Below are 55,153 nucleotides of genomic sequence, written 5' to 3' on the forward strand. Positions count from 1 at the left end.
CGGCACCAAATGGCAGGTCGGCGCGGCCGGCTGCGTGCTGTGGACGGGCATCCCGGTGCGCGCGCTGGTCGAGCAGCTGGGCGGCGTGGACGGCGACCTGAAATACATGACCGGCACCGGCGGCGAGAAGCTGCCCGAAGGCCTGGACCCCAAGACCCTCATGGTGGAACGCTCGGTGCCGCGCGAGGCCATGCAGGACGCGATGCTGGCCTGGGAGATGAACAACGAGCCGCTCAGCCTCGCGCATGGCGGGCCGCTGCGCCTGATCGTGCCGGGCTATACCGGCGTGAACAACGTCAAGTACATCAAGCGCCTGGCGTTCACCGCCGAACAGAGCCCGGTGAAGATCCAGCAGACCAGTTACCGGATCGCGCCGCTGGATGCCAAGCCCGGCCCCGAACATCCGTCGGCCTGGGCCATGACGCCCAAGTCGTGGATCACCGCGCCCGGCGCGGACGGCGAGGCCGTCAAGGCCGGCCGCGCGCTGGTGCGCGGCGTGGCGTTCGGCGGCCTGCACGCCGTCAAGCGCGTGGATGTGTCGGTCGACGGCGGCAAGACCTGGAAGCAGGCCGCGCTGGTCGGCCCCGACCTGGGCAAGTATGCCTGGCGCCAGTTCGCGCTGGCCGTCGAACTGCCCGCCGGCCAGCACACGCTGGCCAGCCGGGTCGAGGACAGTGAAGGCAACGTGCAGGTCGAGAACCGCGAGGAAAACGCACGCGGCTACCTCAACAGCAGCTGGCGCGACCACGCGCTGCAGATCACGGTCTCATAGGAACGGCGGCACCGATGCACAATTCCCAGCAGCACCCCACCCGCCGCCGCGCCGCCGGCTGGCGGCGCACCCTGCCGGCCCTGGCCGCCGGCCTCTGCGCGGCGGCCGCCGCCGGCGCAGTCCACGCGGCCGACGCCGAAGCCGGCCGCGCCCTGTTCACCAAGGGCGCCACGCCGGCCTGTGCCGTCTGCCATACGCTGGCCGACGCCGGCGCGGCCGGCACCATCGGCCCGGACCTGGACGAGCTCAAGCCCGATGCCAAGCGCGTCGCCCAGGCGGTGCGCAACGGCATCGGCGTCATGCCGGCGTTCGAAGCGCTCAGCGACGCCGACGTGCAGGTCCTGGCCGAGTACGTGGCCGCCGCCACCGGCGCGGCCCAGTAGCGGCGGCCGCGCGGCGTCAGTCGCGCGGCAGCAGTTGCGGGTTCCAGGCCACTTCCCACAAGTGCCCTTCCGGATCCTGGAAGTAGCCGGCATAGCCGCCCCAGAAGGTATCGGCGGCCGGCTTGACCTCCGCCGCGCCGGCCGCGTGCGCCTGTTGCATGACGCTGTCGACCTCGGCTCGGTCCGACACATTGTGGGCCAGCGCGCAATGCGTGGCGCTGGCCGGTCCCACCGGCAGGCCGCTGTCGTGCGCCAGGCTGGCGCGTGGCCACAGGGCCAGCTTCAAGCCGGGCTGCAGGTCGAAGAAGGCCACGGCGCCGTGCTCGAACTCGGTGCCGATGATGCCCTGCGTGGGCCAGCCCAGGCCGTCGCGGTAAAAGCGCACGGCCCGCTCCAGGTCGTCCACGCCCAGGGTGATCAGGGTAATGCGGGGTTTCATGTCGGTCTCCTGAATGACTTCAGCCCGCCAGCGCCGCCGCGGCGCGCGCGGCGACCTGCAGGGTGCCGGCGGGATCGGCGTCGTCCTGCAGCATCCAGACGGCGGACAGCCCGGCCCAGGCCAGCACCCACTGCAGCAGGCGGCGAGGCTCGATGCCGGACGCGGCGGCGACGATGTCCAGGCGCTGTTCGAAGCGCCCGCGCGCCAGCGCCGTCCGGCGGCTGGGGTTGCAGAACAGGTTGGCATAATCGAAGCCGCGTTCGCCGTGCAGGCCTTTCGGGTCGATCGCCAGCCAGCCGCGCGCGCCGAAATCCAGCACATTGCCATGGTGGATGTCGCCGTGCAATACGCCTGGCTGGTGCGGCTCGTCCAGCAGGGCGCGGGCGTGGCGGGCGCTGTCGCGCAACACCCCGCCATGCCGCTCGGCCGCCGGCCACAGGTCGCGGAACCAGGCGTCGAGCGGCACCAGGCCGGGCGGCGGCTGGCCGCGCCGCGCGTGCAGGCGCGCCACGGCGCCGCACAGGATGCGGGTCGCCGCCGCATCGTCGCCACGGCGCGCCATGGCGGCCAGCGAATTCGCGCCTTGCGCCCGTTCCATCAGCAGCGCGTCACCATCGTGGGCCAGCACGCGCGCGGCGCCCTCGCCCGCCCACCATGCCAGCACTCGCGCGCCGCGGCGTTCCTCCTCGACGCGGGCGATCTTCAGCATGGCCGCCGCGCCGGCCTGGCGCACCGGCAGCAGGCGACTGGTGGCGGTGCGAATAGGCGCGCCGTCCGGTTCCAGGCGCCACTGCCGCACATAGCGGTCGAATATTCTCAAGACAAGCCTCCACGGTATGGCCAAGCCATTAAATCATCCTCCAGCCGCAGGGTAGTAACATCGGACGGCTTTTCCCACCCTATCCGGAGTTCAGCCTTGAAATACCGAAAACTCGGCCGTACCGATCTCGATGTCAGCCTGATCGGCCTGGGCACCATGACCTGGGGCGAGCAGAACAGCGAAGCCGAGGCCCACGCACAGCTCGACTACGCCCTGTCGCGCGGCATCAACCTGGTCGACACCGCCGAGATGTACCCGGTGCCGCCCAAGCCCGAGACGCAAGGCCGCACCGAGACCCACATCGGCACCTGGCTGGCGAAGACGCGCCGCCGCCACGACATCGTGCTGGCCAGCAAGGCGGCCGGCCCGGTGCGCGACCCGAAACGGCCCGGCCACATCCGCGACGGCAAGACCTTCCTCGACCGCAAGAACCTCGCCGCCGCGCTGGACGCCAGCCTCAAGCGCCTGCAGACCGACTACCTGGACCTGTACCAGTTGCACTGGCCCGACCGCAGCACCGCCACCTTCGGGCGCGCCTACCCATGGATCGACGACGACTACACCGTGCCCATCGAGGAGACACTCGAAGTGCTGCAGGACTTCGTGCGCGCCGGCAAGGTGCGCCATATCGGCGTGTCCAACGAAACGCCCTGGGGCGTGGCGCAATTCCTCAAGCACGCGGAGGCCCAGGGCCTGCCCCGCATCGCCTCGATCCAGAATCCGTACAGCCTGCTCAACCGCACCTACGAACAGGGCCTGGCGGAATTCAGCCATCTGGAACAGGTAAGCCTGCTGGCCTATTCGCCGCTGGCCATGGGCGTGCTGTCCGGCAAGTACCTGGATGGCGCCCGCCCCGAAGGCGCGCGCCTGACGCTCTACACGCGCTTCACGCGCTACAGCAACCCGCAGTCGGAGGCCGCCACGCGCGAATATGTACAACTGGCGCGCGCCCACGGCCTGTCGCCGACGCACCTGGCACTGGCCTGGGTCAACCAGCGGCCGTTCGTGGCCAGCAACCTGATCGGCGCCACTACGCTGGAACAGCTGCGGGAGAACATCGACAGCGTGGACGTCGCCCTGCCGCAGGAGGTGCTCGACGAGATCGCCCGCATTCACGCGCGGTATCCCAACCCGGCCCCTTGAGGCGGCGGCCGCGCGTCATGCGGAGCGCGGCGCGCTCAAACCCACACATCGTTCTGCGCGGTGCGCTCGCTGGTTTCGCCGCCGGTATTGAGCACGCCGCGCGGCTCGATCAGCATCATCCGGACCTCCTGCTCGGCGTAAGGCTTGTGCGGCACGCCGCGTGGCACCACGTACATTTCGCCGGGGCCGACCTCGACCGGGCCATCGCGCAGGTCGATGCGCAGGCGGCCTTCCAGCACGATGAACGTCTCGTCCGTGTCGGCATGATCGTGCCAGATGAAATCGCCCTGGATCTTCACCAGCTTGAATTGATAGTCGTTCATTTCGGCGACGACCCGCGGCGACCAATGGTCATGGATGCGGGCGAGCTTTTCGGCGAAATTGATGGCGCGGCGCGCCGGCGGCGCGGCGGGCGGGGCGGGAAGGTCGGGCGGGGACATGATCGGCGGCTCCATGAAATGACAGGCATACCCGCGCGAGCGTAGCCGCCCTGCCCGCAGCCCGTCTTGAACGATTGTGCGTCGCCGTCCCGGCCTCAGCGCGGCTGGCCGCTCAGCATGGCCAGCCATGCCGCCGGCGGCATGCCGTAGGCGCTGCGGAAGCTGCGGGTCAGGTGGCTCTGGTCGGCGAAGTTCGCCTGCGCGGCGGCATCGACCAGGCTGCAGCCCGCCAGCATCAGGCGGCGCGCCCATTCCAGCCGCCGCGCCTGCACATAGCGCGATGGGCTCACGCCATACAGGGCGCGGAAATCACGCGCCAGGCTCCAGCGGTCCCGGCCGCTCGCGGCGGCCAGCCCATCCAGCGTGATGGCCTGGCCCAGCGTGTCGTCGATACACTGGCGGGCCCGTTCGGCGGCTCGCAAATCCGCCGCGTGGCGGCCGCGCGGCGCGCCGCTGGCGGCCTGCAGCGCGGCCGCCACCTCGTAGAGCGCGTCGTCCTGCGCCAGCGGGTCCAGGCGCCGGTCCAGGCGGCGCACCAGCGCCTCGGTCGCCGCGTACAGGCGCGGATCGGCCGATATTCCGCCCTCGATGAACGGCAGCGCCGCGCCGCCCAGCGCCTGCTGCAGCACGGCCGGCTCCAGGTACGCCATGCGGTAATGAAAGCCGGCATCGGTGCCGGCATGTCCGTCGTGCACTTCATCGGGATGCAGGACGATCGTTCGGCCCGGCAGGCTGTGGCGCAGCTCGCCGCGATAACGGAAGCTCTGCACGCCGGCCAGCGTGCGGCCGATGGCATAAGTGGCATGGCGATGCGGATCATAGCCGTGCCCATGGAAATACGCCTCGATGCGCTCCATGGCGCCGGACTGCGGATCGCGCCGGATCCAATCGGCCGGGATGCGAGGCTCGCGCGGCATGGGCGGCGCTCCGAACCAGTCAACGGCCGTGCGCCAGCAACTGATCCGCCAGCTCGCCGAAATCGCCCGCCACCGCGTCCCATTCCTGCTCGGGCCGCAGGTCGGTGGCCTGGCCAGGGCCGTGCTCGGCTGGCCGGCACACGAAAGCGGTCCGCAGGCCGCATTGGCGCGCCGCCGCCAGGTCGCCATTGTGCGCGGCCACCATGCCGACCTCGCCGGGCGCCAGGCCCAGCACCTCGGCGGTGCGCAGGTAGGCTTCCGGCATGGGCTTGTAGGCCTGCGCCACCTCGGCGCCCAGGATGGCGTCCCAGGGCAGGCCGGCGCGCTTGGCCATGTCCAGCATCAGGCGGATATTGCCATTGGACAGCGGCGCGATGATATAGCGCGCCTTCAGCCGCGCCAGCCCTTCCAGGGCGTCGGGCCACGGGTCGAGCCGATGCCAGGCCAGGTTCAGCGCGTCCAGTTCGGCGGGCGGCAGCGCGGCCGGGTCCATGCCCACGTCGCGCAGCGCGGCCTCCAGGTTCTCGCGATGCAGCACGTCCAGCCGCACGAACGGCCGCAGCCCGCTGCGCACCGCCTCCATGGACGGCGAGTAGTGGCTGCGCCACGCGTCGGCGAAGGCCGCCGGGTCGATGTCGCGCCGGCCATGCCGCGCCAGGAACGGCGCCGCCTCGCGCGCCACGCCGCCGCGCCAGTCGACCACCGTGCCGAACACGTCGAATACCAGCGCCTGCACCTTGTCCCACGCCATGTGTATGCTCCCTCGAAGCTAGGTCTTGAGGCGGTAGCCTGTCTTGAATATCCAGCGCACGCCCGCCAGGCAGGCCGCCAGGAAGGCCAGCGTCATGCCCAGGCTGATGCCCACGCTGACGTCCGACACGCCGTAGAAGCTCCAGCGGAAGCCGCTGACCAGGTATACCACCGGGTTGAACAGCGTGACGGTCTGCCAGAATGGCGGCAGCATGTTGATCGAATAGAACGTCCCGCCCAGGAAAGTCAGCGGCGTGATGATCATCAGCGGAATGATCTGCAGCTTCTCGAAGCCGTCGGCCCATACGCCGATGATGAAGCCGAACAGGCTGAAGGTCAGCGAGGTCAGCACCAGGAACGCCACCATCCAGAACGGATGCGCGATGCTGAAGTCGACGAACAGGCGTGCGGTGGCCAGCGTGATCAGGCCCAGGATAATCGACTTGCTGGCGGCCGCGCCGACGTAGCCAGTCACGATCTCCACGTACGAAATGGGCGCGGAATGGATCTCGTAGATGGTGCCGGTGAAGCGCGGCATGTAGATGCCGAACGAGGCGTTGGCCACGCTCTGCGTCAGCAGCGACAGCATGATCATGCCAGGCACGATGAAGGCGCCGTAGCTGACGCCTTCGATCTGCACCATGTGCGACCCGATGGCCGAGCCGAACACCACGAAATACAGCGCCGTGGACACTACCGGCGAGGCCACGCTCTGCATCAGCGTGCGCCAGGCGCGGGCCATTTCGAACAGATAGATGGCGCGGATGGCGTAGAAATTCATGATTGGGTGCTCACCAGGCTGACGAAAATTTCCTCGAGCGAACTCTCGGAGGAACTGAGGTCCGTGAACTCGATGCCCGCCTCGTCCAGTTGCCGCAGCAGGCGGGCGATCTCCGCGCCGCCCTGCTGGTTGTCGTAGGTATACACCAGTTGGTGGCCCTCATCCGACAGCTCCAGCCCGTAGGCGGCCAGCACGGCGGGCACCTCGGCCAGGGGCTCTTTCAGGGTCAGCGCCACCTGGCGCTTGCCCAGCTTTTTCATCAGCGCATGCTTTTCCTCGACCAGGATGATCTCGCCCTGGCGGATCACCCCGATGCGGTCGGCCATTTCCTGCGCTTCTTCGATATAGTGCGTGGTCAGGATGATAGTGACGCCGTTGTCGCGCAGGCGCCGCACCATGTCCCACATGCCGCGGCGCAGTTCCACGTCGACGCCCGCGGTGGGTTCGTCCAGGAACAGGATCTGCGGCTCGTGCGACAGCGCCTTGGCGATCATCACCCGGCGCTTCATGCCGCCGGACAGCGCCATGATGCGCGAGTCCTTCTTGTCCCACAGTGACAGGTCGCGCAGCACCTTCTCGATATACGCGGGGTTGGCCGGCTTGCCGAACAACCCCCGGCTGAAGGTCACGGTGCTCCACACGCTTTCGAAGGCGTCGGTGGAGATTTCCTGCGGCACCAGGCCGATGCGCGAGCGCGCCGCCCGGTAGTCGGCCACGATGTCATGGCCATCGGCCAGCACCTTGCCCTCGCCGGGGTTGACGATGCCGCAGATGATGCTGATCAGGGTGGTCTTGCCGGCGCCGTTCGGCCCCAGCAGGGCGAAGATTTCGCCGCGGTGGATGTCCAGGTTGACGTTCTTCAAGGCCTGGTGTCCGGACGCGTACGTCTTGGACAGGCCTTGCACGGAAATGACGGGCTGCACGCGGACCTCGATATGTCGATGAACGCAATGATTCTACTTGCTCGACATCGGCGCATCGTTCCGCCCGCGCCACAACTGTATTCCGCCACGTAACCGGTTGTTTTCGCTGGCTTTTCCCGCCCTGCCCCGGCGCGGCTGGGCGCCTAGAAGGAATCCGGGTCCGGCGCGCCGCGCCACGCCCCCGGCGCCAGCCAGGCCGTCAGGGCGCTCGACACCCCGGCGATCAGCCACAGCACGAAGAACGACACGGTGTAGAACGCCATGCGGCCAGGCTGCCATTGGCCGAGCACGGCCACGTCCAGGGGGTCGATCAGCGCGAAAACCAGCGCGCTGCCCGCCGCGGCCGCCAGGAAAGAGGGCCAGAGTATCCACATCAGCAGGCGCCAGCGCATGGTCGGCTCCGCTCAGGGACGGGTGGACGCCGGGCCGGCGGCGGGCTCGGCCGCCGGCGCGCCGCCCTCGACGCGCTCGACCACCAGGCCGCGCTTGACCGCCCCCGCGGTGATGGGCTGGTCGTCGAAGCGCGTCACGGCCAGGTAAATGGTGATGATGCATCCCAGCATGGCCAGCAGCGGACCGGTCATCAGGAACCAGGGCCACGGCTCGCGATACCAGGCATTGGATGGTTGGGACGTATTCATGTGCTGGCTCCGGAATCAATCGGGCATGTAGAAACTGGAAGGCTCGTTGCGTTCGACCAGGCGCCCGTCGGGTGTCTGCGCCCGCGCCCGCACCTGGATGGGGTGCGGGCCCGGCGCGACGGCGCCGACCGGCGCGCGGATGACCACCGGCACCAGCCGGTTGGCGTACGGTTCCAGCAGGATGTCGGGGCCGGCCTGCCGTTCGGCGTGCACGGCCAGCCCGGGCAGCCCGCCGGCCGACAGCTGCAGCCGCATGGGCGCTTCGGACGTATTGATGAGCTGCAGGCGGTAGACGTTCTCGATCATGCCGCCCGGCACTTCGCGCGCCAGCACGCCGCGGTCGCGGATCACGTCGACCCGCAGCGGGCTGCGCAGCGCCAGCGACGCCACGAAGGCAGCCGACAGCGCCAGGATGATCGTGGCGTAGATCAGGACCCGCGGCCGCAGCAGGCGGGCCCGCGCCCGGCGCGCCGACCAGCCTTCCTGCACGGCGCGCTGCGAGGTGTAGCGGATCAGGCCGGCCGGATACTGCATCTTGCCCATGACCTGGTCGCAGGCATCGACGCATGCCCCGCAGCCGATGCACAGGTATTGCAGCCCGTCGCGGATATCGATGCCGGTGGGACAGACCTGCACGCACAGGCTGCAATCAACGCAATCGCCCAGGCCGGCGGCCTTGTGGTCCGCCTTGCGCGAGCGGCCGCCGCGCGGCTCGCCGCGGCCCTTGTCGTAGGTGACCACGAAGGTGTCCGGGTCGACCATCACGCTCTGGAAGCGCGCGTAGGGACACATGTATTTGCAGACGGCCTCGCGCATGAAACCGGCGTTGCCCCAGGTGGCGAACCCGTAGAACAGCATCCAGAACCATTGCCAGGGCCCCAGCTGCAGCGCCAGCAAGGCCGCGCCCAGGTCGCGGATCGGCGCGAAATAACCGATGAAGGTGTAGCCCGTCCACCACGCCACGACGATCCACAGCGCGTGCTTGGCCAGCTTGAGGCGCAACTTGCGCAGGCTCCAGGGCGCGGCGTCCAGGCGGATGCGGGCCAGCCGGTCGCCCTCGACCTTGCGCTCGATCCACATGAAGATCTCGGTGTAGACCGTCTGCGGGCAGGCGTAGCCGCAGAACAGCCGGCCGGCCACCGCCGTGAACAGGAACAGCGACAACGCGGAAATGACCAGCAGCACCGCCAGATAGACGACGTCCTGCGGCCACAGCACCAGGCCGAACAGGTAGAACTTGCGTGCGCCCAGGTCGAACAGCACGGCCTGGCGGCCATTCCATTGCAGCCACGGCATGCCGTAGAACACCAGTTGCGTCAGGAAGACGAACACCACCCGCCAGCGCGCGAAGACGCCCGTGACCGAGCGCGGGTGAATCTTGCCGCGCACCTCGTCGATCGTGTGTTCAAGCGAATCGGACTGCACCCTGCCCCCGCTGCTACTGTGCTGCCGCCTGGCTCGTGGCCGGCGTGCCCGCGCTGCCGGACCCGTCGGACGTGTTCGACAACCCCCATACCCAGGCCGTCAGGATCTTGATCTGTTCGGGCGTCAGCACGGCGTCGTGCGCCGGCATGCGGTTGTCACGGCCCTCCAGGATGGTCTGCACGATGGTGGCTTCCGAACTGCCGTACAACCAGGTTTCGTCGGTCAGGTTGGGCGCGCCCAGGACCTGGTTGCCCTTGCCGTCCACGCCATGGCAGGCCACGCAGACAGTGCCGAACTCGCGCTGGCCGCGGAACACCTTGATCGGGTCGGCCGCCAACCCCGAAAGCGAGCGCACATAATGGGCGATGTCGCTGGCGGTGGCGGCGTCGATGCTGGCCTTCCAGGGAGGCATGATGCCGTGCCGGCCATGGGTGATAGTCTGCTGGATGGCCTCCGGCGCGCCGCCGTGCAGCCAATCGGCATCGGTCAGGTTGGGAAAGCTGCGCCCGCCGCGCGCGTCCGAGCCATGGCATTGCGCGCAGGTATTCAGGAACAGCCGCTCGCCGATCTGGCGCGCGGCGGGATCGGCGGCGATCTGCGGCACCGTCATGGTTTCGAAGCGCGCATACACCGGCTTGACCTGCTCGGCCAGCTGCGCCTGGTGGCGCCGCACCTCGTCGGCCGTGGTATAGCCCAGCACGCCCTTGAACGCCCCCAGCCCCGGCATCAGCAACAGGTAGCCGAGCGCGAACACGCATAGCAGCAGGTACATCCAGGCCCACCAGCGCGGCAGCGGATTGTTGAGCTCGGTGAGATCCTCGTCCCAGACATGCCCGGTATCGTCGACCGGCCCGCTGGCCGGACGGTTGCCGAGCCAGCGCCGCTGCGTATACAGCAGCCACAGACACCAGGCGATGCCGCCCAGCGCGATGATGGCAATGAAATAGCTCCAGAAGCCGTTGATGAAATCGCTCATGGCCGCGTTGCTCCTAGTTCGTGTCCGTCTTCATCGGGTAGCGCGAACGGCAGCAGCGCCGCTTCGCGGTTGGCGCCTTGCCGGCCACGCGAGTACGCCCACCAGACGATCCCGATGAAGGTCGCCATCGATACGGCGGTCATGATTCCCACGATGTACACCATGATGTCAGCCCCCCTGCCCCGCGGCCGGCTGGGCCGCCTGCTGCCGCGCTTGCTCGGCCTCGGCCTGGCGCGCCTTGCGCAAGCCCACGCCCAGGCCCTGCAGGTAGGCCACCAGGGCGTCTTCCTCGGTCTTGCCGGCGATGGCCTGTGGCGCGGCCTCGATCTCGGCGTCGCTGTAGGGCACGCCGAGCTTGCGCAATGCGCGCATGCGCTCCTGCACGTTCTGGCCGGCCAGCGTCGTGTGCTGCAGCCAGGGATACGACGGCATGTTCGACTCCGGCACCACCAGGCGCGGGTCGCGCAGGTGGATGCGGTGCCATTCGTCGGAATAACGCTCGCCCACGCGCGCCAGGTCCGGGCCAGTGCGCTTGGAGCCCCACAGGAAGGGGTGGTCGAACACTGACTCGGCCGCCTCGGAATAGGCGCCGTAGCGCTGCACTTCGGCCTGCAGCATGCGCACCTGCTGCGAATGGCAGCCTACGCAGCCCTCGCGTATGTAGACGTCGCGCCCCATCAGGCGCAGGGCGTCGTAGGGCGCGACGCCCGACACCGCCTGGGTGGTGGAATGCTGGAAGAACAGCGGGACGATCTGCACCAGCCCGGCGAAGGAGACCACCAGGATGCTGGCGATGATCATCAGGCCGATGTTCTTCTCGAGCGTCTGGTGCGAGAAAAAACCGTGTTGCTTGTTTGCCATGGGGACCTCGTCAGGCGGTGGCGGGAACGGCGGCGGCCATGCGCTCGCGCGGCTCGGCGGGCGGGATCGCGGGATTGGCGGCGCGCTGCCCGCGCACCGTCATCCAGATGTTCCAGGCCATGATGAACACGCCCGACAAGTACAGGGCGCCGCCGGCGAGCCGGATGAGGTAGTACGGCAGGCGCGTCTTGAGCTCCTCGACGAAGCTGTACACCAGCGTGCCGTCCACGGCCGTATTGCGCCACATCAGGCCCTGCTGCACGCCGGCGATCCACATGGAGGCGATGTACAGCACCACGCCCACCGTGGCTACCCAGAAATGCAGCTCGATGGCGCGGACGCTGTGCATGGCGGTGCGGCCATACAGGCGCGGGATCAGGTAGTACAGCGAGCCGAAGGTGATCATGGCGACCCAGCCGAGCGCGCCGGAGTGCACGTGGCCGACCGTCCAGTCGGTGTAGTGCGACAACGCGTTGACCGTGCGGATCGACATCATCGAGCCTTCGAAGGTGGACATGCCGTAGAACGACAGCGCGGTGACCAGGAACTTCAGGATGGGATCGGTGCGCAGCTTGTGCCAGGCGCCCTGCAGCGTCATGATGCCGTTGATCATGCCGCCCCACGAGGGCGCCAGCAGGATCAGCGAGAATGTCATGCCGAGCGACTGGGTCCAGTCGGGCAGCGAGGTGTACAGCAGGTGGTGGGGCCCGGCCCACATGTAGGTGAAGGCCAGCGCCCAGAAGTGCGCGATCGACAGCCGGTACGAATAGATGGGCCGGCCGGCCTGCTTGGGCACGAAGTAGTACATCATGCCCAGGAAGCTGGTGGTCAGGAAGAAGCCGACCGCGTTGTGACCGTACCACCACTGCACCATGGCGTCCTGCACGCCGCCGTAGGCCGAGTACGACTTCCACAGCGAGACGGGCAGCTCGATGTTGTTGAAGATGTGCAGGATGGCGATGGTCAGGATGTACGAACCGAAGAACCAGTTGGCCACGTAGATGTGCTTGACGCGCCGCTTGACGATGGTGCCGAAGAACACGATGGCGTAGGCCACCCACACCAGCGTGATGAGGATGTCGATGGGCCATTCCAGTTCGGCGTATTCCTTGCTGCTGGTGTAGCCCAGCGGCAGCGTGATGGCGGCCGCGACGATCACCGCCTGCCAGCCCCAGAACGTGAAGGCCGCCAGCTTGTCGCTGAACAGGCGCGCCTGGCAGGTGCGCTGCACGACGTAGTACGAGGTCGCGAACAGGCCGCTGCCGCCGAATGCGAAGATCACCGCATTGGTATGCAGCGGCCGCAGCCGGCCATACGTCAGCCAGGGAATATCGAAGTTGAGTTGCGGCCAGATGAGCTGGGCCGCGATGAGGACGCCGACGGCCATGCCGACGATGCCCCACACCACCGTCATGATGGCGAATTGCCTGACGACCTTGTAGTTGAACGTTTCCAGTTGATCGTCGCTCGTGTTGCGATGATTCATTCCTTATCCCCGGCTGCTGCGGAGATGGAATGATGCGTCCCCCTGGGATTGGGCGTCTTGACCAAGATCAAGACTAAGTTGAGCCGTTGGTAGGGGCTTTAGAAACAACTGGCGCATCTATGTTTCGCTAGGCATCGCGGTCGGACAGAATCGATGCCGCGGCGTCGTCGGGTTCGTCGAATTGCCCGTTGAACACGGCCCAGCCGAGCGCCAGGCCGATGACCAGCACGAACAGCAGCGACAGCGGCAGCAACAGGTACAGGATGGTCATGGCGCGACCGGCGCGCCGGCCGAGGCGCATGAAGGGGCCGCCGGCGCCCGCCAGCGGCGGTACAGGCGCCACGCATGCCCCGCCACCGCCAGCGACGACAGCAGCATGGTGATGGCCGCCAACCAGGGCGCTACCCACCCGGCCAGCGCCAGCGGCGTCATCAGCAGATGCCAGGCCAGCGAGCCGTAGAGGCTCTGGCGGGCGGTGCGGCGCGCCGCCGCGACCAACTGGCGGAACTGGCGGGAGTCCAGTTCGGCACGCCCGGCGGCGGCATGCGCGGCGGCCAGCGCCGTGGGCACGGCCATGGCCATGGCGCACGGGCAGCTGATGACCAGCAGCGCCACCATGACCGGTACGGCATGGGGCGCGTCGAACCCCGCCCAGGCCGCGCCGGCGGCCAGCGTCAGCGCGAGCTGCACCGCCACGAAGCGGGCCGCCACGCGGTCCGCCGCGCGGCCCAGCGTTCGGCGCCAGCGCTCGAGCCGGACATGGCGGCGCGCCCGCGCGCCGCCCTCGCGCGGCGCGATGGACTGGCGCGCGCACAGCGCCAGGTAGCGGGCCGTGAGCAGGAAGGCCACGAACATGGTGACGGAATCGAAATAGACCTCGCCGTGGCGCAGCCAGGTGGCGTGCACGCTGGGCAGGAAGGCGGCGACGATGCCCAGGGCCACGGGCACGTCCATGCCGGCGCGGCCTTGCCGCAGGCTGCGCGCTGCGCCCTGCCAGATGGGCCAGGCGGAATACACGGCCACCGGCACCGTCAGGACCAGGCTGGCCCAGTTCATCAGCACGATGGCCCAGTCCAGCGTGGCCAGGGCGTCGGGCGGGATGCCCGGGTGGCGGACATAGCCGGGCCAGGCGAACATCATGACCTGCATCATGGCCAGCCAGGCCCAGCCCAGGCGTAGCAAGGCATGGCGCCGCGCCCGCCGGTCGGCGGCGGGCAGGTCCGGTGGCACGGAGAAAATGGAGTGTCCAGGCATGTGCCCGATCGTAGCGACGGCGTCCGGCAACCAATTTGATGGAAATCAAGCTGGCTGCAAGAGAAGACCTTCTTACTGCCGCTCACGCTACCGCGCCACAGATCCGCCCCCCTCGCTCCGCGATCAAACTCCGCCGCGCGTTTTCGGCGCGGCCAACCCAAAAAAAGGGGGTGCCCGAAGACACCCCGAATCCACCCTACAACAGCAACTGAAAATTCAAGACCTTACGCCGCGGCCGTTTCCCGGTGGCCATGCTCGAATTGGGCCTCTTCGGTCGAGCCGGTAAGCGCCGTGGTGGACGACTGGCCGCCCTCGATGGTCTGCGTGACCGCGTCGAAGTAGCCGGTGCCGACTTCGCGCTGGTGCTTGACGGCGGTGAAGCCCAGCTCGGCGGCGGCGAATTCCTTCTGCTGCAGCTCGACGAAGGCGCTCATCTGGCGGCGCGCATAGCCGTGCGCCAGTTCGAACATGCCGTAGTTGAGGGCATGGAAACCGGCCAGCGTGATGAACTGGAACTTGTAGCCCATGGCGCCGAGCTCGCGCTGGAACTTGGCGACGGTCGCGTCGTCCAGGTTCTTCTTCCAGTTGAACGACGGCGAGCAGTTGTAGGCCAGCAGCTTGCCGGGGAACTGGCGATGGATGGCCTCGGCGAACTTGCGCGCGTAGTCCAGGTTGGGCGTGGAGGTTTCGCACCAGATCAGGTCGGCATACGGCGCATACGCCAGGCCGCGCGAGATGGCCTGCTCGATGCCGGCCTTGGTGCGGAAGAAGCCTTCGACGGTGCGTTCGCCGGTAATGAAGGGACGGTCGTTCTCGTCGATGTCGCTGGTGACCAGGTCGGCCGCGTCGGCATCGGTGCGCGCCAGCAGCACGGTGGGCGTGCCCATGACGTCGGCCGCCAGCCGCGCCGAGACCAGCTTGGCAACGGCCTCGCGGGTGGGCACCAGCACCTTGCCGCCCATGTGGCCGCATTTCTTCACGGAGGCGAGCTGGTCTTCGAAGTGCACGCCAGCGGCGCCGGCCTCGATCATGGCCTTCATGAGCTCGAAGGCATTGAGCACGCCGCCGAAGCCGGCCTCGGCGTCGGCCACGATGGGCGCGTAGTAATCGATGTAGCCATCGTCGCCCTGGTTCTTGCCTTCCATCCACTGGATCTGGTCGCAGCGCGCCAGGGCATTGTTGATGCGGCGGACCACCTGCGGCACCGAATTGGCGGGGTACAGCGACTGGTCGGGGTACATCTCGCCGGCCAGGTTGGCGTCGCCCGCCACCTGCCAGCCCGACAGGTAGATGGCCTTCAGGCCGGCCTTGACCTGCTGCATGGCCTGGTTGCCGGTCAGCGCGCCAAGCGAATTGACGAACGGTTCGCTGTGCATCAGTTCCCACAGGCGGGTCGCGCCGCGGCGGGCCAGGGTGTGTTCCACGGCCACCGAGCCGCGCAGGCGGATGACATCCTCGGCGCTATAGGCGCGCTTGATGCCCTGCCAACGGGTGTTTTCAGCCCAATCCTTCTGCAGGCTGCGGATTTCGGTTTCGCGATTGCTCATGAAGATGCTCCTCAGGTAGGGAAAAGACAGAGAATCCGTTGCTGCGCCGGTCGCGCCGCGTTGGATAAAAGTCTATTCCTGTGCTGCGGGGCAATGTCGGCCTGTCTCTTATATAAGACCAAATTATTTTTCTTTAAAAATCAATTATTTAAAAGTCTTATTTCTTATTATGAAAACAAATTGTCCGCTGTGAAATGCGCTCGCGCTGCTTTGCAGCAGGCGCTTTCATATGGCGGCGGGCTGATTTCACAATCCGGAAGCGCGGCTTTCGGTGCCCTACAATGAGGGCTGTGTTTTTGTCCGCCTTTCCCATGTCGCTGTCCAATGCCCCGCTGGGCCAGAGCGTCGCGTATCCGTCGCACTATGACCCCGGCCTGCTGTTTCCCATCGCGCGCGCGCACAATCGCGCCAGCCTTCGACTGACGGGCCGCCTGCCTTTTGCCGGCGCCGATATCTGGAATGCCTACGAATTGTCGTGGCTCGACGCCCGCGGCAAGCCTCGGGTGGCCATGGCGCGCTTCATGGTGCCGGCCGACAGCCCCAACATCATCGAGTCCAAGTCGTTCAAGCTGTATTTGAATTCGTACAACCAGACGCGGCTGGACGATGCCCGGGCGTTGCATGATCGCCTGGCGGCCGACCTGTCGGCCGCCGCCGGCGGCGCGGTGGGGGTGGAGCTGATCCTGCCGGAGCGCTTCGGCGCGCAGGCCATGGCGGAACTCGATGGGGACTATATCGACGACCTGGATGTGGACATCGATACCTATGCACCCGACCCCGCCCTGCTGCGCTGCGCCGACGGCGAGACCATCGAGGAGACGCTCGCCTCGCGCCTGCTGAAGTCGAACTGCCCCGTAACCGGCCAGCCGGACTGGGCCAGCGTGCAAATCCGCTACCGGGGCCGGCCGCTCGACCGGCCCGCGCTGCTGCGCTACCTGGTGTCGTTCCGCGACCATGCGGAATTCCACGAGCATTGCGTGGAACGTATCTATATGGACATCATGGCGGCATGCCAGCCCGAGCAACTGACGGTGTACGCCCGCTACACGCGGCGCGGCGGGCTGGACATCAACCCGTGGCGCAGCAATGTCGAAGCCGCGCCACCCGCGGACGTGCGCACGGCGCGGCAGTAGGCTCCTTACGGCGCGAACGGCCCGGGCCGCGGCGTGGCATCTGCCGAGGGGGAGCGCCGGCAGCCGGCGCGCCGGCGATCATTTCTGGGGGCTGTAATGCTTGCCGGCAGGCGCGGCCGGGGCGCGGCGCGCCTGCACCGCGATCCATTGCGCCAGCAGCGCCGCCGCCGCGAAGGCCAGCCCGGCGCCGACCCACGGCCCCTGGTTCAGGCCGGCATCGAGCAGCAGGCCGAAGGCCAGCGGCCCCAGGGCCGAGCCGACGTCCATGCCCGAATACACCAGCCCGTACACCGAACCGGTGGCGCCCTTGGGCGTGACGCGCCGCACCAGCATGTCGCGCGAGGGCGCGGCCACGCCGGAGCAGAAGCCGGCCACGCCCACCACGATGGCCGCCAGCCCGGCCGGCACCAGGCCGAGCGCCAGCACGACCAGCGTCAGGCCGGCCAGGATCAGCGCCACGGTCACGGTGAGCTCCGTGCGCGGGTTGGCCGACACCAGGAAGCCGCCGGCCGCCATGCCCAGCGCCGAGGCCACCATGTAGCCGGACAGCGCCGAGCTGGCGACGACCTTGGACAGCTCGTACAGCTCGCCCAGCAGCGGGATGGTGTAGTTCTGCACCGAGGACAGCGCGATCGACGAGCAGGCGAAGAACAGGAAAGCCCCCCACAAGACCGGTTTGGACAGCAAGGCGGCCAGCGTGGCCAGCACGCTTTCCTGGGGCGCGGCGGCGGCCGGCGCGCGGGCCTGGGCCGCCTCGCGCGTCGCGGCCTCGGGCGCGGGGCCGCCCAGCAGGTCGCGGCCCAGCACGGTCAGCAGCAGCACCAGCGCTACCAGCCCGGCCGCGCTGAAAGCCGCCACGCGCCAGTCGGCCAGCAGCGTGATGGACGTGATGAACACCGGCGTCAGGGCCCAGCCGAGATTGCCGGTCAGGCCATGCGTGCTGAAGGCGTGGCCCAGGCGCGGCGCGCTGACGCGGTGGTTCATGATGGAGTAGTCGGCCGGATGGAACACCGAATTGCCGATGCCGCCGACCACGGCGGCGGCCATCAGCATGGCGTAGCCGTTGGCCGAGCCGATCAGCACGCCGGACAGCACGAAGCAAGCCAGGCCGAACCACAGTACCGGGCGCGCGCCCACCCGGTCGACCACGAAGCCCGATGAAGCCTGGCCGATGCCCGACACCACGTAGAAGGCCGACACCAGCAGGCCCAGCCGGGCGAAGTCGAGGCCGAACGCCGTGCCCAGCGACACATACAGGGACGGCAGCACCAGTTGGAAGAAATGCGACGAGGCGTGGGCAATGCCGATCAGCAGGATGGTGAGCCAGTCGCGGCGGCGCAGTTCGGGGGAATCGAGCGCGGCGGAGTCTGCGGAATACATGTCTGCGATGGCCGGCGGGGCCGTGAAAAACGCGGGCGCCACCGGCCCGCTCGGTTGTTGGACGGAGGCTCGGGCAGCCCGGCTACTGGGACTTCTCGCGGATGGCCGGCCAGGCGCGCTGCAGGTAGTACAGCATCGACCAGACCGTCAGCACGGCCGCGATCAGGATCAGCACATCGCCCACCAGCCGGCTGGACATGCCGAACAGCGGCTGGTTGTACAGCAGGCACGGGATGGCGACCATTTGCGCGGCGGTCTTGAACTTGCCCAGCCGGTGTACGGCCACGCTGGCGCTGGCGCCGATCTTGGCCATCCATTCGCGCAAGGCCGAAATGGTGATCTCGCGGCCGATGATGATCAGCGAGATGAAGGCGTCGACCCGCCCGAGGTCGAGCAGCACGATCAGGGCGGCGCACACCATGAGCTTGTCGGCCACCGGGTCGAGGAACGCGCCGAAAGCCGAGGTCTGGTTCCAGCGGCGAGCCAGCCAGCCGTCGAACCAGTCGGTCAGGGCCGCGATGATGAACGCCCAGGCGGCCAGGGTATCCCGGGCGGGCTCGGCCATCCAGGTGCCGGGTATGTAGAACAACCCGACCACCAGGGGAATCATGGCGATACGCAGCCACGTCAGGATGATAGGCACGTTGATTGGCATAATGAGCGTATGCTACATCACTGGCGGAAAAAACTCCGTCACCCGCGCAGGGCTTCGTAGATGCGCTCGGCCAGCTCATGGGAAATGCCGTCCACCGAGGCCAGGTCCTCGATGCTGGCCGAGGCCACCCCCGAGAACCCGCCGAAGCGCGCCAGCAGCCGCTGGCGCCGGCGCGCGCCGACCCCTTCGATTTCCTCCAGGCGCGACACATTGCGCGCCTTGGCGCGGCGCGCCCGCATGCCGGTAATGGCAAAGCGGTGCGCCTCGTCGCGCACCTGGGCGATCAGCATCAGCGCGGCCGACTCGCCGCCCAGCGCCACCGGCGGCCGCCCGTCGGCGAAGACCAGGGTTTCCAGGCCCACCTTGCGCCCTTCCCCCTTGGCCACGCCGACCAGCGTCTGGATATCGAGGCCGAGTTCGGCGAACACCTGCCGCGCCACTTCCACCTGCCCCTTGCCGCCATCGATCAGCACCAGGCCGGGCATGGGCGCCTCGCCGTCGGCCACCTTGCCGAAGCGCCGCGTGAGGACTTGGCGCATGGCGGCGTAGTCGTCGCCCGGCGTGATGCCGGCGATGTTGTAGCGCCGGTAAAGGGACGGCTGCATGTCGTGGTGCTGGAACACCACGCAGGACGCCTGGGTGGCTTCGCCGGCGGTGTGGCTGATATCGAAGCATTCGATGCGCAGCGCGTCCAGCGCGGCCTCGTCGGTGTCCAGGTCGAGCGTCTCGGCCAGCGCCAGCGTGCGGGCGGCGCGCGCGCCGGATTCGGTCAGCGCCCGGGCCAGCGCCAGTTCGGCGTTCTTGGCGGCCTGCTCGAGCCAGGCGCGCCGCGCACCCTGCGGCCGGGTCAGCACGCGCGCGGGGCGCGCGCCGGCCTGTTCGGCCAGCAAAGCCATCAGGCCGGCATCGGGCAACGCATGGGTACAGACCAGCACCGGCGGCAGGAGGTTGTCGGTGTAGTGCTGGGCAATGAAGGCCTCGAGCACCTGCGGCGCCTCCTGGCCATCGACGTGCACCGGAAAGAACGGCTTGTCGCCCAGGTGGCGGCCGCCGCGCACCATGGCCAGGTTCACGCATACCTTGCCGCCGGCCGAGGCCACCGCGATGATGTCGGTGTCCTCGCCGCTGGCCTCCTCCATGGTCTGCTGGTGCAGCACGCGCGCCAGCGAACCCATCTGGTCGCGCAACGCGGCGGCCTCTTCGAAGCGCAGCTCGCTGGAGGCCTGCAGCATGCGCTGCTCGATCTCGCCCATGACCTCGCGCGCCTCGCCGTTCAGGAAGCGCGCGGCGCGCCCGACATCGCTGGCATAGTCGGCGGCGCCAATGGCGCCCACGCAAGGCGCCGAGCAGCGGCCGATCTGGTGCAGCAGGCAGGGCCGCGAACGGTTGGCGAATACGGTGTCCTCGCAAGTGCGCAGGCGGAACACTTTCTGCAGGATCTGGATCGTCTCGCGCACCGCCCATGCATTGGGAAACGGGCCGAAGAACTGGCCGCGCTTGCTGGTGCTGCCGCGGTAGTAGGCGATGCGCGGCCATTCATGGCCGGTGATCAGCAGGTACGGGTACGACTTGTCATCGCGGAACAGGATGTTGTAGCGCGGCCGCAGGCTCTTGATGAGGTTGTTCTCAAGCAGCAGCGCCTCGGCCTCGGAGCGCGTCACCGTGACCTCGACGCGCGCCACCTTGGCCACCATCTGGGCGATGCGCGGACTGGCGAGGTTCTTCTGGAAATACGAGGAGACGCGCTTTTTCAGGTCGCGCGCCTTGCCTACATACATGACCTCGCCGTCGGCGTCCAGGTGGCGGTAGACCCCGGGCAGGTGCGGCAGGTCAGCCAGGAACGATTTGAGATTGAATTCGTCGGGCATGCTGGTAGCGGCTCTCGGCCTGCAGGGTATCCCAGTCGGGCGCGGCGAAGCGCGGCATCAGGCGGCGGATGCGCGCCACCGACTCGGCCGGGTGGTCCGCATCCAGGCGGGACAGCAGGTCGTCGGCCAGGTCGGGCCGGTTGCACACCAGCACCATGTCGCAGCCCGCGCCCAGCGCGGCCTGGGCGCGCGCCAGGATGTCGCCGGCCACCGCCGCCCCCTCCATGGTGAGGTCGTCGGAAAACACCACGCCATCGTAGCCGAGCCGGCCGCGCAGGATCTCCTGGACCCAGCGCCGCGAAAACCCGGCGGGCTGCTTGTCGACCTTGGGATAAATGACATGCGCCGGCATCACCGCCGGCAGCACCGCGTCGCCCAGCCACGCATAGGGGGCGGCGTCATCCTTCAGGATGCGCTCGAGCGAACGCGGATCGACCGGGATCTCGTGGTGCGAATCGGCGCCCACGAAACCGTGGCCGGGGAAATGCTTGCCGCAGGCGGCCATGCCGGCCTGCGCCAGGCCTTGCGCCAGCGCGCGCGCCAGCATCGCCACCACGCGCGGGTCGCGGTGGAAGGCGCGCGTGCCGATCACCTGGCTGACGCCGTAGTCCAGGTCGAGCACCGGGGTGAAACTGAGATCGACGCCGCAGGCCCGCAGTTCGGCGGCCAGCACATAGCCGGCCTCGGTGGCCAGCCGCATGGCGGCCAGGGGGTCGCAGTCCCAGGCCTTGCCCAGCGCCTGCATGGCCGGCAGCGGCGTGAAACCGTCGTCGCGGAAGCGCTGCACGCGGCCGCCCTCGTGGTCGACCGCGATCAGCAGCGGCTCGCCGCGGGCGCGGTGGATCTTGCGCGTCAGTTCGCACAGCTGGCGGCGGCTTTCGAAGTTGCGCGCGAACAGGATCACGCCGCCCACCAAGGGGTGCCGCAGGCGCTGCTTTTCTTCCTTGGTGAGCCGGGTGCCGGCCACGTCGACCATGACCGGGCCCGGCGGCAGCGACGCTTTGTGTTTCTTGGCCATACGGATTTGTCCTTTGATGTCCGGAAAGACGAACCGGCCCGCCTCAGGGCTTGCGCTCGACCACCACGTAGGCGGCCGCCAGGTCGGATTCGTCGGTGATGGAAACATGGGCGGCGCCGAAGCGCGGCGCATACCATTCGAGCAGGCTGGGCGCGATCACCAGCACCGGGCGGCCGCCCGGGGCGTTGAGCGTCTGCACCCGGGTCCAGGTCATGGGCATGCGCATGCCCAGCCCGATGGCCTTGGAGAAGGCTTCCTTGGCGGCGAAGCGGGTGGCCAGGAAGCGCACCCCGCGCGCCGCGTCGCGGGCACGCCGGGCGTGGAATTTCTGCAGTTCCTCGGGGCCGAGGATCTTCTCGGCGAAGCGGTCGCCGTGGCGTGCCAGCGCGCGCTCGACACGGTCGATGCGCAGCAGGTCCATGCCGATGCCGGCGATGCCGCCGGCAGGGGTCGGGATCGGAGGGGCGGAGGTGTCGGGCATCGGCGGTGGAGCGGGCGCGGCGTGGGGGTCGCGGGGCAACGGCGCCCCGTACCTGGAATGATACGCGAGCGCGCGGACGGGCGCGTCAGCGGCCCCGCAGCGCCAAGCCGCGCGCCTGCACCATCAGCGCCTTCATGTCGCGCACGGCTTTCTCCCAGCCGTCGAACACGGCCTGGGCGACGATGGCATGGCCGATATTGAGCTCGGCGATGCCGTCCAGCGCGGCGATCGGCGCCACGTTGCCGTAATGCAGCCCGTGGCCCGCGTTGACGCGCATGCCGTGCCGCAGCCCCTCGGCCAGCGCGGCGCGCAGCCGGTCGAGCTCGCGCGCGACCCGCTCGCCTTCGGCCTCGGCGTACGCCCCGGTATGCAGTTCGATGACGGGCGCGCCCGCCTGGGCGGCCGCCTGGATCTGGGCCGGCTCCGGGTCGATGAACAGCGACACCCGGATGCCGGCGTCGCGCAGGCGCGCCACGGCCGCGCTGACGTCCGGCAACGCGCCGGCCACGTCCAGCCCGCCTTCCGTGGTGAGCTCGGTGCGCTTCTCGGGCACCAGGCAGACATCGCTGGGCCGCACGGCGCAGGCGATGTCGAGCATTTCCGGGGTGATGGCGCACTCCAGGTTCATGCGGGTGCGCAGCACCGGGCGGATGGCATGCACGTCGGCATCCTGGATGTGCCGGCGATCCTCGCGCAGGTGCAGGGTGATCAGGTCCGCGCCGGCGTCTTCGGCGCGCAGCGCGGCGGCCACCGGATCGGGATAGCTCGTGTGACGCTGCTGGCGCAGCGTCGCCACGTGGTCGATATTGACGCCCAGTTCAATCATGGTGCTTTTGCGGATGATACCTGCGTGGCTTCGTGCCAGCCGCCGCCCAGGGCCTTGTACAGCTCCACGCGGTTGTTCAGCGCTTCCAGGCCGGCCTGCACCAGCGACAGCTGGGCGCTGAAGAAATCCACCTGCGCGGTCTGCACCTGCAGGAAGCTGTCGACGCCGCCCTGGTAGCGCAGGGTGGACAGCTCCAGCGTGCGGGCGGTGGAGGTCTGCAGCGAACGCAGCGCATCGAGCTGCGCGCCGTAGGTGGCCTCGCCCGCCAGCGCGTCCGAGACTTCGCGGAACGCCTGCTGGATGGTCTGCTCGTACTGCGCCACGGCGATGTTGTCGCGCGCCTTGGCCAGGTTGAGGCCTTCGCGGATGCTGCCGCCGGCGAAGATCGGCGTGGTGATGGACGGCGCGAAATTCCAGGCCCGCTGCCCGCCTTCGAACAGCGAGCCCAGCGAAGTGCTGGCGAACCCCAGCATGCCGGTCAGCGAGATGGTGGGGAAGAACGCCGCGCGCGCGGCGCCGATATTGGCGTTGGCCGACTTGAGCTGGTTCTCGGCGGCCATGATGTCCGGGCGGCGCTCGAGCAGGTCCGACGGCAGCCCGGCCGGCACCGAGGCCAGCAGCTGGTCGCGGCCGAACTCGGCCGGCGGCGGCAGGTCGGCCGGCAGCGGCGCGCCCACCAGCACGGTCAGCGCATTGATGGACTGGGCGCGCACCCGCGCCAGTTGCGCCAGGTCGGCCGAGGCGGAGTCGAGCAGGCCCTTGGCCTGGTTCAGGTCGAGTTCCGACGCCACGCCGCCGTCGAAGCGGCGCTTGACCAGGTCGTAGGACTCCTGGCGCGAAGCCAGCGTCTTGCGGGTCAGGTCGAGCTGGACCTCGGCGGCGCGCTGCGTGAAGTAGGCCTGCGCCACCGCGCCCACCAGGGTGATGTGCACGCTGCGCTGCGACTGCTCGGTGGCCAGGTATTGCTGGTAGGCCGCCTCGGACAGGCTGCGCAGCCGGCCGAACAGGTCGATCTCGAAGGTGGTCAGGCCGATGCCGGCCTGGAATGTGTTGCCGACCGTATCCGAGCCTGTGGGGCTCATGTTGGCCGGCGTGCGCTGCCGCGTGCCGTCGATACCGGCGCCGATGCTGGGCCACTGCGCGCCGCGCTGCACGCCGTACTGGGCGCGCGCCTCTTCGACGCGCTGCACGGCGATGCGCAGGTCGCGGTTGTTGACCAGCGCCAGCTCGATCAGCTTCTGCAGGCGCGGATCGCGGAAGAACTCGCGCCAGCCGATGTCGGCCGCCGGCACCGCAGCCGCCGGCGCCACCGCCGCGGCAGGCTGTTCGGCCAGCGAGGTCGGCGTGTCGTAGGCGCCGTACTGGACCTTGGGCTGGGCCGGCCAGTCGGCCGACACCGGCGCCTCGGGACGGTGGTAGTCCGGCGCCAGCGAGCAGCCGGCCAGGGCCGTGGCCACGCACAGCGACAGCGCGGTTCGTTTGTACATCAGGGCGGTCATTCCTTGCCCTCCTGCCCAGGGGCGGATTGATCGGAAGCCTTGCCGGAGCCGTCGGCGGCATCGTCGGAGGCCGATTCGCGGGCGCGCTTGGCGGCCTGTTCGGCCTCGAACTGCTTCAGCTCGTTGCCGAGCAGGCGCGGCTTGGTCTTGAACAGGCCGAGCACCACGACGAAGAAGGTCGGCACGAAGATGACCGCGAACGGCGTGGCCGCCAACATGCCGCCCAGCACGCCGATGCCGACCGCGCGCTGGCTGGCGGCGCCGGCGCCCGTGGCGATGGCCAGCGGGATGACGCCCAGGATGAAGGCCAGCGAGGTCATCAGGATGGGACGGAAGCGCAGGCGCGCCGCCTCGACGGTGGCCTCGTACAGCCCCATACCGCGCGCGTACTGATCCTTGGCGAACTCGACGATCAGGATGGCATTCTTGGCCGCCAGGCCGATCACGGTCACCATGCCCACCTGGAAGTACACGTCGTTGGACATGCCCAGCACCGACACCAGCGCGACCGCGCCCAGCATGCCCAGCGGCACCACCAGCATCACCGACAGCGGGATGGCCCAGCTTTCATACAGCGCGGCCAACACCAGGAACACGACCAGCAGCGACAGCCCCATCAGGATGGGCGCCTGGTTGCCCGCCTGGCGTTCCTGGTAGGACAGGCCGTTCCATTCGTAGCCGAAGCCGGCCGGCAACTGCCCGACCAGGCGCTCCATCTCGGCCATGGCCTCGCCGGTGCTGTAGCCGGGCGCGGCGTCGCCGCCGATCCGCATGGACTCGTAGCTGTTGTAGCGCACGACCTGCACTGGGCCTTCCGTCCATTTGGCCGTCACGAAGCTCGACAGGGGCACCATGCCGCCTTCGGTGTTGCGGACGTTCATCTTGAGGATGTCGTCGACCTGCATGCGATGGCGGGCCTCGGCCTGCACCCAGATGTTCTGCATGCGGCCCATGTTCGGGAACTTGTCGATGTAGGCCGAGCCGAGCGCCGTGGAGATCAGCGTGGCGGCCGCGTCGAAGTCCACGCTCAGGGCGGCGGCCTTGTCGCGATCGATGGTCAGGTTCAGCTGCGGCCCGGCCCCCAGCCCGGTGATGCGCACCTGCGACAGCACCGGGCTCTTCATGGCCTCGCCCATCAGCTGGGCGGTGGCCTGCGCCAGCGCCTCGGTGCCCGCGTTGGCGCGGTCCTGCAGCCGGAAGTCGAAGCCGCTGGCATTGCCCAGCGACGAGATCGCGGGCGGCACCAGCGTGAACACCTGCGCGTCATGGATGCCCATGAGCTGCTTCTGGAAGGCCGCGAAGGCGATCGCGCCGGCCGAGTCGCCCGGCCCCTTGCGTTCGGAGAAGTCCTTCAGCGTGGAGAACGCGATGGCGGCGTTCAGGCCGTTGCCGTTGAAGCTGAAGCCCTGCACCGTGATGATGTTCTCGACCTGCGGCAGCCCCATGAAATACTGCTCGACCTGCTCGATCACGTCGATGGTGCGGTTGGCGCTCGCGCCGGCCGGCAGCTCGATGTTGCTGACCACGTAGCCCTGGTCTTCCTCGGGCAGGAACGACGAGGGCAGGCGGAAATACAGCCAGCCCAGCAGCACCACCAGCAGCAGGAAGAACAGCATCATGCGCCCGCCCTTGTGCAGGATGCGCGAGACCCAGTTCTGGTAGCCGTGCGTGGTGGCGTCGAACTTGCGGTTGAACCAGCCGAAGAAGCCTTTCTTGTCGACGTGGTGGCCCTTGGGGATGGGCTTGAGGATGGTCGCGCACAGGGCCGGCGTGAAAGTCAGCGCCAGGAAGGCCGAGAAGAAGATCGACACCGCCATGGCCACCGAGAACTGGCGGTAGATAACGCCCACCGAGCCGCTCATGAAGGCCAGCGGCAGGAACACCGTGACCAGCACCAGCGTGATGCCGACAATGGCGCCGCTGATCTGCGGCATGGCCTTCTTGGTGGCCTCCTTGGGCGGCAGGCCTTCGGTCGCCATGATGCGCTCGACGTTCTCGACCACCACGATGGCGTCGTCCACCAGGATGCCGATGGCCAGCACCATGGCGAACATGGTCAGCACGTTGATGGAGAAGCCCAGCGCCAGCATCACCGCGAACGCGCCCAGCATGGCCACCGGCACCACCAGGGCCGGGATGAGGGTGTAGCGGACGTTCTGCAGGAACAGGAACATCACCAGGAACACCAGCACCATGGCCTCGGCCAGCGTGTGCAGCACCTGCTCGATCGAAACCTTCACGTACGGCGCCGTGTCGTACGGGATATCGTACGTGATGTTGCCGGGGAAATACCGCGACAGCGATTCCATCTCGGCCCGCACGCCCTCGGCGGTGGCCAGCGCGTTGGCATCGGGCGACAGCACGATGGCGAACGCCGCCGTGGGCTTGCCGTTCAGGCGCGCGCCGAACTGGTAGTTGTCCGCGCCCACCTCGATGCGCGCCACGTCGCGCAGCCGCACCGACGAGCCGTCGGTGTTGGCGCGCAGCACGATGTTGCCGAAGGCCTCGACCGTGGAAAGCTGGCCGTTGACGATAACCGTGGCAGTGGAGCGCTGGCTGTCCGGATTGGGCGGCGCGCCCATGCTGCCGGCCGAGATCAGCACGTTCTGCCGGCTGATGGCGGCGTTCACGTCGCTGGCGCTGAGGTTGTAGCCCACCAGCTTGTCCGGGTCGATCCAGATGCGCATGGCGCGCGGCGCCGCGAACAGCTGGAACTGCCCCACCCCCGGCACGCGCGAGACCGGGTTCTTGATGTTGCGCGTGATGTAGTCGGCCAGGGCGGTCTGGTCGAGCGAGCCGTCGGTGGACGACAGGGTGACGATCAGCAGGAAGCCGGCGCTGGTCTGCTCGTACTGGATGCCCTGCTGCGTCACGGCGCCGGGCAGCTGCGCCGACACGTTGGAGACGCGGTTCTGCACGTCCACCTGGGCCAGGTCCGGGTCGGTGCCCGGGGCGAAGGTGGCGGTGATCTGGGCCTGGCCGTAGGAGTCGCTGACGGACTCGTAATACAACAGGCCCTTGGCGCCGTTGAGCTCGTCCTCGATGATGCTGGTGACCGACTCGGCCACTTCCTTGGCCGACGCGCCGGGATAGGTCGCGGTGATGGTGATCGCCGGCGGGGCCACGTCCGGGTACTGCGCCACCGGCATGTTGGGGATGGCCAACAGCCCGGCGAGCAGGATGAACAGGGAGACTACCCAGGCGAAAATCGGTCGATCGATAAAAAATTGCGGCATGTGGGCTGACTCTGAAAGTGCTCACGAAAACAGGCACGCGGCGCATCGCGCCGCGTGCCGTTCAGGATTTCTGCCCCGCGGCCGGCTGCTGGGGCGCCGCCCCTTCGCCTGGGGGCTTGCCTGCGTCGGGCGGTTGGCCGCCGGCCGGCGGCGCGGCCTTGCCGGCCCCGCCCGGGTTCCACGGCGAAGCCTGCGCCGGCGCACCGGGACGGATCTTCTGGAAGCCCTCGACCACGACCACATCGCCGGCCTTGAGGCCGCTGGTGATGAGCCACTGGTTGTCGATGACCCCGCCGGTCGTGACGGCGAGCTGCTCGATCTTGTTGTCCTTGACCAGCATCAGGCTCTGCATGCCATCGGCGGTGCGCTGCAGCGCCTGCTGGGGCACCAGCAGGGCCTGCTTGTTGATGCCTTCGTCGACCCGCACGCGCACGTACATGCCGGGCAGCAGGATGTGGTCGGGATTGGGGACCTCGGCGCGCAGGTTGACCTGGCCGGTGGTGGGATCGACCGTGATGCCGGTGAACAGCAGCTTGCCGTCATGCGGGTAGACCGAGCCGTCCTCGAGCAGCACGCTGACCTTGGCGGCGTCCGGGCCCACGCGCTCCATCTGGCCGCTGGCGAAGGCCTGGCGCAGCTTGGCCAGGTCGCCCGTGCTTTGCGTGAAATCGACATAGACCGGGTCGAGCTGCTGCACCAGCGCCATCTGCGTGGCCGAGGCGGCCTCGACCAGCGCGCCTTCGGTGACCAGCGGCTTGCCGATGCGCCCGTCGATGGGCGACGTGACATCGGTATAGCCGAGGTTGATCGAGGCATTGTCCAGGTTGGCCTTGGCGGCCGCCACGGCGGCTTCGGCCTGCCGGTAGCCCGCCACGGCGTTGTCGTATTCCTGCTTGCTCACCGCGTTGGCCTTGACCAGCGGCGCGTAGCGGTCGGCCAGCGCCTTGGCGCTGTACAGGTCGGCCTGGGCCTGCTTGAGCTGGGCCGCGGCCTGGTCGCGCGCCGCCTTGTAGGGCGCCGGATCGATCTTGAACAGGAGCTGGCCGTCCTTGACGTCGCCGCCCTGCTCGAACTCGATCTTCTGGACGATGCCGGTCACCCGCGCGCGGATCTGCGCGTCGCGCACGGCGTCGACGCGGCCGGGCAGCTCGGAAATGATCGACGCGGGCTTGGGCTGGACGGTAACGACGCTGACCTGCGGCATGCCGGGATTCATCTGCGGCTGTTCTTTGCAACCTGCCAGGACCAGGACGGCAAGCGCGACGGCGCCGAATCCCGAGACACGATGAGGCGAAAAACGCATGAAGTCCTCACGGAGTAGAACCGCGCCGCGAGAGTCCGCGCGCACGGGGCCGAACGCGCCGGATAGGCGTTCGGGAAGCCCGTTACTGTACCGTATTTTTGTCTTAAAACGACAGCTTTTCGCGCATACTTACTGTATTGCGCACTGTATTCCCGCCTTACGACGAGGCCGACTCGGCCACCAGGTTGCCCAGGAATACATACCCCATGCCGTGCACGGTATGCAGCGGCAGCCGGGCGCCAGCGGCGCGCACCTTCTTGCGCAGGCGGCTGATGGAGACGTTGATGGTGCGCAGGCTGGCCTGCGGAACGGCCTGCATCAGGGCCTGGCGGGTGAGTTCGCGCTGCGGACTGGCCAGCAGGCAGAGGAAGCAGGCGCGTTCGGTGCTGGTGAGGTTGACGCGCTGGCCCGACGGCGTGACCAGCACCCAGCCCTGGTACAGCAGGCTCCACCAGCCATCGCTGCCACTGCGATGCGCGAACACCACGCGGGCGAGGGAGTGATCGGGGGCGGGAACGGAAGACGGGGAAACGACCATGGTGGCATCAGGGGAATGACAGCGCGTTGCTGCGACGCGACAGTGCGCCTACAGGACGGCACACCGGGTTGCCCGTCCATACGAAAGATTACCCGCGTGCCGTCGGATTGCCGCAAGCGCAACCACGAAAATAGGACTGTTCCGATGCGCGGCCGCGCCCGGGCCGCTGGGCCCCCGCCTCAGCCGTGCCCGGGCCGGTGGACGTCGTGCGCGACGAAGCTCTGGTCGGCCGGCGGCCGCTCGAGCACGCGCGGGTCGGACAAGGTGCGCTGGATGTCGGACAGGCCGCTCTGCCAGTGCTCGCGCATGGCCTCGGTGCCGAATTCGTAGTCTTTCGAGTTGCGCTCGTAGTGCTTGGCCTCGTAGATGAGGTTGATCACGTTGACCGCCGGCGTGCAGGCCTGCTCGCGGATGTCGGCCAGCGCGGCGCTGTTGCGTTCGTGTTCGGGCAGGCGCTCGAGCAGGCGCTGCAGGCTGCGGCGCAGCTTGAGCACCCGCTGGAAATTGTTGGTCACCGTGCGGGTGCGGCTGGAATACTGGATGTCTTTCTGGCGCTCGGCCACTTCTTCGAGGTTGGTGGGCAGCGGCCCGCGCGCCGGCCAGAGGTCGACCTGGAACGCCAGCGTGTCGGCCATGGGATGGACCGACAGCACGTGCGCCAGCGGCGTGTTCGAGACCACGCCGCCGTCCCAGTAGTAGTCGCCATCGATCTCCACGGCCGGGAAGCCCGGCGGCAGGGCCCCCGAGGCCATGATGTGCTCGGCCCGCAGTTCGGTGCGCGTACTGTCGAAATAGGCAAAGTTGCCGGTGCGCACGTTGACCGCCCCGAAGCTGGCGCGCACCCCGCCCTTGTTGAGGAGATCGAAATCGACGTAGCGGCGCAGCGTATCGGCCAGCGGCGTCGTGTCGTAGAAGCTGGTGGCGGCCGGCCCGCCCCCGTGCAGCCAGTATGGCGGAGGATAGCGCGGCTTGAAGAAACCCGGCTGGCCCGACATGAGAGCCTGGAAGGCGGCGAGCTGGCCGTTCATGGCCGGCGAGCCGAAGCCGAACGGAATGCCCTGGAACATGCCGGCCAGCGCGTCGCCCCAGGGCAGCGCCGAAAACCCGGTCGGCCGGCAGATGCTTTCCCAGAAGCCGCGCAGGCGCTCGACCCGCTCGTCGGGCGGCGAACCGGCGATGATGGCGGCGTTGATGGCGCCGATGGAAATGCCGGCGAGCCAGTTGGGCCGGATGCCGGCCTCGTGCAGCCCCTGGTAGACCCCCGCCTGGTACGAACCCAGCGCCCCGCCGCCCTGCAGCACCAGCGCCACGGTATCGTAGGCCGGCGCCGCCGGGCGGCGCCGGGAGGTGGCCTTGCCGGTCATTTGGCCGGCGCGGGCTGCTGCGGCGCGGCGCTGCCGGCGCGGAACGGATAGCGGGCGAACACCTGCGCCACGCTGGCGTCGACGTGCTGCGCGGACGCGGCCGTGGCCGGGTCGTCGATGACGCCCACGCTCACGCCTTCCCAGACCAGTTGCTTGCGCCGGGCGTCGACCAGGTCGATGTTGAGGGTGCCTTCGGTGTACTGGTAGACATCGCTGCCCCAGCCGTAGCCGGGCCAGCCGCCGTAGAAGCCGGCCCGGTAGCCATAGTACGGGCCCGGCGGCGCCGGCGTGACTTCGGTCTTCTGCTGCAATTTGGCGTTGAAGTTGACCAGCAGGTCGGGCGACTGTTCCGCGTAGGTGTAGCCGCGCATTTCCATCTGCGCGCGGGTGGCGGACTTCAGGCGTTCGGTCAGCAGCGTGCTGTAGCCGGCCTTGTCGGTGCCCAGCGGCGACATGAAACCAAAACTGCGGTAGCGGCCGAAGTCGGCGCCGTGGTCGTAGTCGCTGCGCACGGTGGGGCCGGAGGCGCAGGCCGACAGCAGGCCGGCGACGGCCAGGGCGGGAAATAACGCGGTGCTTTTTTTCATGGTGGTCTCCGCAGGATGGGGCTGATCGCGCAGGCATCATGCCGCGAAGGCTGCGAACTTGCAATACGATCTCATTTGCATCTTGCGGGCCCGCGGGCGACCGCTACACTATGCCCTGCTTTCCTTTCCGGCGCCATGACCCATACCCCCCTGGAACTCGACGGCTCGATCTGGCTGCGCGCGGGCGCCCAGACCTGGGGCGGCAAGAACCGCATCGACCTGCTGCTGCAGATCGACGCCACCGGCTCGATCAGCGCGGCCGCGCGCGCGGTGGGCATGAGCTACAAGGGCGCCTGGGATGCCATCGACACCATGAACAACCTGGCGGGCGAGCCGCTGGTGCTGCGCGCCACCGGCGGCAAGGGCGGCGGCGGCGCGCGGCTGACCGAGCGCGCCCGCAGGCTGGTGGCCACCTTCCAGGCGCTGGAAACCGAGCACCGGCGCGTCATGGCCCACCTGGCCCAGGCCGGCCTGGACGCCGCCGGCGATTTGAACCTGATGAGGCGCATCATGCTCAAGACCAGCGCCCGCAACAAGCTGCTGGGCACCGTCAGCGCCATCCACCCTGGCGCGGTCAACGATGAAATCGTGCTGCGCATTGCCGGCGGCCACGAAATCGTCGCCACGATCACCCACGAAAGCACCGCCGAGCTGGCGCTGGCGGTCGGCGCCGAGGCCATCGCGCTGATCAAGGCGCCGTCGGTGATGATCGCCCTGCCCGGCGACGGCCTGAAGCTGTCGGCGCGCAACCAGTTGCCCGCCACCGTCGCCGCCGTGCGCCCGGGCGCGGTCAACAGCGAAGTCATCCTGGACTTGCCCGGCGGCGGCACCCTGGTTGCCATCATCACCCAGGACAGCGCCGAAACCTTGAAACTGGCGCCGGGCGCGGCGGCGCTGGCGGTGTTCAATGCCGCCAGCGTGATCCTGGGCGTGGTGGCCTGAACTGGCCGGGCCAGGGCGGCGCCCGGCCCGTCATCCCAGCAGCAGGGCGTCGTCGGACAATTTTTCGCCCCGCACCCGCTCGAACATGGCGAGCAGGTCCGGCACGTCCATGCCCTTGCGCTGGTCGCCGGACACATCCAGCACCACCTGGCCCTGGTGCAGCATCACGGTGCGGTCGCCGACGTCGAGCGCCTGGCGCATGCTGTGCGTGACCATCATGGTGGTCAGCTTGCTTTCGGCCACGATGCGCGCGGTCAGCTGCAGGACGAAGTCGGCGGTGCGCGGGTCCAGCGCCGCGGTGTGCTCGTCGAGCAGCAGGATGCGCGACGGCTGCAGCGCGGCCATCAGCAGGCTGACCGCCTGCCGCTGGCCGCCCGACAACAGGCCGATACGGTCGGTCAGGCGGTTCTCGAGACCCAGGCCCAGGGTGGCCAGGCGCTCGCGGAAACCTTCCCGCATGGACGCCTTGACGGCGCGACCAAAGCCGCGCCGCGTGCCGCGCAACTGGGCCAGGGCCATGTTTTCCTCGATGGTGAGGTCTTCGCAGGTGCCCGCCATCGGGTCCTGGAAGACCCGCGCCACGCGCCCCGAGCGTTCCCAGACCGGCTTGCGGGTGACGTCGGCGCCGTCGATCTCGATGCGCCCCTCGTCAACCGGCAGGTCGCCCGAAACGGCATTGAGGAAGGTCGATTTGCCGGCTCCGTTGGAGCCGATGACGGTGACGAACTGGCCGCTGGGGATCTCCAGCGACAGGCCGCGCAGCGCCCGCGTCTCGATGGGGGTGCCGGCGTTGAAAGTGATCTTCAGGTCTTGTGCGCGCAGCATGCTCAGGCTCCTTTCTTGCCGATCAGGCGGCGCTTGGCCATGGGAATGACCAGGGCGATGGTGACCAGGACGGCGGTGACCAGGTTCAGGTCCTGGGCCTTCAGGCCGATGAATTCGCTGTTGAGCGCCAGCGCGATGAAAAAGCGATAGACGATCGCGCCCAGGATCACCGCCAGCGTGGCCAGCACCAGCTTGCGCGACGGCAGGATGCTTTCGCCGACGATGACGGCGGCCAGGCCGATGACGATGGTGCCGATGCCCATGGAGATATCGGAGCCGCCCTGCGTCTGGGCGAACAGCGCGCCCGCCAGGCCGACCAGCGCGTTCGACAGGGCCATGCCGGCCAGGATCATGCCGCCCGTGTTGACGCCCTGCGAGCGCGCCATGCGGCCGTTGGAGCCGGTGGCGCGCATGGCCAGGCCGGTCTGGGTGGCCAGGAACCAGTCCAGCAGCAGCTTGACCACGATCACCACGCCCACCAGGATGAGCGGACGCGCGACGTAGTCGCTGAGCCATTCGGGCTGCAGGATGGTAAATACGGTGGGCTCGGTGATCAGCGGCACATTGGGCTTGCCCATGATGCGCAGGTTGACCGAGTACAGCGCGATCATCATCAGGATGCTGGCCAGCAGGTCCATGATGCGCAGTCGCACGTTGAGCCAGCCGGTGATCAGGCCCGCCACCGCGCCGGCCGCCGTGGCCGCGATGGTGGCGGAGAACGGATCGACGCCGCCGGCGATGAGCGTGGCCGCCACGGCGCCGCCCAATGGGAAGCTGCCGTCAACGGTCAGGTCGGGAAAGCGCAGCAGGCGAAAGGATATGAAGACGCCCAGCGCCACCAGGCTGAAAATCAGGCCGATTTCCAGGGCGCCAAGCAAGGAGAACAGGGACATGAATCGAGTCTGGCTGGCCGCGTCTTGTGAACCCGGCCGGCGCTGCCTTGGGTGTGTTCGGTGGGGAAGCCGGCGCCGCCGGCCCCGCGGGGCCGGCGCGCGCCGCGTTACTTGATGACTTCGGCGGCCGACTTCAGCAGCGCCTCGGACAGGGTCACGCCCTGCTTGGCGGCAGCGCCCGGGTTGACGAACAGCTGCAGGTTGGAGCTGGTCTCGGACGGGATGGCGCCGGGCTTCTCGCCCTTCAGGATGCGCACCACGATCTTGCCGGTCTGCACGCCCAGGTCGCGGTAGTCGATGCCCAGGGCGGCGATGGCGCCGCGCTTGACGCTGTCGGTGTCGGAGGCCACCAGCGGGATCTTGGCGTCGTTGCCGACCTTGACCAGCGACTCATACGCCGACACCACGTTGTTGTCGGTGTTGGTGTAGATGACATCCACCTTGCCGATCAGGCTGCGCGCGGCCGAGGCCACGTCGACCGTGCGGGGCGCGGCGGCCTCGACCAGGGTCATGCCGGCCTTGGGCAGCAATTCCTGCAGCTGCTTGACCACCACCACCGAGTTGGCCTCGCCCGGGTTGTACACCATGCCGACGCGCTTGGCGCCGGGCACGACCTTCTTGATGAGTTCGATCTGCTTGTCGAGCGCCAGCAGGTCGGACACGCCGGTGACGTTGGTGCCGGACGCTTCCATGCTGGGCACCAGTTGCGCCGCGACCGGGTCGGTGACGGCGGAATACACCACCGGCACGTCCTTGGTGGCCGCCACGACGGACTGCGCGGAGGGGGTGGCGATGGCGACGATGGCGTCCGGGCGGTCGCCCACGAACTTGCGGGCGATCTGCGCGGCCGTGCCGGTATTGCCCTGGGCGCTCTGGTATTGCCACTTGAGGTTCTTGCCGGGCTCGTAGCCGGCCTGCTTGAGGGCGTCCTGCACGCCGTCGCGCACGGCGTCGAGCGCCGGATGTTCAACGATGGCGGTCACGGCCACCGATTTTTGTTGCGCCGCAACAGGAGCGGCCTGGATAGCCAGCGCCGCCGCCACTGCGCCCACCGTCAGAAAATGTTTTTTTCCGATCAGCATAGGGTCAACTCCTTGCACCTTCTGGTGTTTGATTATTATTCACGCCGGTACCGGCGGCTTCCCGCCGGCCTGCCCGACCGTGAAACCGCTAAGTCTAACGTGTCGCGCGGGGCTTTGCGGCGCGGGAAATCCCTAAAATGGTGCATCCCTCGTGCTAGGCCGCAGGCCCCATGATGCGCTCGGGCAGCCAGGTGACGATTTCCGGGAAGATGCACAGGACCACGATGCCTGCCAGCATCACCAGCACATAGGGCAGCGACCCCCACAAGACCTCCTTGGTGGGAACCTGCGGCGCGATCGAGTTCAGCACGAACAGGTTCAGGCCGATCGGCGGCGTGATCAGGCCGATTTCCATGTTGATGGTCAGCACCACCGCAAACCAGTAGGGGTCGAAACCCGCCTGCACCACGATGGGGAACAGCAAGGGCGCGGCCATGACGATCACCGCCACCGGCGGCAAAAACATGCCCGCGACCAGCAGGAACACGTTGATCATGCCCATCAGCACCCATCGATTGACCTCCAGCGCGGCGATGGCCTGTGCCACCGACTGGGTGATGAACAGCGACGACAGCGCAAAAGCGAACAATTCGGCGGACGCCATGATCATCATGATCATCACGCTCTCGCGCATGGCCGAACCGAAGATGCCGGTATAGGTCTTCATGCGCGCCAGGCGATACACCACCGCCACCACCAGCAGCGTGAGCATGGCGCCCGCGCCGGCGGCCTCGGAAGGCGTCGCCACGCCGCCGTACAGCACGAACAGCAGGCCGACCACGATCAGCAGCAGGGGCAATACGCGCGGCAGCGTGGCCAGCTTGTCGCGCAGCGAGTAGACGACCTTGCCCGCGTCGAAGCTGAAGCCCTTGCGACGCGCGTCCAGCAGCGCCCAGGCCATGAACATGCCGGTGAGCATCAGCCCGGGCAGCACCCCGGCCAGGAACAGCCGGCCGATCGAGGTCTGGGTCGAGATGCCATAGACGATCATGGTGACCGAGGGCGGGATCAGAATGCCCAGCGTGCCGCCGGCGGCAATGGAACCGGTGGCGACGGACGCGGGGTAGCCGCGGTTCATCATTTCCGGGATGCCCATCTTGCCAATGGCCGCGCACGTGGCCGGGCTGGAGCCGGTCATGCCGGCGAAGATGGCGCAGGCGCCGATGTTGGACAGCACCAGCCCGCCGGGCACCTTGTACAGCCAGCGGTCCAGCGCCTTGTAGAGATCGCCGCCGGCCGGCGTGCCGGCCACGATGGCGCCCATCAGCACGAACATGGGGATCGACACGTAGGCCAGGTTGGCGATGCCGGCGAACATGGTCTCGGCGATCACTTCGATCACCGACGGCCCCATGTCGAGGAACAGGCCGCCCACGGCGGCCAGCCCCAGCGCGAAGGCGATGGGCATGCCGGTGCCCAGAAAGATGAACAGCGCGCTGATAATCGTAATGGCGGCCCAGGTCGGACTCATGCGTATTCTCCCGGCGATTGGATCTTGATGATCTCGACCACGTACTGCAGGCTGAGCAGGACGAATCCCAGCACCATGGGCGCCAGCGGGATCCACAACGAGATGGCATCGATGGTGGGGGTGGTCCAGCCGCCGTCCCACGCCGCATACCAATAAATTCCGCTGGCCACGGCCATGATGAGGCAGAACGCCAGGCCCAGCAGCGCGGCGACGAGACGCAAACGCCGCAGCGCGTTGTCGCGCAATAACAGCTCGATCACTTCGACGCCCACGTGGCCGCGCGTCAACAGCACATAGGGCGCGCCAATGAAGATCGCCGCCGTGGCGGAGAACACCACCACTTCCGTCTGCCAGCTGGTGGGGGCGCGGAACACATAGCGCATGAATATCATCTGGCAGACCACCACCATGGCCACCACCAGCAGGATCGCGGCCAGCACCCCCGCGGCGCGCGACAACCGTTCAGTCGCGGCAACAAAACCTCGAAGCATGATTTCCCCTCTACATGGACTGATCCAGGGCAGGGCGCATGCCCCGCCCTGCCGCGCGCGCTATTGCACCGCCAGCGCCTTCTGCAGCAACTCGTCGCCGCCCTTGACCTTGTCGGCGAAGTTCTTGTAGGAAGACTTCTTGGCGACCTCCATCCAGGCATCGAAATCGGCCTTGCTCATGGTGACGACCTGGACGCCGGCCTTGGTGAACGCATCGATCATCTTCTGCTCGCCCTTGCGCGCCTCGGCCGTGAAATATTCCTCCGCCTTCTTGGCCGCCGCCATGATGGCCTGCTGCTGCTCGGGCTTGAGCTTGTCGTACACGCGCTTGGACATGACCACCGGCTCGTACATGAACCACAGGGCGTTCTCGCCGGGCGCCGTCAGGCACTTGGCCTGCTCGTACAGCCGGTACGAGACGAAACTGTCGTTCGAGGTGTTGGCCGCGTCCAGTACGCCGGTCTGCATGCCGGTGTAGACCTCGGAGGACGGCATCGAGGCGATCGAGGCCCCGGCCGCCGCCAGCATCTGCTCGAATGCCGGGCCGGCCGCGCGGATGACCTGCCCCTTGATGGAGTCAGGCGAGGTGATGCAGCCCTTCTTGGAAGCGAAGCCGCCGGCCAGCCAGGCATCGGCGATGACGATCACGTTGTTCTTCTCGGTCAGCGCGTGGATCTCTTTCATGAACTCCGACTTGTTCAGGCGCAGCGCATGATCGAAGTTGCGCACCAGGCCGGGCATCAGCGTGGCCGAGAACTGCGGCACCCGGCCCGAGGCATAGTCCAGCGGAAAGGCCGACATGTCGAGCTGGCCGCGCGTCAGCGCGCCCCATTGCTCGGTGGCCTTGTACAGCGACGAGCCGGGAAATACCTGGATCTTCAGGCCGACATTGGCGGCCGCCACCTCGCGCGCGATGATCTGCACCATCTCGTCGCGCGGGTCGCCTTGCCCGCCGGGAAACTGGTGCGAGGCGCGCAGGGTGATGTCCTGCGCCGCGGCCGTCCCCGCGGCGGCCAGGGCCACCGCGAGAGTGGCCATGCGAATTGCGTTCTTCATGCGTTGTCTCCGTCGTTATTGGGATATTTCTGTCGTGAAGGAACTGCAGTTGCGGACTGGCGCCGGCCGCCTGGCCGGCGCCTTATGGGTGGAAGTATGAAATCGTGCGGTTCTCCTGGTCGTCGAAAGGAAAAGGGACGCGGCTAGCGCCCGGCGTATTCGGTGCGCAGCACGTTCTTCTGCACCTTGCCCATGGTGTTGCGCGGCAGTTGGTCGATCAGGTGGATCTGCTTGGGCACCTTGAAATTGGCGATGCGCGCCTTCAGCTCGGCCTGCATGGCGGCCGTGTCGACGGCGGCGCCCGGACGCGGCACGATCACGGCCACCACCGCCTCGCCGAAATCCGGATGCGGCACGCCGATCACGGCCGACTCCGACACGCCCGGCATCTCGTCGATGATGAGCTCGATTTCCTTCGGGTAGACGTTGTAGCCGCCCGAGATGATCAGGTCCTTGCTGCGCCCGACGATGGACAGGTAGTCGTCCGGCACGCCGCGCCCGCCCGATTCGCCGCCCCAGCGGCCGACATCGCCGGTGCGGAACCAGCCGTCGGCGGTGAACTCCTCGCGCGTCTTTTCCGGCATGCGCCAGTAGCCCGCGAACACATTGGGCCCGCGCACTTGCACGTTGCCGATCTCGCCGGCCCCCAGGGCGGCGCCGTCGTCGTCCACCACGCGCACTTGCACGCCGGGCAGCGCCTTGCCCACCGTGCCGCCCAGCCGTTCGCCGTCGGCGGGGTCGTACGGGTTCGAGGTGAGCATGACGGTCTCGCTCATGCCATAGCGTTCGAGAATGGTGTGGCCGGTGCGCTCGCGGAACTCGTTGAAGGTTTCCATCAGGAGCGGCGCCGATCCGGAAATGAACAGCCGCATGCCGGCGCAGGCCGCGCGCGTGAAGCGCGGGTCGGCCAGCAGCCTCACGTAATAGGTCGGCACGCCCATCATGACGGTGCAGCGCGGCAGGTAGCACAGCGCCTGGTCCACGTCCAGCCTGGGCAGCCAGATCATGCGCGCGCCGGCCAGCAGCGCGCCATGCGAGGCCACGAACAGGCCATGCACGTGGAAGATCGGCAGCATGTGCAGCAGCACGTCGTCGGCGCGCCAGCCCCAGTAGCGATGCAACACGCGGGCGTTGGAGGCCAGGTTGCCGTGCGACAGCATGGCGCCCTTGCTGCGGCCCGTGGTACCGGAGGTGTACAGGATGGCGGCCAGATCGTCCGCGCGGCGCGGCGCCGTGGCGAACGACTGGCTCAGGCCGCCGGCCGCCTGCAGCAGGCTGCCGGTGCGGTCCTCATTCAAGGTATACACGTGCGCGGTGCCGGCCTTGGCGGCGGCGCGCCGCATCCATTCCAGGTTCTTGCCGGCGCACACCACCACGGCCGGCTCGGCATCGCCCAGGAAGTACTCGACCTCGGCCTCGCGGTAGGCGGTGTTCAGCGGCAGGTAGACGTACCCGGCGCGCAGCGTGGCCAGGTACAGCAGCAGCGCCTCAGGCGACTTCTCGACCTGCACGGCCACGCGCGCGCCCTCGGGCAGGCCGAGCGAGGCCAGCAGATTGGCCAGGCAGGCGCTGGCATGGTCGATGTCGTCCCACGTGTAGCACAGCTCGGGCGTTTCCAGGGCAACCTGGCTGCGGTCGGCCGGGAAGCCGCTTTCCAGCACGGTGTACAGATTGGCGTTGCTCACCTTTTTTAGTCTCCAGTAAACACCGGCGGGCGGCCCGCCAGGAAGGCGTCGACGCCTTCGCTGTGGTCGCGGCTGCCGGCATAGGCAAAGAAATCCTGATAATCGGCTTCGTCCAGCGGCGCGCCCTGCAGCAGGCGGCGCGCCTGGCGCTTGTTGATGCGCGCGGCCAGCGGTGCGCCGCGCATGATGCGGTCGGCGCTGGCGCGCGCCTGCCCGGCCACCTCCGTGTCGGGCACCACGCGGGTCAGCAGGCCCAGCGCCAGCGCTTCGTCGGCGCCGAACACGCGGCCCTCGAGCAGGATCGCCAGGGTCGCGGCCCGGCCGGCCAGCGCCAGCAGCCCGCGCATTTCATCGGGCGCCATGGGAAAGCCGAGCCGGTTGATCGGCACGCCGAAGCGCGCCGAGGCGCCCGCGATGCGCAGGTCGCACTGGCAGGCGATCTCCAGTCCGCCGCCGACGCATACGCCGTCGATCTGCGCCACCACCGGATGCGGGCATTCGGCCACGGCGGCCAGCGCCGGCGCCAGGATGTGCTGGTGATAATGCCGCACTTGCTCCGGCGTGCCGCGCACTGCCGGGAACTCGCGGATGTCCGCGCCGGCGGCGAACTGGCTGTCGGCGCCGCGCACGATCACGCAGCGCACGCCGGCGTCGGCCGCGAGCGCTTCGAACACCGCGCGCAATTCGCCCCACATGGCCACGGTGATGGCGTTCAAACGGCCCGGATGCGACAACGTGACCCAGGCCAGCGGGCCTTCGCGCGCCAGCAGCACCCGCCCGGCAGTCGGCGTGGCAGGCATGGCCGGCCTACCCGATGCGGGCAATGCCGCGGCTGGTGCGCGGCTTGCCCTCGCCCAGCCGCACCAGGTTGTCGTCCAGGTCGTCCAGGTCATAGAGGTAATTGACCATCATGCCGCACGACTGGCCCAGGCCCTTGGCCGACGTATCGGCAGCCCAGTTCAGCCGCTCGACGCGGGCGCCGTTGCCCAGGTGGAAGCGCGCCACCGGGTCCAGCGGCTGGCCGTTCTTCATGGCGAGCAGGTAGTGCGCGGCCAGCCGCAGGCCGGCGCGCTGCACTACTTCGGACGACTTGCCGGCGGCCGCCTTGGCCAGCCGGGCGACCCAGCGGGCGCCGTCGGGCGCGCCGGCGCGGGCGCGATCCTTGTCGCGCACGATGGCCTCCACTTCCTGGGCGCTCTGGCGCGACAGCCAATCGACAAAACCCGGGATCGGCGACAAAGTAGCGAACGAGCGCAGCTTGGGCAGTTCTTCAAGCAGGCGCTCGATGACGCGCTTGAGCAGGAAGTTGCCGAAGCTGATGCCGCGCAGGCCGGGCTGGGTATTCGAGATGGAATAGAAAATGGCCCAGCGCGCCTTGTCCAGGTCCTGCGGCGGGGCGGCGGTGTCCAGCAGGGATTGCACGTTGTCGGCCATCTGCGCGGCGAACGCCACTTCGACGAAGATCAGCGGCACGTCGGGCATCTGCGGGTGGAAGTACGCATAGCAGCGGCGATCGGGCGCCACCCGGTGGCGCAGGTCGTCCCATGAACGGATCTCGTGCACGGCCTCGTAGATGATCAGCTTTTCCAGCAGCGAGGCGGGCGAGTCCCAGGTCAGGGGCCGCAGTTCCAGCAGGCCGACGTCGAACCAGGCCGACAGCAGTGTTTCGAGGTCCTTGTCGAGCGCCTGCAGGCCGGCCACCTGCTTGCGCCAGCGCAGCATGTCGGCGCGCAGCGCCACCAGGAAGCGCAGGCCGTCCGGCAAGGCGTTGAAGCGCTTGAACAGCTTGGCGCCGTGGTCGCCGCGCGGTTCCAGGCCGGCGCCCACCTGCGCCAGCCCGCTCAGCAACTCGCGCCGCCGCTTGCCTTCCGCCGCGGTGTAGGCGGCGCACCAGCTGCGCGCCAGCTTGTTGGCGGCCACGTCGGTCAGGCGCGCCTGGAACAGCGGCGCGATCTCGGCGGCGCCCGGCAGCCGCCCGCGGTCCCACAGGCGGCCCAGGCGGGCCATCAGGCCATTGCTTTCCGTGCCGCCGGCATCTTCGAGCGCGGCGGAATCGCTATCCTGCGGCCGTGCGCCGCGAGCGAGCGGACTGGGATCTAGGGCGGGCATGGGCGGCCTCCTGTGTTGCGGGTGAGGAAAGCAAGGCCGGCGCGGCGGCGGCGGCCTGGGGTTCGGAATCGGCGTCCTGGCGCGCCAGCAGGCGCAGCGCATCGAGCTGGCGCAACAGGTGCTTGCGCGCCAGCGCCTCGGCCGCCTCGGGATCGCGCGCCTTGAGCGCGGCAAAAATGGCCAGGTGCTCGGCGCACGATTCATTGATGCGCCCGGGCACGGACAGGCTCTTGTGGCGGAACAGGCTGAGCACCTTGCGCAGGTTGCCCACCATGTCGGACAGCCAGCGATTGTTGGCCAGGCCCTGCACGGCCTCGTGGATGAGGAAGTTGGTGTCGTAATAGGCGTCGACGCGGCCGGCCGCGGCGTGCTCGCGCAGCGCCTGGTGCAGCGGCTCGAGCGCGGCCAGGTCGGCGTCGCTGGCCTTGAGCGCGGCCTCGTGCGCGCAGCGCCCTTCCAGCATGGCCATCAACGGGAAGATGTCTTCCAGGTCTTGCAGGGACAGCTCGTTGACGAAGCAGCCGCGGCGCGGCTCCAGCCGCACCAGCCCTTCGGTGGCCAGCACCTTCAACGCCTCGCGCAGCGGCGTGCGGGAAATACCCAGCAGGCCGCTCAGGCGAGTCTCGTCGATCCATTCGCCGCTGGCCAGGCTGCGCGCCCGGATCATGGCCCGCAGCCGGTCGGCGACCTCCAGGTACAGCGCTTGCCGGATGATGGGAGCGGTCATGGCGGGCCCGCGCGGGCATCCTGTAATTCATAATTATGGAAAGCTCATCATACCCGGCGCCGGACGCGCGCGAAAGCCCCCGCCCTATCCGGACAATCCCGCAAACGCGGAAAGGATCAGCAGTGCAGCACGCCCGCCACGGCGTGGCGCACCAGGGAGCGCGCCCAGCGGCGCGCGGGCAGGCCATAGCGGCTTTCGACCACCTCGGCGCGCGCCAGCAGTTGCGCCGGCGTGATGGCCAGCGGCGGACCGGTGAACGCCAGCACGATCTGGTTGCCGGCGTCGATCTCGGGCAGCAACACGATGCGGTCGTCGAACGCCGCGCGCAAGTTGTCGATATTGCGGCCGAAGCTCTCGTGGCGGCCGAACAGGTTGACCGACAGCACCCCGACCTCGCCCAGCACCCGCCGGCAATCGCGATAGAACGCCACGGAATCGCGCACCGGCCCGCGCGCCGAGGCGTCGTACAAGTCGACCATCAGCACCGGGCAGCGCCCGGCATTGCGCGGGTCGGCCACCCAGGCCGCCGCATCCTGGTGCCGCACCGCCAGGCGCGCGGTGGCCGGCAGCCGGAAGAACATCTGGCATACCGCCGTTACCTGCGGATTCCATTCCACCGCCACCAGCGGGCTGCGGGTGTGTTTCAGGCAAAAGCGCGCCAGCGATCCCGCTCCCAGGCCCAGCAGGCCGATCGACGCGTCGTCTTCCCGGGGCGGCTCGAGGAACAGCAGCCACGCCATCATCTGCGCGGTGTACTCGAGCACCAGTTCGGCCGGCGCCTTGATGCGCATGGCGCCCTGGATCCATTCGGTGCCGAAGTGCAGGTAACGGATGCCGTCGGCTTCGGAGAGCGTGGGCTGGTCGGCAAGTGCGGGAGCGGTACGGGCGGGCATCGCGCGATTGTAGCGAGCGCGCGCCGTCTGCGCCCGCGCCGCGCTCACGCCGCCAGGGACGCGCGCGCGGCCGGATCCTCGCCGTCGGCGCGCCAGAGCAGGTCCAGCAGTTCGCCGCGCCGGCGGCCGCTGTCAAGTATGCCGGCGATATGCAGCACGCGCTTGAGGAACAGGTGCATATCGCATTCCCACGCAATGCCCAGCGCGCCATGCACCTGGATGGCGTTCTCGGCCGCGCGCCGGCCGGCCTCGACCGCCAGCAGCTCGGCCACGGCGCAGGCGTGCGCCGCCTCCCCGGTCGGCGCGTCCCGGTCGAGCGCCTGCGCCGCCGCCCGGCCGGCCAGGCCGGCATCGTCCAGCGCCATCCAGTCGTCGGCCAGTTTGTGCTTGATCGCCTGATTGGCGCCGATCGGCCGGCCGAACTGCTGGCGCTCGCGCGCGTGCGCGGCCGCCGCGTCCAGCGCGGCGCCGGCCGCGCCCAGCAGCTCGGCGATGCGCAGCAGGCGGTAGCCCTGGCACAGCCGCGCCCAGCCGGCCTGGTCGAGCGCCAGGGCGGCGCGGCGCACCGGCGTCCCGCCCCGGATGCGGACCGTGCCGATGGCGGGGTCCAGGCCGGCGCCGATCTCTCCATCATCCACTGCGTGGCATTCGATTTCGATCCGGTCGAGCGCCGGGCGGCGCAGCGCCAGCGCCTGCGCGCCCGCCGCGGCATACTCCACCAGCAGCGTCCCGTCCGCCTGCTCGGTGGCCGGCGCGTAGTAGGTCTGGCCCGCCAGCACCGGGGCCAGCCATTCGTCCAGCACCGCCGCCTCGGGGCGGGCGGCGCGCAGCACGGGCAGCCACGCCAGGTTGGCGGCCAGCGGCACGCTCAGCAGATGACGCCCCGCTTCGCCCGCCAGCGGCCACGCCGCGGCCAGGCCCAGCCCCATGCCGCCGGCGGCTTCGGGCAACAGCAGCGCCGGCCATCCCATGGCCGCCAGCTCGCCCCACAGGGCCGCGCGCAATCCGGCGTCGGTGTCGCGCGCCCGCGCGGGCGGATGGCGCTCGTCCAGGAAGCGGCGGCCGGCATCCGCCAGCATGCTTTCGATTTCGTGCGCGTCGGTCGTCATGCGCGTCAGCCTTTGGGCAGGCCCAGCACCTGCTCCGCGATGATGTTGCGTTGAATCTCGGAAGTGCCGGCCAGGATGGTTTCGGCGCGCGACCAGAGATAGGTCCGCAGCAGGCCGGCATCCCGCGCGTCGCCGCCGGCCTGTGCCAGGCTGACGCGCGGCCCCAGGATATCCATGGCCAGGCCGAGCAGGCGCTGATGCGCCTCGCTCCAATGGACCTTGGTCGACGACCCTTCCGGGCCGGGCGGGTCGCCGCGCAGCGCGGCCTGCAGCGCACGCTGCGATTTCAGGGCCAGCACATGGCTGTCGGCCGCGAGGCGCGCCCAGCGCCGCCGCAGCGCCACATCATCGGCCGGGCAGTTGCCGGCCGCGTCGGCGCGCAGCGCCAGGGCGCGGACCTGCTGCAGCTCCTGGGCGAACCGCACCAGCCGCGGAATGAAATACGTGCCGCGCTCGAAGCTGGCCGCCGCCATGGCGATTTTCCAGCCCTGGTTTTCCTCGCCTAGCCGGCATTCGGCCGGCACCCGCACATTCTCGAAGAACACTTCGCAGAATTCGGCTTCGCCCGTCAGCTGGCGTATCGGCTCGACCCGCACGCCCGGGTCGCGCATGTCCACCAGCAGGAAACTCAGGCCGCGATGGCGCGGCGCCTGCGGATCGGTGCGCGCCAGCACGAAGCACCAGTGGGCGCGGTCGGCGAACGAGGTCCAGATCTTGTGGCCATTGAGCACATAGCCGTCGCCCGCGGGCTCGGCGCGCGTGCGCACCGCCGCCAGGTCGGACCCGGCGCCCGGCTCGGAATAACCTTGGCACCATACTTCGCGGTTGGACAGGATGCCGGGCAGGAACCGGCGCTTCTGTTCCTCGGTGCCGAAATGCAGCAGGGTCGGCGCCAGGATGCCATGGCCGATCAGGTTGACGCCGAGCGGCGCGCCGCAGCGCGCATGCTCTTCGTGGAAGATGGCCTGCCGGCGCAGCGGCAGCGCGCGGCCGCCATACTCGCGCGGCCAGCCGAGCCCGGCCCAGCCCGCCGCGCATAGGGCGTCTTCCCAGGCCTGGCGGAAATCCAGGCTGGCCGGGTCGGCGCGGCCGGGCCAGCCGGCCACGAAACCGGCGTACGCCGCCGCCAGCCAGTCGCGCAGGCCCTGGCGGAAAGCTGCGTCGTCCTGCAGCGCATCCAGTTCCATGCCGGCGCGCCTCATTGCAGGCGGATGCTGGAATCGCGCGCCACCTTGCCCCAGGTGGCGATGTCCTGCCGGATGAACGCCGCAAAGGTCTTGGGATCGCTGCCGATGATGTCCAGGCCCAGGTCGGCGAACTTGCGCTTGACATCGTCGCGCCGCAGCACCCGGGACACCGCCTGGTACAGCTTGTCGATCGCGGGGGCGGGCGTTCCCGCCGGCGCGACCAGCCCCAGCCACGGCATGGCCGAATACCCCGGCAAGCCCGATGCCGCCACGGTGGGCAGCTCGGGCACCGAGGCCGAGGCCTGCGCGGTGGTCACGGCCAGCGCGCGCAGCTTGCCGTCCTTGACGAAGGGCCCGGACGAGGCCCAGGCGTCGAACATGACTTGCAGGCGGCCGGCCACCAGGTCGGTCAGGGCCGGCGAACTGCCCTTGTAGGGGATGTGCTCCATCTCCACGCCGGCCATGTGCTTGAAGAGTTCCGCTTCCAGGTGCGTCGAGCTGCCCGTGCCCACCGACCCGTAGCTGAGCTTGCCGGGATTCGCCTTGAGGTAGGCGATCAGCTCTCCCACGGTCTTGGCCGGCACCGAGGGATGCACTTCCAGTACGTGCACCACCGATGCCACCTGGCTGACCGGCGCGAAGTCCTTGACCGGGTCGTAGTTCACCTTGGCATAAATGCTGGGCGCGATGCCCAGGGACGAGGCCGCCATCAACAACGTATAGCCGTCGGGCTTGGCGCGCGCCACGTAGTCGGACGCGATCAGCGTGCCGCCCCCGGGCTTGTTCTCGACGATCACGGGCTGGCCCAGTTCGGCGCCGAGGTGGTCGGCGACCAGGCGCGTCATGATGTCGGTGGCGCCGCCCGGCGAGAACGGCACGACGATGCGCACCGGCTGGGACGGGTAGTTGTCCTGCGCCCAGGCCGCGTTGCCCGCGGCCGCCGTGGCCAGTGCGATGCCGGCCAGCATTTTTTTCAACATGGGGTCTCCTCCTTGCGAAACGATGGATTACTGCGAATGCGGCAGGATCAGCGCGTCCAGCATCGCGACGCCCTGCCCCGCCTCCTTGACGAGCAGCGGATTCACTTCGATCTCCGCCACGCCCGGCGATGCCAGCAGCGCATCGCCCACTGCCACGATCGCCCGGCAGGCCGCGGCCACATCGGCCCTGGGCTTGCCGCGGTAACCGTCCAGCAACGGGAACACCTTCAGCTCGCGCAGCATGCGGCCGGCTTCGTCCGGGCCGATGGGCAGCACGCGATGGCTAGTGTCGCCGTACAGTTCGGTCAGCACGCCGCCCAGGCCCACGGTCAGGACCGGGCCGAACACCGGGTCGCGCGTCGCGCCGACGATCAGCTCGGCCACGCCGCGCTCCATGCGCTGGACCAGCACGCCGTCCAGGCGCGCGCGCGGCGCATGGCGGGCGGCGGCGGCCTGCAGGCGCGCGTGGGCGGCGCGCACCGCGGCCGCGTCGGCCAGGTCGAGGGCGACGCCGCCGGCTTCGGTCTTGTGCGCAATGTCGGCGCTGAGGATCTTCAACGCCACCGGGTAGCCGAGCTCGCCGGCCAGCTCCACCGCCTGGTCGGCGTCGCGCGCGACGCGGGCCGCATCGGCCAGGCCGAAGCGGCCCAGGTAAGCGCGCGCGGCCGCCTCGTTACAGGGCAGCGGCGGCAGGCCCGGCGCGATAGCCGCGGGCGCGCCGGCGTCATGCGGGCGCTTGCGCGCCTCGCACCACGCCAGGAATGGCGCCAGCGCCGACACGGCCAGGCCCAGGTCGTCGAATACGGCCACGCCGGCCTCGCGCAGCGCCTGCCGGCATTGCGCCGCGCCGGTGTCGATGGCGGCGAACAGGCGCGGATGCGCGCGCGCCACGTCGGCCAGCGCCTCGGCCATGCGGTCGAGCATGTAGCCGGGCGCATACACCACCACGGCATCGATCGCGTCAGAGGTGGCCAGGGCCTGCAGCGCGGCGCGCACGAAACCCGGGTTGTTGACCACATTGCCCGTGACATCCACCGGATTGCCCACCATGCCGTAATCGGGAATGCCGCCGCGCAGGGTAGCCTGCAGATCCTGCGGCAGTTCCGGCAGGTCGAGCCCGGCCGCCACGAAACGATCCGCCAGGATCGCGCCGAGCGCACCGGACATGGTCAGCACCGCGACCCGCCGGCCCGCGCTGCGATGCCGCAGCATGGCCAGCCCGGCCAGCTGCGCCATTTGCGCGAAGTCGCCGGCCTCGATCACGCCCAATTGCCGGAACGCCGCGCTATAGACACGCTGGTCCCCGGCCAGCGCCGAGGTGTGCGAGCGCACGGCCTGCGCGCCTTTGTCGGTGGCGCCCGCCTTCAACGCGATCAGGACCTTGCCGCGCCGCTCGAGCTCGCGGCAGGCGCGCACGAACCCGGGCCCGTCGCGCAACTGCTCCAGGTAGCCCAGCACGATCTCGGTATGCGGGTCTTGCGCCAGGTATTCCAGGTAGGCCGAAAAATCGACGCAGGCCTCGTTGCCGGTATTGATGAATTGCGAGAACGGCAGGCCCAGGCGGCGCGCGATGGCATACACGGCGGCGCAGACATTGCCGCTTTGCGTCAGCAGGCTGACCTGGCCCGGCTCCTGCTGCATGGGCGCGGTCTTGAAGACCGAGGCGAACGCGGTATGGGCCTGCGTATTCAGGTTGGCGAACCCCATGCAGTTGGGGCCGGCCACCACCATGCCGGACGCGGCCGCGAATTGCTCCAGCTCCTGCTGCAGGCGCGCGCCCGCGCCGCCGGCCTCGGCGAAGCCCGCCGCGTAGACGATGGCGGCGCGCACGCCGCGGGCGTGGCAGCGCTCGAGCATCGGCGTCACGTCGGCCGCGCCGATGGCCAGCACGGCCAGGTCGACCGGCTGCGGCACCGATTCGATGTCGGGCCAGCAGCGCAGGCCGAAGACTTCCTGGTACTTCGGATTGACGGGGAAGATCCGTCCGCCATAGCCAAAGCGGGTCAGCAGGTCCAGCGGCATGCCGCCGATGCGGCCCGCGTCGCCGCTGGCGCCGATCAGCGCGATCGAGGCGGGGTTCAGCAAGGGTTCCAGGCGATGCGTCATGCGGCCCCGCCCGATTTGTTGCGCTGGATGGCCTGCGCCAGGCCGCGCTCGCGCACGACGCGGTATTCCTCGGTCAGGTGCGACAACTGGTGGGTATCGAAATGCGCGGCCAGCGCGGTGCGGAAGCCCTGTGCGTCGGCGGTGCGGTTCAGCGAGCGCTTCACCAGCTTCAGGCCGAACGGCGGCGCCTGGGCGATGCGCCGCGCCAGGGCCAGCGTGGCCGCCTCGAGTTCGGCCAGCGGCACCACGCGATTGACCATGCCGATGCGCAGCGCCTCTTCGGCGCCGACCTTCTCGCCGGTGTAGAGCATTTCCTTGGCCTTGCGCAGGCCCATCACCCACGGATGGATCAGCACCTCGGTGGCGGCCGCCGCCAGCGTATGGCCGACCGGGTCGGAAAAATACGCGTCGTCGGCGCAGACGACCAGGTCGCACATGTTGGCGATCATGAAGCCGCCCGCCACGCAGGCGCCCTGCACCTCGGCGATGGTGGGCTTGGGGAAATCCCAGATGCGCAGGCAATAGCCGTAATAGCGCTGCGATTCATAGGCCCAGCGTTCCTCGACGGTGAAGTCGGCGCGCTTGGCCTGCGCTTCTTTCAGGTCGTGGCCCGCCGAGAAATGCGCGCCCTGCCCGGCCAGCACCACCACGCGTACGGCCGGGTCGTCGGCGGCGCGCGCCAGCGCCTGGTCCAGTTCATCCAGCATCTGCTGGCTTTGCGCATTGCGCGCAGCGGGGCGCGCCAGGCTGATGCGGCAGACCGCGCCATGCTGTTGCACAGCGAGAGTGGCGTATTCCATGAAGTCTCCTCGTCCGTTGTCATGCTCGGCCGAATTGAATTTACGCCCTGCCATTCCTAGAATACAAAATATTCGTTTAATTTATCCCACAATATGAACACCTCTAAATCGACCGGCGGCACCCAGAGCATGCGGCGCGCGCTGGCCCTGCTGCGGGTGTTGGCCCAGCACCAGGAAGACGGCATCGACCTGCAGGGCGTCATGGCGCGCACCGGGCTGGAACGCTCCACCGCGCACCGCCTGCTGAGCTGCCTGCTGGAAGAGCGCTTCGCCGAACGCGATCCGGCCAGCCGCAAGTACCGGCTGGGGGTCGACTCGATGCAACTGGGCTTCGCCTCGCTGCGCCATACGCCGCTGCTGGACGCACTGCGCCCGTTCGCGCAGAAGCTGGCGCGCCTGTCGGGCGATACGGTGTTCCTGGTGATCCGCCAGGGCGACTACGCGCTATGCCTGCTGCGCGAGGCCGGCAGCTTTCCAGTGAAGGTGTTCACCATCGACCAGGGCGAGCGCCGCCTGCTGGGCATCGGCGCGGGCGGACTGGCGCTGCTGGCGAGCCTGGACGACGACGAGATCGCGCTGCTGTACGAGCGGCACGCGCCGCTCTATGCGCAGGCGGGCTTCACGCGCACGGGGCTGGCCAAGATGGTGCGCCAGGCGCGCCAGGCGGGCTACGCCACGATCGTGGACACGATCACGCCGGGGGTGTCCGGCGTCGGCGTGGCCTTCCCGGTGTCGGCGCTGACCTGGGTGGCGGTGAGCTTCGGCGCGATCAGCAGCCGGCTGGACGCCCGCCGCCGGGTCGAGATGGGAGAACTGCTGCGCGCCGAATGCCGCGCATGGAGCCGGGAATACGCCGGGCTGTAGCGACAGCGCCGGCGCCCGGGGGACAGGCGCCAGGCCCCGGGGGGCGCGGCGCCTCGCGAGGCGCTAGACGCGCTCGAACACCGCCGCGATGCCCTGCCCGCCGCCGATGCACATGGTGACCAGGGCATAGCGGCCCTGCACGCGCTGCAGTTCGTACAGCGCCTTCACGGTGATGATGGCGCCGGTCGCGCCAATGGGATGGCCCAGGCTGATGCCGCTGCCGTTGGGGTTGACCTTGGCCGGGTCCAGGCCCAGTTCGCGCGACACCGCGCAAGCCTGCGCCGCGAAGGCTTCGTTGGCTTCGATCACGTCGAGCTGGTCGACCGCCAGGCCGGCGCGCTTGAGCACCGCCTGGGTGGCCGGCACCGGGCCGATGCCCATGATGGTGGGATCGACGCCGGCATGCGCGTAGGCAACCAGGCGCGCCAGCGGCTTGACGCCGCGCCGCTCGGCGGCGGCCGCGCTCATCAGCACCACGGCGCCGGCGCCGTCGTTCAGGCCCGAGGCGTTGCCGGCGGTGACGGTGCCGTTCTCTTTCTGGAACACCGGCTTCAATGTCGCCAGGCTTTCCGCCGTGACGTCGCGCCGTACGTGCTCGTCGGTGTCGAACGTGACCTCGCCCTTGCGCGTCTTGATGACGAAGGGCACGATCTGCTCGCGGAAACGGCCGGACTCGATGGCGGCCGCCGCGCGGCGGTGCGATTCGGCCGCCAGCGCGTCCTGGTCGGCGCGGCTGATGCCGAACTTGGCGGCCACGTTCTCGGCGGTGACGCCCATGTGCATGCGGCCGAACGGGTCGGACAACGCGCCGGTCATCATGTCCAGCAGCGCCGCGTCGCCCATGCGCGCGCCCCAGCGCTGCGCCGGCGCGATGTACGGCGCACGGCTCATGCTTTCGGCGCCGGCGCCCACGGCGATCTCGGCGTCGCCCAGCATGATGGTCTGCGCGGCCGACACGATGGCCTGCAGGCCCGACCCGCACAGGCGGTTGACGTTGAACGCCGGCGTCTCCTTGCCAATGCCGGCGTTCATGGCGGCCACGCGGGACAAGTACATGTCGCGCGGCTCGGTGTTGATGACGTGGCCCACCGCGACGTGGCCGACCTCGTCGCCCCCGACCGCCGCGCGCGCCAGCGCTTCCTTGATCACCGCAGCGCCCAGGTCGATGGGCGGGACGTCCTTCAATGCGCCGCCGAAATCGCCGATGGCGGTGCGGGCGGCTGCGGCGACGATGACTTCATTCATGGTGTTCCTCCTGTGCGATCCCAAACGTGGATAGCCCGATCATACTGTGCAGTGCAACATGGCGTCCAAGCCCGTCCCCCAGGCGGCGCTATTGCTTGGGGATGCCGGCGCGCTCGGCCGCCGCGGCCCACTTGCGGATCTCCGCCAGCTGGAACTCGCCCAGTTCGGCCGGCCCGGCGGGGAAGGCCTCCCAGCTGGTGTGCGCCAGGAATGCTTCGGCATCGGCGGTGCGGTAGATGTCCACCAGGGTGCGCGACAGTTTGTCGACCACGGCCGCCGGCGTGCCGGCCGGCGCGAAGGCGGCGGTCCAGTTCACCATGTAGTAGCCGTCGAAGCCGGATTCCTGCAGCGTCGGCACATCGGGGGCGCTGCGCAGGCGCTGGTGGCCCGTCACGGCCAGCAGCCGCATCTTGCCGGCCTGCACGAACGGGATCACCGCGCCGTAGTCGGCGAACACCAGGTCCACCTGCCCGCCGGCCAGGTCGGTCAGCGCCGGCGCGGCGCCTTTGTACGGCACATGCGTGGCCTCGATGCCGGCCATCGACAGGAACAGCTCGGTGGCGATCTGGTACGAGGCGCTGCCGCTGCCGTAGTTCAGCTTGCCGGGAGCGCGGCGGCCCGCCTCGACCAGCTCGGCCACGCTCCGGTAAGGCGCGCCGGCCTGCACCGCCAGCGCCATCGCGCCGAAGCCCAGGCGAGCGACCGGCGCGAAGTCCTTGACGGGGTCGTACGGCAGTTGCTTGAACATGGCGGCGTTGGTGGCCACCGGCGAGTTGCTGGCCAGCAGCAGCGTGTAGCCGTCGGGCCGGGCCGTGGCGACCGCCTGCGCGGCAATGAAGCTGTTGCCGCCCGGCCGGTTCTCCACCGATACCGGCACGCCCAGCCGGGCCTCCATTTGCTGCGCCACATAGCGGGCGTTGCTGTCGGTGCCGCTGCCCGGCGGAAACGACACGACCAGGCGGATGGGCTGCTCGGGGTATGCCGCATGCGCGGCCGGCGACAGCAAGGCCGCGCACAGCAGCGCGGCCAGCCGGAAAAAGCGGTTCATGGGTTGTCTCCTGGATTATCGGCGCGCACGGCCATGCGCGCGGACCCAAGGGTAGGCAACCGGCGGCGGACCCGTCTAATACTGATTCATTAGCTCGCCATAGCGATTCGGTATCGCCTGAGTGGCCAGCATCACGTCGCGCAGCTTCAGCACCGGCACGCACGACGTATCGCGATGCGCCACCAGCGACAGGGCCAGCGCGTCGTGCGCTTCGGCATCGGTCAGGTCCACGAACGCCACATGCGGGGTGGAATAGGCGCGCGTCACGCCCGGCACCAGCGCCACGCCCAGCCCGCTGGCCACCAGGCTGACCAGGGTCTGCACCTGGATGGCTTCCTGGCTGATGCGCGGCGAGAAGCCCGCCTTGCGGCACAAGGCCTGCGCCACGCCATGCAGGCCCGGCACCTTGGCCGGCGAATACATGACGAAGGGCTCCGACCGCACGGCCTGCAGCGCCACCGGACCGCCCGCCAGCGGATGGGCGGCCGGCAGGGCCAGGATCAGGCTGTCGCGCTCGACCACCCAGCTCGACAAGGATGGGTCTTCGGCCAGCGGGCCGCGCACCAGGCCAGCGTCGATCTCGTTGGCGCGCAGCATGCCGGCCAGCCGCACCGTGCTGTCCTCGCGCAGCTCGAGCTCGACGTCCGGATAGCGGCGCCGGAATACCGGCAGGCAGCGCGGCAGCAGCATGTAGGTGGCCGAGCCCACGAAGCCCAGCCGCAGGCGGCCCTGCTCGCCCAGCGCCACGCGCCGCGCCGACTGCCGCGCCTGGTCGGCATGGAACAGGGCGCGCCGCGCATCGGCCATCAGGGCCGCGCCGGCCGGCGTCAGCGACACGCCCTTGGCGCCGCGCTCCAGCAACTGCGCCCCCACGCCATGCTCGAGCTTCTGGATGGACACCGACAGGGCCGGCTGGGCGATATGCAGGACTTCGGCGGCGCGGCGGTAGCTGCCGAGCTCGGCGATGGTGACGAATTGGCGTAGTTGACGGAGGTCCATGGCCATAACGAATTCGATATCACGCAATACAAACACCATATTAGACGCTTATGCACTGCCTGGTTAGGATGCGCCCATGACGCTTCCCACCGACCCCGAACGCAGCGCCCTGGCCGGCGTGCGCGTGCTGGACCTGACCTCGGTCGTGTTCGGCCCCTACGCCTCGCAGATCCTGGCCGACTATGGCGCCGACGTGATCAAGATCGAGTCCCCCGAGGGCGACTCCACCCGCCGCACCGGGCCGCAGCAGGAAGACGGGCTGGCGGCGATTTTCCTCGGCATCAACCGCAACAAGCGCAGCGTGGTGCTGGACCTCAAGCAGGCCGCCGCGCGCGAGGCCCTGCTGGCGCTGGTGGACGGCGCCGACGTGCTGATGCACAGCATGCGGCCGGCCAAGATGGCGCGCCTGGGCCTGGATCCGGACACACTGTGCGCGCGCAACCCGCGCCTGGTCTACGCGGGCCTCTACGGCTTCGGCGAGGGCGGCGCCTACGCGGGCCTGCCGGCCTACGACGATATCGTGCAGGGGCTGTCCGGCGTGGCCGACATCACCCGGCGGCAAGGCGGCACCCCGCGCTACCTGCCCACCATCGCGGCCGACAAGACCTGCGGGCTGGTCGCCGCGCATGCGGTCCTGGCGGCGTTGTTCCAGCGCGAACGCACCGGCCTGGGCCAGCACCTGGAAGTGCCGATGTTCGAATCGATGACATCCTACCTGCTGGTGGAACACTTGTACGGCCGCCACCTGCAGGACGCGCCCGGCCCGGCCGGCTACCCGCGCGTGCTGGCCCCGTGGCGGCGGCCCTACCAGACCGCTGACGGCCATCTGTGCATGATGCCGTACACCGACGCGCACTGGCAGCGCTTCTTCACCGAGACCGGCCACGCGGAACTGGCCGGCGACGCGCGCTTTGCCGACATCTCGGCGCGCACCCGGCATATCGAGGCGCTCTACGAGCTGGTGGGCGGCATCGTCGCCGGCCGCGACACGGCGCACTGGCTGGCGCTGTGCCAACGCCTGGAGATTCCCGCCGCGCCGGTCAACCGGCTGGAAGACCTGGAACACGACCCGCACCTGCGCAGCGTGGACTTCTTCGTGCCGCTGCAGAGCGCGGCGGGCAAGCGCTATCGCTTCGCCCGCAACCCGGTGCGGCTGCAGCGCTCACAGGTCGCGCCCGCCATGCCGCCGCGCCTG

The 55,153-nt window shown here is 69.0% G+C and carries 55 protein-coding genes (2 of these 55 only partly in view); 7 read left to right on the forward strand and 48 right to left on the reverse strand.

The genetic code is table 11. The features are described 5' to 3' along the window. Positions 1–772, forward strand: partial view of a SorT family sulfite dehydrogenase catalytic subunit gene (gene sorT, locus ACKTT0_RS24270; protein ID WP_407852278.1) — the 3' portion only. It extends 458 nt beyond the left edge of the window; 772 of the gene's 1,230 nt are visible here — the last part of the coding sequence; its start codon lies off the left edge, out of view; the stop codon is at positions 770–772. Between the two features lie 14 nt (positions 773–786). Further along, a complete protein-coding gene (gene sorU / locus ACKTT0_RS24275; RefSeq protein WP_407852279.1) occupies positions 787–1,155 on the forward strand; it encodes a SorU family sulfite dehydrogenase c-type cytochrome subunit in 369 nt (122 codons plus the stop codon). 16 nt (positions 1,156–1,171) lie between these two features. Here sorU and ACKTT0_RS24280 read toward each other — a convergent pair whose 3' ends face one another. Then, positions 1,172–1,594 carry a VOC family protein gene (locus ACKTT0_RS24280; protein WP_407852280.1) on the reverse strand — a complete coding sequence of 141 codons (423 nt, stop codon included), beginning with the start codon at positions 1,592–1,594 and terminating at the stop codon, positions 1,172–1,174. Between the two features lie 19 nt (positions 1,595–1,613). Beyond that, positions 1,614–2,414: an aminoglycoside phosphotransferase family protein gene (locus ACKTT0_RS24285; protein WP_407852281.1), complete on the reverse strand. Its 801-nt coding sequence runs from the start codon at positions 2,412–2,414 to the stop codon at positions 1,614–1,616. A gap of 96 nt (positions 2,415–2,510) precedes the next feature. Between ACKTT0_RS24285 and ACKTT0_RS24290 the strand changes: the two genes are divergently transcribed. Then, positions 2,511–3,557 carry an NADP(H)-dependent aldo-keto reductase gene (locus ACKTT0_RS24290; protein WP_407852282.1) on the forward strand — a complete coding sequence of 349 codons (1,047 nt, stop codon included), beginning with the start codon at positions 2,511–2,513 and terminating at the stop codon, positions 3,555–3,557. 35 nt (positions 3,558–3,592) lie between these two features. Here ACKTT0_RS24290 and ACKTT0_RS24295 read toward each other — a convergent pair whose 3' ends face one another. The 15 genes from ACKTT0_RS24295 to aceA all read right to left on the reverse strand — a co-directional run bounded on the left by ACKTT0_RS24295 (position 3,593) and on the right by aceA (position 15,558). After that, the gene (locus tag ACKTT0_RS24295) at positions 3,593–3,997 is read right to left on the reverse strand and encodes a cupin domain-containing protein (RefSeq protein WP_407852283.1); all 405 of its coding nucleotides are present in this window, start codon (positions 3,995–3,997) and stop codon (positions 3,593–3,595) included. A 95-nt stretch (positions 3,998–4,092) separates the two neighbouring features. Further along, the gene (locus ACKTT0_RS24300) at positions 4,093–4,914 is read right to left on the reverse strand and encodes an AraC family transcriptional regulator (RefSeq protein WP_407852284.1); all 822 of its coding nucleotides are present in this window, start codon (positions 4,912–4,914) and stop codon (positions 4,093–4,095) included. Between the two features lie 19 nt (positions 4,915–4,933). Continuing rightward, the gene (locus tag ACKTT0_RS24305; protein WP_407852285.1) at positions 4,934–5,665 is read right to left on the reverse strand and encodes a haloacid dehalogenase type II; all 732 of its coding nucleotides are present in this window, start codon (positions 5,663–5,665) and stop codon (positions 4,934–4,936) included. Between the two features lie 18 nt (positions 5,666–5,683). Next, on the reverse strand, positions 5,684–6,445 hold the full coding sequence (locus ACKTT0_RS24310; protein ID WP_407852286.1) for an ABC transporter permease: 762 nt from the start codon (positions 6,443–6,445) through the stop codon (positions 5,684–5,686). Continuing rightward, a complete protein-coding gene (locus ACKTT0_RS24315; RefSeq protein ID WP_407852287.1) occupies positions 6,442–7,368 on the reverse strand; it encodes an ABC transporter ATP-binding protein in 927 nt (308 codons plus the stop codon). The genes ACKTT0_RS24310 and ACKTT0_RS24315 overlap by 4 nt, the downstream gene beginning before the upstream one ends. Positions 7,369–7,511: 143 nt before the next feature. Continuing rightward, positions 7,512–7,760 (reverse strand): hypothetical protein, encoded by a 249-nt coding sequence (locus ACKTT0_RS24320; RefSeq protein WP_407852288.1) that lies wholly within the window; start codon positions 7,758–7,760, stop codon positions 7,512–7,514. Positions 7,761–7,772: 12 nt separating this feature from the next. Beyond that, entirely contained in the window at positions 7,773–8,009 is a 237-nt protein-coding gene (locus tag ACKTT0_RS24325) for a hypothetical protein (RefSeq protein WP_407852289.1), read from the reverse strand. A 15-nt stretch (positions 8,010–8,024) separates the two neighbouring features. Continuing rightward, positions 8,025–9,434, reverse strand: a complete 1,410-nt coding sequence (gene ccoG, locus ACKTT0_RS24330) for a cytochrome c oxidase accessory protein CcoG (RefSeq protein ID WP_407852290.1) — start codon at positions 9,432–9,434, stop codon at positions 8,025–8,027. 13 nt (positions 9,435–9,447) lie between these two features. Continuing rightward, positions 9,448–10,410 carry a cytochrome-c oxidase, cbb3-type subunit III gene (ccoP, locus tag ACKTT0_RS24335; RefSeq protein WP_407852291.1) on the reverse strand — a complete coding sequence of 321 codons (963 nt, stop codon included), beginning with the start codon at positions 10,408–10,410 and terminating at the stop codon, positions 9,448–9,450. After that, positions 10,407–10,577, reverse strand: a complete 171-nt coding sequence (locus tag ACKTT0_RS24340; RefSeq protein ID WP_407852498.1) for a cbb3-type cytochrome oxidase subunit 3 — start codon at positions 10,575–10,577, stop codon at positions 10,407–10,409. Before ACKTT0_RS24340 ends, ccoP begins: the two co-directional genes overlap by 4 nt. A 1-nt stretch (position 10,578) precedes the next feature. Next, complete coding sequence (gene ccoO, locus ACKTT0_RS24345; RefSeq protein WP_407852292.1) at positions 10,579–11,271, reverse strand: cytochrome-c oxidase, cbb3-type subunit II; 693 nt, start codon at positions 11,269–11,271, stop codon at positions 10,579–10,581. A 10-nt stretch (positions 11,272–11,281) separates the two neighbouring features. After that, the gene (gene ccoN, locus ACKTT0_RS24350; protein WP_407852293.1) at positions 11,282–12,757 is read right to left on the reverse strand and encodes a cytochrome-c oxidase, cbb3-type subunit I; all 1,476 of its coding nucleotides are present in this window, start codon (positions 12,755–12,757) and stop codon (positions 11,282–11,284) included. Between the two features lie 127 nt (positions 12,758–12,884). After that, a complete protein-coding gene (gene ccoS, locus ACKTT0_RS24355; RefSeq protein WP_407852294.1) occupies positions 12,885–13,028 on the reverse strand; it encodes a cbb3-type cytochrome oxidase assembly protein CcoS in 144 nt (47 codons plus the stop codon). Next, positions 13,025–14,011, reverse strand: coding sequence for a P-type ATPase actuator domain-containing protein (locus ACKTT0_RS24360; RefSeq protein ID WP_407852295.1), 987 nt, complete (start codon positions 14,009–14,011; stop codon positions 13,025–13,027). The genes ccoS and ACKTT0_RS24360 overlap by 4 nt, the downstream gene beginning before the upstream one ends. Positions 14,012–14,235: 224 nt before the next feature. Further along, the gene (gene aceA, locus ACKTT0_RS24365) at positions 14,236–15,558 is read right to left on the reverse strand and encodes an isocitrate lyase (protein WP_407852296.1); all 1,323 of its coding nucleotides are present in this window, start codon (positions 15,556–15,558) and stop codon (positions 14,236–14,238) included. Positions 15,559–15,869: 311 nt separating this feature from the next. Here aceA and queF point away from each other — a divergent pair, with 311 nt between their 5' ends. Then, a complete protein-coding gene (gene queF / locus ACKTT0_RS24370; RefSeq protein ID WP_407852499.1) occupies positions 15,870–16,691 on the forward strand; it encodes an NADPH-dependent 7-cyano-7-deazaguanine reductase QueF in 822 nt (273 codons plus the stop codon). Between the two features lie 78 nt (positions 16,692–16,769). On the opposite strand, the gene ACKTT0_RS24375 is transcribed toward queF, so the two are convergent. The 12 genes from ACKTT0_RS24375 to ACKTT0_RS24430 form a co-directional block, all read right to left on the reverse strand. Beyond that, positions 16,770–18,071, reverse strand: coding sequence for an MFS transporter (locus ACKTT0_RS24375; RefSeq protein WP_407852297.1), 1,302 nt, complete (start codon positions 18,069–18,071; stop codon positions 16,770–16,772). Positions 18,072–18,153: 82 nt separating this feature from the next. Next, positions 18,154–18,726 carry a CDP-diacylglycerol--glycerol-3-phosphate 3-phosphatidyltransferase gene (pgsA, locus tag ACKTT0_RS24380; RefSeq protein ID WP_407852298.1) on the reverse strand — a complete coding sequence of 191 codons (573 nt, stop codon included), beginning with the start codon at positions 18,724–18,726 and terminating at the stop codon, positions 18,154–18,156. A 38-nt stretch (positions 18,727–18,764) separates the two neighbouring features. Then, positions 18,765–20,594 carry an excinuclease ABC subunit UvrC gene (gene uvrC, locus ACKTT0_RS24385; protein WP_407852299.1) on the reverse strand — a complete coding sequence of 610 codons (1,830 nt, stop codon included), beginning with the start codon at positions 20,592–20,594 and terminating at the stop codon, positions 18,765–18,767. Beyond that, positions 20,557–21,612: a beta-N-acetylhexosaminidase gene (nagZ, locus tag ACKTT0_RS24390; protein WP_407852300.1), complete on the reverse strand. Its 1,056-nt coding sequence runs from the start codon at positions 21,610–21,612 to the stop codon at positions 20,557–20,559. Before nagZ ends, uvrC begins: the two co-directional genes overlap by 38 nt. A 43-nt stretch (positions 21,613–21,655) precedes the next feature. Then, positions 21,656–22,093 (reverse strand): holo-ACP synthase, encoded by a 438-nt coding sequence (acpS, locus tag ACKTT0_RS24395; protein ID WP_407852301.1) that lies wholly within the window; start codon positions 22,091–22,093, stop codon positions 21,656–21,658. Positions 22,094–22,178: 85 nt separating this feature from the next. Further along, entirely contained in the window at positions 22,179–22,919 is a 741-nt protein-coding gene (pdxJ, locus tag ACKTT0_RS24400; RefSeq protein WP_407852302.1) for a pyridoxine 5'-phosphate synthase, read from the reverse strand. Beyond that, positions 22,916–24,418, reverse strand: a complete 1,503-nt coding sequence (locus tag ACKTT0_RS24405) for an efflux transporter outer membrane subunit (protein WP_407852303.1) — start codon at positions 24,416–24,418, stop codon at positions 22,916–22,918. The genes pdxJ and ACKTT0_RS24405 overlap by 4 nt, the downstream gene beginning before the upstream one ends. Then, the gene (locus tag ACKTT0_RS24410; protein WP_407852304.1) at positions 24,415–27,654 is read right to left on the reverse strand and encodes a multidrug efflux RND transporter permease subunit; all 3,240 of its coding nucleotides are present in this window, start codon (positions 27,652–27,654) and stop codon (positions 24,415–24,417) included. Before ACKTT0_RS24410 ends, ACKTT0_RS24405 begins: the two co-directional genes overlap by 4 nt. Positions 27,655–27,715: 61 nt before the next feature. After that, a complete protein-coding gene (locus ACKTT0_RS24415) occupies positions 27,716–28,957 on the reverse strand; it encodes an efflux RND transporter periplasmic adaptor subunit (RefSeq protein ID WP_407852305.1) in 1,242 nt (413 codons plus the stop codon). A 157-nt stretch (positions 28,958–29,114) separates the two neighbouring features. Then, a complete protein-coding gene (locus ACKTT0_RS24420; protein WP_407852306.1) occupies positions 29,115–29,495 on the reverse strand; it encodes a winged helix-turn-helix domain-containing protein in 381 nt (126 codons plus the stop codon). A 179-nt stretch (positions 29,496–29,674) separates the two neighbouring features. After that, a complete protein-coding gene (locus tag ACKTT0_RS24425; RefSeq protein ID WP_407852307.1) occupies positions 29,675–30,859 on the reverse strand; it encodes a DUF3734 domain-containing protein in 1,185 nt (394 codons plus the stop codon). Then, positions 30,856–31,446 carry a DUF4136 domain-containing protein gene (locus tag ACKTT0_RS24430; RefSeq protein WP_407852308.1) on the reverse strand — a complete coding sequence of 197 codons (591 nt, stop codon included), beginning with the start codon at positions 31,444–31,446 and terminating at the stop codon, positions 30,856–30,858. Before ACKTT0_RS24430 ends, ACKTT0_RS24425 begins: the two co-directional genes overlap by 4 nt. A gap of 135 nt (positions 31,447–31,581) precedes the next feature. On the opposite strand from ACKTT0_RS24430, the gene ACKTT0_RS24435 reads away from it, so the two are divergent. Continuing rightward, on the forward strand, positions 31,582–32,388 hold the full coding sequence (locus ACKTT0_RS24435; RefSeq protein WP_407852309.1) for a TOBE domain-containing protein: 807 nt from the start codon (positions 31,582–31,584) through the stop codon (positions 32,386–32,388). Positions 32,389–32,418: 30 nt separating this feature from the next. Here the strand turns inward: ACKTT0_RS24435 and ACKTT0_RS24440 are convergent, their stop codons facing one another. The 16 genes from ACKTT0_RS24440 to ACKTT0_RS24515 form a co-directional block, all read right to left on the reverse strand. Further along, positions 32,419–33,213 carry an ABC transporter ATP-binding protein gene (locus ACKTT0_RS24440; RefSeq protein ID WP_407852310.1) on the reverse strand — a complete coding sequence of 265 codons (795 nt, stop codon included), beginning with the start codon at positions 33,211–33,213 and terminating at the stop codon, positions 32,419–32,421. Positions 33,214–33,215: 2 nt separating this feature from the next. Beyond that, the gene (locus tag ACKTT0_RS24445; protein WP_407852311.1) at positions 33,216–34,106 is read right to left on the reverse strand and encodes an ABC transporter permease; all 891 of its coding nucleotides are present in this window, start codon (positions 34,104–34,106) and stop codon (positions 33,216–33,218) included. Positions 34,107–34,213: 107 nt separating this feature from the next. After that, a complete protein-coding gene (locus ACKTT0_RS24450) occupies positions 34,214–35,188 on the reverse strand; it encodes an ABC transporter substrate-binding protein (RefSeq protein WP_407852312.1) in 975 nt (324 codons plus the stop codon). A 154-nt stretch (positions 35,189–35,342) separates the two neighbouring features. Then, positions 35,343–36,659 (reverse strand): TRAP transporter large permease, encoded by a 1,317-nt coding sequence (locus tag ACKTT0_RS24455; protein ID WP_407852313.1) that lies wholly within the window; start codon positions 36,657–36,659, stop codon positions 35,343–35,345. Beyond that, positions 36,656–37,150, reverse strand: a complete 495-nt coding sequence (locus tag ACKTT0_RS24460; RefSeq protein ID WP_407852314.1) for a TRAP transporter small permease subunit — start codon at positions 37,148–37,150, stop codon at positions 36,656–36,658. The genes ACKTT0_RS24455 and ACKTT0_RS24460 overlap by 4 nt, the downstream gene beginning before the upstream one ends. A gap of 60 nt (positions 37,151–37,210) precedes the next feature. Then, positions 37,211–38,206 carry a TRAP transporter substrate-binding protein gene (locus tag ACKTT0_RS24465; protein WP_407852315.1) on the reverse strand — a complete coding sequence of 332 codons (996 nt, stop codon included), beginning with the start codon at positions 38,204–38,206 and terminating at the stop codon, positions 37,211–37,213. 143 nt (positions 38,207–38,349) lie between these two features. Next, a complete protein-coding gene (locus tag ACKTT0_RS24470) occupies positions 38,350–39,891 on the reverse strand; it encodes a malonate--CoA ligase (RefSeq protein ID WP_407852316.1) in 1,542 nt (513 codons plus the stop codon). A gap of 5 nt (positions 39,892–39,896) precedes the next feature. After that, entirely contained in the window at positions 39,897–40,691 is a 795-nt protein-coding gene (locus tag ACKTT0_RS24475) for an enoyl-CoA hydratase/isomerase family protein (protein WP_407852317.1), read from the reverse strand. Positions 40,692–40,698: 7 nt separating this feature from the next. After that, the gene (locus ACKTT0_RS24480; RefSeq protein ID WP_407852318.1) at positions 40,699–42,000 is read right to left on the reverse strand and encodes a malonyl-CoA decarboxylase domain-containing protein; all 1,302 of its coding nucleotides are present in this window, start codon (positions 41,998–42,000) and stop codon (positions 40,699–40,701) included. Beyond that, positions 41,948–42,727: a GntR family transcriptional regulator gene (locus tag ACKTT0_RS24485; protein ID WP_407852319.1), complete on the reverse strand. Its 780-nt coding sequence runs from the start codon at positions 42,725–42,727 to the stop codon at positions 41,948–41,950. Before ACKTT0_RS24485 ends, ACKTT0_RS24480 begins: the two co-directional genes overlap by 53 nt. A gap of 116 nt (positions 42,728–42,843) precedes the next feature. Next, complete coding sequence (locus ACKTT0_RS24490) at positions 42,844–43,620, reverse strand: class I SAM-dependent methyltransferase (RefSeq protein ID WP_407852320.1); 777 nt, start codon at positions 43,618–43,620, stop codon at positions 42,844–42,846. Positions 43,621–43,664: 44 nt separating this feature from the next. Continuing rightward, entirely contained in the window at positions 43,665–44,729 is a 1,065-nt protein-coding gene (locus tag ACKTT0_RS24495) for an acyl-CoA dehydrogenase family protein (RefSeq protein WP_407852321.1), read from the reverse strand. Positions 44,730–44,734: 5 nt separating this feature from the next. Further along, the gene (locus tag ACKTT0_RS24500; RefSeq protein ID WP_407852322.1) at positions 44,735–45,916 is read right to left on the reverse strand and encodes an acyl-CoA dehydrogenase family protein; all 1,182 of its coding nucleotides are present in this window, start codon (positions 45,914–45,916) and stop codon (positions 44,735–44,737) included. Positions 45,917–45,927: 11 nt separating this feature from the next. After that, the gene (locus tag ACKTT0_RS24505; protein WP_407852323.1) at positions 45,928–46,896 is read right to left on the reverse strand and encodes a tripartite tricarboxylate transporter substrate binding protein; all 969 of its coding nucleotides are present in this window, start codon (positions 46,894–46,896) and stop codon (positions 45,928–45,930) included. Positions 46,897–46,923: 27 nt separating this feature from the next. Beyond that, a complete protein-coding gene (locus ACKTT0_RS24510) occupies positions 46,924–49,002 on the reverse strand; it encodes an acetate--CoA ligase family protein (protein WP_407852324.1) in 2,079 nt (692 codons plus the stop codon). Beyond that, positions 48,999–49,802 carry an enoyl-CoA hydratase gene (locus ACKTT0_RS24515; protein ID WP_407852325.1) on the reverse strand — a complete coding sequence of 268 codons (804 nt, stop codon included), beginning with the start codon at positions 49,800–49,802 and terminating at the stop codon, positions 48,999–49,001. The genes ACKTT0_RS24510 and ACKTT0_RS24515 overlap by 4 nt, the downstream gene beginning before the upstream one ends. Before the next feature lie 93 nt (positions 49,803–49,895). On the opposite strand from ACKTT0_RS24515, the gene ACKTT0_RS24520 reads away from it, so the two are divergent. Beyond that, a complete protein-coding gene (locus ACKTT0_RS24520) occupies positions 49,896–50,666 on the forward strand; it encodes an IclR family transcriptional regulator (RefSeq protein ID WP_028354112.1) in 771 nt (256 codons plus the stop codon). 63 nt (positions 50,667–50,729) lie between these two features. Here ACKTT0_RS24520 and ACKTT0_RS24525 read toward each other — a convergent pair whose 3' ends face one another. From ACKTT0_RS24525 to ACKTT0_RS24535, 3 genes are all read right to left on the reverse strand, one after another. Then, a complete protein-coding gene (locus ACKTT0_RS24525; RefSeq protein WP_407852326.1) occupies positions 50,730–51,911 on the reverse strand; it encodes an acetyl-CoA C-acyltransferase family protein in 1,182 nt (393 codons plus the stop codon). An 88-nt stretch (positions 51,912–51,999) separates the two neighbouring features. Next, complete coding sequence (locus ACKTT0_RS24530; RefSeq protein ID WP_407852327.1) at positions 52,000–52,959, reverse strand: Bug family tripartite tricarboxylate transporter substrate binding protein; 960 nt, start codon at positions 52,957–52,959, stop codon at positions 52,000–52,002. Positions 52,960–53,034: 75 nt separating this feature from the next. Then, a complete protein-coding gene (locus tag ACKTT0_RS24535; protein WP_407852328.1) occupies positions 53,035–53,958 on the reverse strand; it encodes a LysR family transcriptional regulator in 924 nt (307 codons plus the stop codon). Positions 53,959–54,034: 76 nt separating this feature from the next. Here ACKTT0_RS24535 and ACKTT0_RS24540 point away from each other — a divergent pair, with 76 nt between their 5' ends. After that, on the forward strand, positions 54,035–55,153 hold the 5' portion of the coding sequence (locus tag ACKTT0_RS24540) for a CaiB/BaiF CoA transferase family protein (protein ID WP_407852329.1). Its footprint extends 129 nt past the window's final position; 1,119 of the gene's 1,248 nt are visible here — the first part of the coding sequence; it begins with the start codon at positions 54,035–54,037; its stop codon lies off the right edge, out of view.

It is taken from the genome of Bordetella saccharivorans, assembly GCF_045862855.1.
GTDB classification, from domain to species: Bacteria; Pseudomonadota; Gammaproteobacteria; order Burkholderiales; family Burkholderiaceae_B; genus Bordetella_A; species Bordetella_A petrii_F.

Excerpts from the sequence above, each read along its gene's own strand:
- ACKTT0_RS24455 (WP_407852313.1), bottom strand. The coding sequence starts at position 36,659 with ATGAGTCCGACCTGGGCCGCCATTACGATTATCAGCGCGCTGTTCATC.
- ACKTT0_RS24495 (WP_407852321.1), bottom strand. The coding sequence starts at position 44,729 with ATGACGACCGACGCGCACGAAATCGAAAGCATGCTGGCGGATGCCGGC.
- queF (WP_407852499.1), top strand. The coding sequence starts at position 15,870 with ATGTCGCTGTCCAATGCCCCGCTGGGCCAGAGCGTCGCGTATCCGTCG.
- ACKTT0_RS24405 (WP_407852303.1), bottom strand. The coding sequence starts at position 24,418 with ATGACCGCCCTGATGTACAAACGAACCGCGCTGTCGCTGTGCGTGGCC.
- acpS (WP_407852301.1), bottom strand. The coding sequence starts at position 22,093 with ATGCCCGACACCTCCGCCCCTCCGATCCCGACCCCTGCCGGCGGCATC.
- ccoN (WP_407852293.1), bottom strand. The coding sequence starts at position 12,757 with ATGAATCATCGCAACACGAGCGACGATCAACTGGAAACGTTCAACTAC.
- ACKTT0_RS24415 (WP_407852305.1), bottom strand. The coding sequence starts at position 28,957 with ATGCGTTTTTCGCCTCATCGTGTCTCGGGATTCGGCGCCGTCGCGCTT.
- ACKTT0_RS24460 (WP_407852314.1), bottom strand. The coding sequence starts at position 37,150 with ATGCTTCGAGGTTTTGTTGCCGCGACTGAACGGTTGTCGCGCGCCGCG.
- ccoS (WP_407852294.1), bottom strand. The coding sequence starts at position 13,028 with ATGACCATCCTGTACCTGTTGCTGCCGCTGTCGCTGCTGTTCGTGCTG.
- ACKTT0_RS24505 (WP_407852323.1), bottom strand. The coding sequence starts at position 46,896 with ATGTTGAAAAAAATGCTGGCCGGCATCGCACTGGCCACGGCGGCCGCG.
- nagZ (WP_407852300.1), bottom strand. The coding sequence starts at position 21,612 with ATGGCCAAGAAACACAAAGCGTCGCTGCCGCCGGGCCCGGTCATGGTC.
- ACKTT0_RS24535 (WP_407852328.1), bottom strand. The coding sequence starts at position 53,958 with ATGGACCTCCGTCAACTACGCCAATTCGTCACCATCGCCGAGCTCGGC.
- ACKTT0_RS24425 (WP_407852307.1), bottom strand. The coding sequence starts at position 30,859 with ATGACCGGCAAGGCCACCTCCCGGCGCCGCCCGGCGGCGCCGGCCTAC.
- ACKTT0_RS24310 (WP_407852286.1), bottom strand. The coding sequence starts at position 6,445 with ATGAATTTCTACGCCATCCGCGCCATCTATCTGTTCGAAATGGCCCGC.
- ACKTT0_RS24305 (WP_407852285.1), bottom strand. The coding sequence starts at position 5,665 with ATGGCGTGGGACAAGGTGCAGGCGCTGGTATTCGACGTGTTCGGCACG.
- ACKTT0_RS24530 (WP_407852327.1), bottom strand. The coding sequence starts at position 52,959 with ATGAACCGCTTTTTCCGGCTGGCCGCGCTGCTGTGCGCGGCCTTGCTG.
- ACKTT0_RS24520 (WP_028354112.1), top strand. The coding sequence starts at position 49,896 with ATGAACACCTCTAAATCGACCGGCGGCACCCAGAGCATGCGGCGCGCG.
- ACKTT0_RS24485 (WP_407852319.1), bottom strand. The coding sequence starts at position 42,727 with ATGACCGCTCCCATCATCCGGCAAGCGCTGTACCTGGAGGTCGCCGAC.
- ccoP (WP_407852291.1), bottom strand. The coding sequence starts at position 10,410 with ATGAGCGATTTCATCAACGGCTTCTGGAGCTATTTCATTGCCATCATC.
- ACKTT0_RS24465 (WP_407852315.1), bottom strand. The coding sequence starts at position 38,206 with ATGAAGAACGCAATTCGCATGGCCACTCTCGCGGTGGCCCTGGCCGCC.
- ACKTT0_RS24280 (WP_407852280.1), bottom strand. The coding sequence starts at position 1,594 with ATGAAACCCCGCATTACCCTGATCACCCTGGGCGTGGACGACCTGGAG.
- ACKTT0_RS24420 (WP_407852306.1), bottom strand. The coding sequence starts at position 29,495 with ATGGTCGTTTCCCCGTCTTCCGTTCCCGCCCCCGATCACTCCCTCGCC.
- ACKTT0_RS24440 (WP_407852310.1), bottom strand. The coding sequence starts at position 33,213 with ATGCTGCGCGCACAAGACCTGAAGATCACTTTCAACGCCGGCACCCCC.
- ACKTT0_RS24435 (WP_407852309.1), top strand. The coding sequence starts at position 31,582 with ATGACCCATACCCCCCTGGAACTCGACGGCTCGATCTGGCTGCGCGCG.
- pdxJ (WP_407852302.1), bottom strand. The coding sequence starts at position 22,919 with ATGATTGAACTGGGCGTCAATATCGACCACGTGGCGACGCTGCGCCAG.
- ACKTT0_RS24295 (WP_407852283.1), bottom strand. The coding sequence starts at position 3,997 with ATGTCCCCGCCCGACCTTCCCGCCCCGCCCGCCGCGCCGCCGGCGCGC.
- ACKTT0_RS24475 (WP_407852317.1), bottom strand. The coding sequence starts at position 40,691 with ATGCCTGCCACGCCGACTGCCGGGCGGGTGCTGCTGGCGCGCGAAGGC.
- ACKTT0_RS24500 (WP_407852322.1), bottom strand. The coding sequence starts at position 45,916 with ATGGAACTGGATGCGCTGCAGGACGACGCAGCTTTCCGCCAGGGCCTG.
- aceA (WP_407852296.1), bottom strand. The coding sequence starts at position 15,558 with ATGAGCAATCGCGAAACCGAAATCCGCAGCCTGCAGAAGGATTGGGCT.
- ACKTT0_RS24360 (WP_407852295.1), bottom strand. The coding sequence starts at position 14,011 with ATGCCTGGACACTCCATTTTCTCCGTGCCACCGGACCTGCCCGCCGCC.
- ACKTT0_RS24480 (WP_407852318.1), bottom strand. The coding sequence starts at position 42,000 with ATGCCCGCCCTAGATCCCAGTCCGCTCGCTCGCGGCGCACGGCCGCAG.
- ACKTT0_RS24510 (WP_407852324.1), bottom strand. The coding sequence starts at position 49,002 with ATGACGCATCGCCTGGAACCCTTGCTGAACCCCGCCTCGATCGCGCTG.
- ccoO (WP_407852292.1), bottom strand. The coding sequence starts at position 11,271 with ATGGCAAACAAGCAACACGGTTTTTTCTCGCACCAGACGCTCGAGAAG.
- ACKTT0_RS24445 (WP_407852311.1), bottom strand. The coding sequence starts at position 34,106 with ATGTCCCTGTTCTCCTTGCTTGGCGCCCTGGAAATCGGCCTGATTTTC.
- ACKTT0_RS24300 (WP_407852284.1), bottom strand. The coding sequence starts at position 4,914 with ATGCCGCGCGAGCCTCGCATCCCGGCCGATTGGATCCGGCGCGATCCG.
- pgsA (WP_407852298.1), bottom strand. The coding sequence starts at position 18,726 with ATGCCAATCAACGTGCCTATCATCCTGACGTGGCTGCGTATCGCCATG.
- ACKTT0_RS24490 (WP_407852320.1), bottom strand. The coding sequence starts at position 43,620 with ATGCCCGCCCGTACCGCTCCCGCACTTGCCGACCAGCCCACGCTCTCC.
- ACKTT0_RS24320 (WP_407852288.1), bottom strand. The coding sequence starts at position 7,760 with ATGCGCTGGCGCCTGCTGATGTGGATACTCTGGCCCTCTTTCCTGGCG.
- ACKTT0_RS24515 (WP_407852325.1), bottom strand. The coding sequence starts at position 49,802 with ATGGAATACGCCACTCTCGCTGTGCAACAGCATGGCGCGGTCTGCCGC.
- ACKTT0_RS24410 (WP_407852304.1), bottom strand. The coding sequence starts at position 27,654 with ATGCCGCAATTTTTTATCGATCGACCGATTTTCGCCTGGGTAGTCTCC.
- ACKTT0_RS24525 (WP_407852326.1), bottom strand. The coding sequence starts at position 51,911 with ATGAATGAAGTCATCGTCGCCGCAGCCGCCCGCACCGCCATCGGCGAT.
- ACKTT0_RS24450 (WP_407852312.1), bottom strand. The coding sequence starts at position 35,188 with ATGCTGATCGGAAAAAAACATTTTCTGACGGTGGGCGCAGTGGCGGCG.
- uvrC (WP_407852299.1), bottom strand. The coding sequence starts at position 20,594 with ATGCCCGACGAATTCAATCTCAAATCGTTCCTGGCTGACCTGCCGCAC.
- ACKTT0_RS24325 (WP_407852289.1), bottom strand. The coding sequence starts at position 8,009 with ATGAATACGTCCCAACCATCCAATGCCTGGTATCGCGAGCCGTGGCCC.
- ACKTT0_RS24375 (WP_407852297.1), bottom strand. The coding sequence starts at position 18,071 with ATGTATTCCGCAGACTCCGCCGCGCTCGATTCCCCCGAACTGCGCCGC.
- sorU (WP_407852279.1), top strand. The coding sequence starts at position 787 with ATGCACAATTCCCAGCAGCACCCCACCCGCCGCCGCGCCGCCGGCTGG.
- ACKTT0_RS24430 (WP_407852308.1), bottom strand. The coding sequence starts at position 31,446 with ATGAAAAAAAGCACCGCGTTATTTCCCGCCCTGGCCGTCGCCGGCCTG.